General features: G+C 70.5%; 46 protein-coding genes (1 of these 46 running past the window's edge). 12 read left to right on the forward strand and 34 right to left on the reverse strand.

Features of this window, described 5'->3' with window-relative positions; translation table 11 throughout:
- From VFG40_RS04680 to mnmG, 3 genes are all read right to left on the reverse strand, one after another.
- The coding region (locus VFG40_RS04680; protein WP_324895407.1) for a Tex family protein at positions 1-1,912 on the reverse strand (1,912 nt) is incomplete at its 3' end.
- Between the two features lie 151 nt (positions 1,913-2,063).
- Positions 2,064-2,831: an RDD family protein gene (locus VFG40_RS04685; RefSeq protein ID WP_324895409.1), complete on the reverse strand. Its 768-nt coding sequence runs from the start codon at positions 2,829-2,831 to the stop codon at positions 2,064-2,066.
- A 65-nt stretch (positions 2,832-2,896) separates the two neighbouring features.
- The gene (gene mnmG, locus VFG40_RS04690) at positions 2,897-4,771 is read right to left on the reverse strand and encodes a tRNA uridine-5-carboxymethylaminomethyl(34) synthesis enzyme MnmG (protein ID WP_324895411.1); all 1,875 of its coding nucleotides are present in this window, start codon (positions 4,769-4,771) and stop codon (positions 2,897-2,899) included.
- A 588-nt stretch (positions 4,772-5,359) separates the two neighbouring features.
- On the opposite strand from mnmG, the gene VFG40_RS04695 reads away from it, so the two are divergent.
- On the forward strand, positions 5,360-5,545 hold the full coding sequence (locus VFG40_RS04695; RefSeq protein ID WP_324895413.1) for a hypothetical protein: 186 nt from the start codon (positions 5,360-5,362) through the stop codon (positions 5,543-5,545).
- 108 nt (positions 5,546-5,653) lie between these two features.
- Here VFG40_RS04695 and pepN read toward each other — a convergent pair whose 3' ends face one another.
- A complete protein-coding gene (pepN, locus tag VFG40_RS04700; RefSeq protein ID WP_324895415.1) occupies positions 5,654-8,290 on the reverse strand; it encodes an aminopeptidase N in 2,637 nt (878 codons plus the stop codon).
- 68 nt (positions 8,291-8,358) lie between these two features.
- Between pepN and VFG40_RS04705 the strand changes: the two genes are divergently transcribed.
- The 3 genes from VFG40_RS04705 (at position 8,359) to VFG40_RS04715 (ending at position 11,264) form a co-directional block, all read left to right on the forward strand.
- Complete coding sequence (locus VFG40_RS04705; RefSeq protein WP_324895417.1) at positions 8,359-9,360, forward strand: aldose 1-epimerase; 1,002 nt, start codon at positions 8,359-8,361, stop codon at positions 9,358-9,360.
- On the forward strand, positions 9,357-10,328 hold the full coding sequence (locus VFG40_RS04710; RefSeq protein WP_324895419.1) for a pyridoxal-phosphate dependent enzyme: 972 nt from the start codon (positions 9,357-9,359) through the stop codon (positions 10,326-10,328). The genes VFG40_RS04705 and VFG40_RS04710 overlap by 4 nt, the downstream gene beginning before the upstream one ends.
- Before the next feature lie 213 nt (positions 10,329-10,541).
- Positions 10,542-11,264 (forward strand): MHYT domain-containing protein, encoded by a 723-nt coding sequence (locus VFG40_RS04715; protein WP_324895421.1) that lies wholly within the window; start codon positions 10,542-10,544, stop codon positions 11,262-11,264.
- Between the two features lie 60 nt (positions 11,265-11,324).
- On the opposite strand, the gene VFG40_RS04720 is transcribed toward VFG40_RS04715, so the two are convergent.
- Positions 11,325-12,206, reverse strand: a complete 882-nt coding sequence (locus VFG40_RS04720; protein WP_324895423.1) for a DMT family transporter — start codon at positions 12,204-12,206, stop codon at positions 11,325-11,327.
- 125 nt (positions 12,207-12,331) lie between these two features.
- Between VFG40_RS04720 and VFG40_RS04725 the strand changes: the two genes are divergently transcribed.
- Positions 12,332-12,889, forward strand: a complete 558-nt coding sequence (locus tag VFG40_RS04725) for a DNA-3-methyladenine glycosylase I (RefSeq protein WP_324895425.1) — start codon at positions 12,332-12,334, stop codon at positions 12,887-12,889.
- A 45-nt stretch (positions 12,890-12,934) separates the two neighbouring features.
- Here VFG40_RS04725 and treF read toward each other — a convergent pair whose 3' ends face one another.
- The 7 genes from treF to bioB all read right to left on the reverse strand — a co-directional run bounded on the left by treF (position 12,935) and on the right by bioB (position 20,312).
- A complete protein-coding gene (gene treF / locus VFG40_RS04730; protein ID WP_324895427.1) occupies positions 12,935-14,587 on the reverse strand; it encodes an alpha,alpha-trehalase TreF in 1,653 nt (550 codons plus the stop codon).
- A complete protein-coding gene (locus VFG40_RS04735) occupies positions 14,584-15,351 on the reverse strand; it encodes an SDR family NAD(P)-dependent oxidoreductase (protein WP_324895429.1) in 768 nt (255 codons plus the stop codon). Before VFG40_RS04735 ends, treF begins: the two co-directional genes overlap by 4 nt.
- A 70-nt stretch (positions 15,352-15,421) precedes the next feature.
- Positions 15,422-16,303: a malonyl-ACP O-methyltransferase BioC gene (bioC, locus tag VFG40_RS04740; protein WP_324895431.1), complete on the reverse strand. Its 882-nt coding sequence runs from the start codon at positions 16,301-16,303 to the stop codon at positions 15,422-15,424.
- On the reverse strand, positions 16,300-17,070 hold the full coding sequence (bioH, locus tag VFG40_RS04745; protein WP_324895433.1) for a pimeloyl-ACP methyl ester esterase BioH: 771 nt from the start codon (positions 17,068-17,070) through the stop codon (positions 16,300-16,302). The genes bioC and bioH overlap by 4 nt, the downstream gene beginning before the upstream one ends.
- Positions 17,067-17,867 carry a sulfurtransferase gene (locus tag VFG40_RS04750; protein WP_324895435.1) on the reverse strand — a complete coding sequence of 267 codons (801 nt, stop codon included), beginning with the start codon at positions 17,865-17,867 and terminating at the stop codon, positions 17,067-17,069. Before VFG40_RS04750 ends, bioH begins: the two co-directional genes overlap by 4 nt.
- Positions 17,868-17,926: 59 nt before the next feature.
- Positions 17,927-19,183: an 8-amino-7-oxononanoate synthase gene (gene bioF, locus VFG40_RS04755; protein WP_324895437.1), complete on the reverse strand. Its 1,257-nt coding sequence runs from the start codon at positions 19,181-19,183 to the stop codon at positions 17,927-17,929.
- 91 nt (positions 19,184-19,274) lie between these two features.
- A complete protein-coding gene (gene bioB / locus VFG40_RS04760) occupies positions 19,275-20,312 on the reverse strand; it encodes a biotin synthase BioB (protein ID WP_324895440.1) in 1,038 nt (345 codons plus the stop codon).
- A 134-nt stretch (positions 20,313-20,446) separates the two neighbouring features.
- Between bioB and VFG40_RS04765 the strand changes: the two genes are divergently transcribed.
- On the forward strand, positions 20,447-20,653 hold the full coding sequence (locus VFG40_RS04765) for a hypothetical protein (protein WP_324895442.1): 207 nt from the start codon (positions 20,447-20,449) through the stop codon (positions 20,651-20,653).
- A 10-nt stretch (positions 20,654-20,663) separates the two neighbouring features.
- Positions 20,664-21,383: a ComF family protein gene (locus tag VFG40_RS04770; RefSeq protein WP_324895444.1), complete on the forward strand. Its 720-nt coding sequence runs from the start codon at positions 20,664-20,666 to the stop codon at positions 21,381-21,383.
- 3 nt (positions 21,384-21,386) lie between these two features.
- Here VFG40_RS04770 and VFG40_RS04775 read toward each other — a convergent pair whose 3' ends face one another.
- Entirely contained in the window at positions 21,387-21,761 is a 375-nt protein-coding gene (locus tag VFG40_RS04775) for a YkvA family protein (RefSeq protein ID WP_324895446.1), read from the reverse strand.
- Positions 21,758-22,651 carry a 4-hydroxybenzoate octaprenyltransferase gene (gene ubiA / locus VFG40_RS04780; RefSeq protein WP_414649246.1) on the reverse strand — a complete coding sequence of 298 codons (894 nt, stop codon included), beginning with the start codon at positions 22,649-22,651 and terminating at the stop codon, positions 21,758-21,760. Before ubiA ends, VFG40_RS04775 begins: the two co-directional genes overlap by 4 nt.
- A gap of 294 nt (positions 22,652-22,945) precedes the next feature.
- Between ubiA and VFG40_RS04785 the strand changes: the two genes are divergently transcribed.
- Positions 22,946-24,022: a GGDEF domain-containing protein gene (locus VFG40_RS04785; protein WP_324895450.1), complete on the forward strand. Its 1,077-nt coding sequence runs from the start codon at positions 22,946-22,948 to the stop codon at positions 24,020-24,022.
- Between the two features lie 273 nt (positions 24,023-24,295).
- On the opposite strand, the gene VFG40_RS04790 is transcribed toward VFG40_RS04785, so the two are convergent.
- The 19 genes from VFG40_RS04790 to VFG40_RS04880 all read right to left on the reverse strand — a co-directional run bounded on the left by VFG40_RS04790 (position 24,296) and on the right by VFG40_RS04880 (position 51,265).
- Positions 24,296-24,457 (reverse strand): hypothetical protein, encoded by a 162-nt coding sequence (locus VFG40_RS04790; RefSeq protein WP_324895452.1) that lies wholly within the window; start codon positions 24,455-24,457, stop codon positions 24,296-24,298.
- 108 nt (positions 24,458-24,565) lie between these two features.
- Positions 24,566-26,134: a threonine ammonia-lyase, biosynthetic gene (gene ilvA, locus VFG40_RS04795; protein WP_324895535.1), complete on the reverse strand. Its 1,569-nt coding sequence runs from the start codon at positions 26,132-26,134 to the stop codon at positions 24,566-24,568.
- Between the two features lie 5 nt (positions 26,135-26,139).
- Entirely contained in the window at positions 26,140-26,412 is a 273-nt protein-coding gene (gene ilvN / locus VFG40_RS04800; protein ID WP_324895454.1) for an acetolactate synthase small subunit, read from the reverse strand.
- A 264-nt stretch (positions 26,413-26,676) separates the two neighbouring features.
- On the reverse strand, positions 26,677-28,560 hold the full coding sequence (gene ilvB / locus VFG40_RS04805) for a biosynthetic-type acetolactate synthase large subunit (RefSeq protein WP_414649245.1): 1,884 nt from the start codon (positions 28,558-28,560) through the stop codon (positions 26,677-26,679).
- A gap of 71 nt (positions 28,561-28,631) precedes the next feature.
- Positions 28,632-29,657, reverse strand: coding sequence for a ketol-acid reductoisomerase (gene ilvC / locus VFG40_RS04810; protein WP_324895456.1), 1,026 nt, complete (start codon positions 29,655-29,657; stop codon positions 28,632-28,634).
- Positions 29,654-31,369, reverse strand: coding sequence for a dihydroxy-acid dehydratase (gene ilvD, locus VFG40_RS04815; RefSeq protein WP_324895458.1), 1,716 nt, complete (start codon positions 31,367-31,369; stop codon positions 29,654-29,656). The genes ilvC and ilvD overlap by 4 nt, the downstream gene beginning before the upstream one ends.
- 135 nt (positions 31,370-31,504) lie before the next feature.
- Positions 31,505-32,602 (reverse strand): 3-isopropylmalate dehydrogenase, encoded by a 1,098-nt coding sequence (gene leuB / locus VFG40_RS04820; RefSeq protein ID WP_324895460.1) that lies wholly within the window; start codon positions 32,600-32,602, stop codon positions 31,505-31,507.
- Positions 32,599-33,186: a 3-isopropylmalate dehydratase small subunit gene (gene leuD, locus VFG40_RS04825; RefSeq protein ID WP_324895462.1), complete on the reverse strand. Its 588-nt coding sequence runs from the start codon at positions 33,184-33,186 to the stop codon at positions 32,599-32,601. The genes leuB and leuD overlap by 4 nt, the downstream gene beginning before the upstream one ends.
- Entirely contained in the window at positions 33,183-34,601 is a 1,419-nt protein-coding gene (leuC, locus tag VFG40_RS04830; protein WP_324895464.1) for a 3-isopropylmalate dehydratase large subunit, read from the reverse strand. The genes leuD and leuC overlap by 4 nt, the downstream gene beginning before the upstream one ends.
- A complete protein-coding gene (locus VFG40_RS04835) occupies positions 34,598-35,608 on the reverse strand; it encodes a branched-chain amino acid transaminase (RefSeq protein ID WP_324895466.1) in 1,011 nt (336 codons plus the stop codon). Before VFG40_RS04835 ends, leuC begins: the two co-directional genes overlap by 4 nt.
- Before the next feature lie 49 nt (positions 35,609-35,657).
- On the reverse strand, positions 35,658-37,238 hold the full coding sequence (locus VFG40_RS04840) for a 2-isopropylmalate synthase (protein ID WP_324895468.1): 1,581 nt from the start codon (positions 37,236-37,238) through the stop codon (positions 35,658-35,660).
- A gap of 679 nt (positions 37,239-37,917) precedes the next feature.
- The gene (locus tag VFG40_RS04845) at positions 37,918-40,158 is read right to left on the reverse strand and encodes a TonB-dependent receptor (RefSeq protein WP_324895470.1); all 2,241 of its coding nucleotides are present in this window, start codon (positions 40,156-40,158) and stop codon (positions 37,918-37,920) included.
- 103 nt (positions 40,159-40,261) lie between these two features.
- Entirely contained in the window at positions 40,262-41,575 is a 1,314-nt protein-coding gene (thrC, locus tag VFG40_RS04850) for a threonine synthase (protein WP_324895472.1), read from the reverse strand.
- A gap of 373 nt (positions 41,576-41,948) precedes the next feature.
- Positions 41,949-42,929 (reverse strand): homoserine kinase, encoded by a 981-nt coding sequence (locus VFG40_RS04855; protein WP_324895474.1) that lies wholly within the window; start codon positions 42,927-42,929, stop codon positions 41,949-41,951.
- A complete protein-coding gene (locus tag VFG40_RS04860; RefSeq protein ID WP_324895476.1) occupies positions 42,926-44,086 on the reverse strand; it encodes a homoserine dehydrogenase family protein in 1,161 nt (386 codons plus the stop codon). The genes VFG40_RS04855 and VFG40_RS04860 overlap by 4 nt, the downstream gene beginning before the upstream one ends.
- A gap of 526 nt (positions 44,087-44,612) precedes the next feature.
- Positions 44,613-47,489, reverse strand: a complete 2,877-nt coding sequence (locus VFG40_RS04865) for a TonB-dependent receptor domain-containing protein (protein WP_324895478.1) — start codon at positions 47,487-47,489, stop codon at positions 44,613-44,615.
- 5 nt (positions 47,490-47,494) lie between these two features.
- The gene (locus VFG40_RS04870; protein ID WP_324895480.1) at positions 47,495-48,511 is read right to left on the reverse strand and encodes a FecR family protein; all 1,017 of its coding nucleotides are present in this window, start codon (positions 48,509-48,511) and stop codon (positions 47,495-47,497) included.
- On the reverse strand, positions 48,508-49,074 hold the full coding sequence (locus VFG40_RS04875; protein WP_324895482.1) for an RNA polymerase sigma factor: 567 nt from the start codon (positions 49,072-49,074) through the stop codon (positions 48,508-48,510). The genes VFG40_RS04870 and VFG40_RS04875 overlap by 4 nt, the downstream gene beginning before the upstream one ends.
- 196 nt (positions 49,075-49,270) lie before the next feature.
- Positions 49,271-51,265 (reverse strand): bifunctional 2',3'-cyclic-nucleotide 2'-phosphodiesterase/3'-nucleotidase, encoded by a 1,995-nt coding sequence (locus tag VFG40_RS04880; RefSeq protein ID WP_324895484.1) that lies wholly within the window; start codon positions 51,263-51,265, stop codon positions 49,271-49,273.
- A gap of 160 nt (positions 51,266-51,425) precedes the next feature.
- Here VFG40_RS04880 and VFG40_RS04885 point away from each other — a divergent pair, with 160 nt between their 5' ends.
- The 4 genes from VFG40_RS04885 (at position 51,426) to VFG40_RS04900 (ending at position 56,848) form a co-directional block, all read left to right on the forward strand.
- Positions 51,426-51,833, forward strand: a complete 408-nt coding sequence (locus VFG40_RS04885; RefSeq protein ID WP_324895486.1) for a GntR family transcriptional regulator — start codon at positions 51,426-51,428, stop codon at positions 51,831-51,833.
- 22 nt (positions 51,834-51,855) lie between these two features.
- Complete coding sequence (locus tag VFG40_RS04890; protein ID WP_324895488.1) at positions 51,856-52,761, forward strand: ABC transporter ATP-binding protein; 906 nt, start codon at positions 51,856-51,858, stop codon at positions 52,759-52,761.
- An 11-nt stretch (positions 52,762-52,772) separates the two neighbouring features.
- Positions 52,773-54,617, forward strand: coding sequence for a hypothetical protein (locus VFG40_RS04895; RefSeq protein ID WP_324895490.1), 1,845 nt, complete (start codon positions 52,773-52,775; stop codon positions 54,615-54,617).
- Between the two features lie 131 nt (positions 54,618-54,748).
- Positions 54,749-56,848, forward strand: a complete 2,100-nt coding sequence (locus VFG40_RS04900; protein WP_324895492.1) for a S9 family peptidase — start codon at positions 54,749-54,751, stop codon at positions 56,846-56,848.
- Positions 56,849-56,895: 47 nt separating this feature from the next.
- Here the strand turns inward: VFG40_RS04900 and nagA are convergent, their stop codons facing one another.
- On the reverse strand, positions 56,896-57,671 hold the 3' portion of the coding sequence (gene nagA / locus VFG40_RS04905) for an N-acetylglucosamine-6-phosphate deacetylase (protein ID WP_324895494.1). 379 nt of this gene lie beyond the right edge of the window; the window shows 776 of its 1,155 coding nt (coding positions 380-1,155); its start codon lies off the right edge, out of view; it ends in the stop codon at positions 56,896-56,898.

The following is a 57,671-nucleotide window of genomic DNA, read 5'->3' on the forward strand; positions in this document are numbered from 1 at the left end:
ACACCGCAGCCTTGAATGCCGGACGCGGGTCGCGGCCAGGCTTTTCCAATTCGCGCAGGATGTCGGTCACCGTCGGCAAACCGAAGGTGTCGTCGACAAAACTCTGCGGCTTCAGCTGGCGCACCACGTCGGCATTGCCGATCAGGCCCTTGATGTCGCTCTTGGTGGCCTCGAGAATCCGCCGCACCACCGGATAGGCCTCGGGGTGCACGCCCGAGGTGTCGAGCGGATCTTCACCATTGGTGATGCGCAGGAAGCCGGCACACTGCTCGAACGCCTTCGGGCCGAGCCGCGGCACATCCTTCAGCGCCTTGCGCGACTTGAACGGGCCGTTGGCATCGCGATGCTGTACGATGCTCTGCGCCAACCCCTGCCCGATGCCGGAGACGCGCGCGAGCAGCGGGACGGACGCGGTGTTGGCATCGACGCCGACCGCGTTCACGCAGTCTTCCACCACGGCATCGAGCGAGCGCGCCAGCTTGGCCTCGCCGAGATCGTGCTGATACTGGCCGACGCCGATCGCTTTCGGCTCGATCTTCACGAGCTCGGCGAGCGGATCCTGCAGCCGGCGCGCAATCGACACTGCACCGCGCAGGGTCACGTCGAGACCGGGCAGTTCCTCCGACGCAAAGGCCGAAGCTGAGTAGACCGACGCGCCGGCCTCGGAGACAACGATCTTGGTCATCTTGAGGTGGGGCAGCCGCTGCACCAGCTCGGTCGCAAGCTTGTCGGTCTCGCGCGAGGCGGTGCCGTTGCCGATCGCGATCAACTCGACACGATGCTCGATCGCGAGCTTGCCGAGCATAGCGAGCGCCTCGTCCCAGCGCCGCTGCGGCTCGTGCGGGAAGATCGCCGTCGTCGCCAGCACCTTGCCGGTCGCATCGACGACGGCAACCTTGACGCCGGTGCGATAGCCTGGATCGAGCCCCATCGTGGCGCGGGCGCCGGCGGGCGCGGCGAGCAGGAGATCGCGCAGGTTGGAGGCGAACACGCGGACCGCCTCGGTCTCGGCTGCGGTCCAGAGACGCATGCGCAGGTCGATATTCAGATGAATCTGAATCTTGGTGCGCCACGCCCAGCGCACGGTCTCCGTCAGCCACTTGTCGCCCGGGCGGCCCTGGTTGGACACGCCAAAGCGCATCATGATCTTCATCTCGTAGGCACTGGGGACGCCGGCCGCCGGCTCCTGCGCCTCCGGCTTGATCGCGAGGTCGAGGATCTCTTCCTTCTCACCGCGGAACAGCGCCAGGATGCGGTGCGACGGCATCTTGGGCAGCGGCTGACTGTAATCGAAATAGTCCTTGAACTTCTCGCCTTCGGTCTTCTTGCCCTGACGCACGGTGGAGACGATGATGCCGTTGGTCCACATCTCCTCGCGCAGCGCGCCGATCAGATCGGCATCCTCGGCGAAGCGCTCGACCAGGATGGCGCGCGCGCCGTCGAGCGCGGCGGCGACATCGGCGACCTGCTTCTCGGCATCGACGAACGGCTCCGCGGCGACTTTCGGATCGTTCTGCGGCTGCGTCAGCAGCAATTCGGCGAGCGGCTCGAGCCCGGCCTCCTTGGCGATCTCCGCCTTGGTACGGCGCTTCGGCTTGTAGGGCAGATAGATGTCTTCCAGGCGGCCCTTGCTGTCGGCGGCCATGATCTGGGCTTCGAGCGCCGCGTCCAGCTTACCCTGCTCGCGGATCGAATCGAGGATCGCGGTGCGGCGCGCTTCGAGCTCGCGCAAGTAAGTCAGCCGCTCCTCCAGCGTGCGCAGCTGCGCGTCATCGAGTGCGCCGGTCAATTCCTTGCGGTATCGCGCGATGAACGGCACGGTGGCGCCGCCGTCGAGCAGGTCCACGGCGGCGCGCACCTGTTCGGCCTTGGCGGCGATGTCCTGGGCAATGCGTTGTTCGATGCTGAGCATGAGTGACGATGTGTTCCTTGCAACGGCGCCGCGCGCCGGGGTCGGTAAAACGGGGCCGCCGATCATAGCAAGCGCTCCGCGCCGCTCTCCGTCGCACACGAAAAGGGCGCCGCGGCTGACCGCGGCGCCCCGATCTGCGGCCCGCGCGACGTCAGGCGCTGAAGTTGCCCGAGGGTCCCGCGCCGCGTTCGGGTCGGGCGGCCTGTGCGCGGCCGTTGAGCACCAGCGCCTTGGCCAGCATGTCATGCAGGCCCTGCTTGCGCGGGGTGAACGCAACCACGAGGTAGCACAGGAACGGAATCAGGCTGGTCACGATGTTGAGCAGGCGGACCGCGTTGCGCGCTGCGCTGCGACCCATGCTGAGGCGATTTCCGTCGATGTCCGTCACCCGCAGGCTCAGCGCCATCTTGCCGGGCGTCGCCTGCCACGACGATGCCTCGAACAGTACGTAATAGACGAATCCGATGGCCAGCATGATCAGCGTCGCGGGACGGATGGCGGCAGCGTACTCGGCGGCAGCCACGGCTCCGGCCGAGCCGTTCTGTACCTGCTCCATGAGATGACGGAAGGCTTCTGCCGCACCCATCGAGATCGCGATCACCGACGAAGGCACCAGCAGGATCAGATAGTCGATCAACCAGGCGCCGAAGCGCTGCCAGAAGCCGGCGTAATCCTCGAGCGCCACGGCGCTTGCCTGCGGCAGCGGCTGTGCCGAGACCGGCGGCGGCGGTGGATACGACGCGTCCGGCGTGCGCTTCAGCTCTTCCGGGAACAGCGTGGCCAGGGGCTGCCAGTCGGCCAGACCCTCGTACCAGCCGAGGTCGTCGCCGCTGGCCTGGCCGTTGCGCAGCCACTGGCGTACCTCGGTCTCCTTGTACGGGCCGTGGCGTTCGCCGTCGCGGCCGATCCAGATATCCATGCCGGGTGATCCTCGTGCGTCAGGGCAAGGCGGCATGATGCCACGACGCCCGCGGCGCGTCGGGGTCAGGCGGCCCGGCGTTTCAGGTGCACCAGCAGCAGCGAGATGGCGGCCGGGGTGACGCCGCTGATGCGCGCCGCCTGCCCCAGCGTGGCCGGCTGCACGCGCTTGAGCTTGAGCAGCACTTCGGCGGACAGGCCGCGGACCTTGTCGTAGTCGAAGCCGGTCGGAATCGCGGTGTGCTCATGCCGGCGCGTGCGCTCGATCTCCTCGCGCTGGCGCTCCAGATAGCCGGCGTACTTGGTCTGCACTTCGACCTGGGCCGCGACGTCCGCGCGCTCCACCGCGGGACCGAGCCCGGGAACCGTGGCAAGGCGCGCGTAATCCAGCTCCGGCCGGCGCAGCAGGTCCAGGGCGTTGGTCTCGCGGCTCACCGCGATGCCGAGATGCTGTTCGATCGCCGCGCCCAGCGCGTTGGTTGGCGCGGCCCACAGGGTGCCGAGCCGCTGCGTCTCGCGCGCCACCGCGTCGCGCTTGGCGCGCAGGGCGTCGAAACGCTCGGCCGGCACCACCCCCAGCGCGTGGCCGGTCTCGGTGAGGCGAAGGTCGGCATTGTCCTCGCGCAGGTGCAGCCGGTATTCGGCGCGCGAGGTGAACATGCGGTACGGCTCGATGGTGCCGTTACTGGTGAGGTCGTCGATCAGCACGCCGATGTAGGCCTCGTCGCGACGCGGATACCACGGCGCCTTGCCCTGGGTGGCCAGGGCCGCATTGAGCCCGGCGATCAGGCCCTGCGCGCCGGCCTCCTCGTAGCCGGTGGTGCCGTTGATCTGTCCGGCGAAGTACAGCCCGCCGATCGCCTTGGTCTCCAGCCACGGGTGGAGGCCGCGCGGGTCGAAGTAGTCGTACTCGATGGCATAGCCCGGGCGGGTGATGTGCGCCTGCTCGAAGCCCCTGATCGACCGCACCAGTGCCAGCTGCACGTCGAACGGCAGCGAGGTGGAGATGCCGTTGGGGTAGATCTCGAAGGTGTCCAGCCCTTCCGGCTCGATGAACACCTGATGCGAGGCCTTGTCGGCAAAGCGCACCACCTTGTCCTCGATCGACGGGCAGTAGCGCGGGCCGGTGCCCTCGATCTGGCCGCTGTACAGCGGCGAGCGGTCCAGCGCGCCACGGATCAGCTCGTGGGTGTGCCCGGAGGTGTGGGTGATCCAGCAGCTGACCTGGCGCGGGTGCTCCGCGCGCGAACCGAGGTAGGAGAACACCGGTGCAGGATCGTCGCCGGGTTGTTCCTCCAGTGTGCTGAAGTCGATGCTGCGCAGATCGATGCGCGGCGGCGTACCGGTCTTCAGACGGTCGGCCGCCACCGGGAGCTCGCGCAGCCGCTGTGCCAGCGTGCTGGCGGGTGGGTCGCCGGCGCGGCCGCCGGCGTACTGCGCCGGGCCGATGTGGATCTTGCCGGCGAGGAAGGTGCCGGCGGTCAGCACCACAGACCGTGCGTGGAAGCTCAGCCCCATCTGCGTGACCACGCCGGTCACTCGGCCACCTTCAATGATCAGGTCGTCCACGGCCTGCTGGAACAGCTCGAGGTTGGGCTGTGTCTCGACCATCCGGCGGATCGCTGCCTTGTAGAGAGAGCGGTCGGCCTGGCAGCGGGTGGCGCGCACGGCCGGCCCTTTGGAAGCGTTGAGCGTGCGCCACTGGATGCCGGCGCCGTCGGCTGCGCGCGCCATGGCGCCGCCCAGCGCGTCGATCTCCTTCACCAGGTGGCCCTTGCCGATGCCACCGATGGCGGGGTTGCAGCTCATCTGGCCGATCGTCTCGATGTTGTGGCTGAGCAGCAGCGTGCGGGCGCCGCAGCGCGCGGAGGCCAGTGCCGCCTCGGTGCCAGCGTGGCCGCCGCCGATGACGATGACGTCGTAGTGTGTCGGGTGACGCATGGAACTGACCTGCTGGGTCCAAAAGTGGACGTGGTGGGTCGATATGGTACGTGCCTGTCCACTCGCGGCGGACGGCATCGCAAGATGGCACGAATCATGCAGATCCCATCCCGCACTTTTCACGGGCAGACGCTGCGCAGTACGTGCGCGCCGAGGCGGGACGACAGGGGTCCCACCGCGTGCCGGGGAAGGAAGCAATGACGGCGCCTACGGGCGCCGTCGCCCTTTCCGGATTGCACAAATGCAAAGCCCCGCGCCAGACGGCGCGGGGCTTTGCTTTTTTAGATCTGGCGTCCGGCGGTCTCAGGAACAGGGGGAATCCAGGATGACCGTGTTGCCGGACGCCAGAAACCGGAAAATCGGTGGGCTTCTGGAGCCAAACGTCAGCGACGTTGAGCCGAATGATCCTGCCGCTCGCGTGAACCCGGAGTGACTGAAACGGCTATTTGTGTCGACACGCGGCAGCAGCTGACGCGATGCGTCAGTTTTCAGCGCCGACACCCCAGCGAACCGTGATTCGCATCACATTGTTGGCATGGGCGATGCATTCCCCCCTGCAAGTCACACCACTGAGCAAAGGGGAGCTTCATGGAACTCAGCGTCAATCTGGAACCGGTGTATCAGCAGCACGATCTGTGGATGGAGATCGGTCGCGTGGAGATGGCCATGGAGCAGCTGGAGCGCCGCAACGAACGCGAGCGTACGACGCTGCGTCCGCGGCTCGAATCGCGTCGCCATCGCCTGCTCGAACAGCTGCAGCAGCTCAGCGCCTGACTTCAACGGACGCGGGTTCGACGTCGAGCTGCCGCTCCGTCGTACCGCGTCCGGCGATGCCGCTGCCCGCGCCATCGCCCGCCGTGCCACCGCGGCGGCTACTGGTGATCAGTGCTTCATGACGCCGGCAATGATTTCCGACAGGTTCCTCGACAGCCCGTCCCGCGCGGCCAGGCTGGCCAACGCCTGACGGGCGGCCTCGCGCCGCACGGGTTCGAGTCGCTGCCAGCCGTTGAACGCCGTGGCCAGCCGCGCGGCGATCTGCGGGTTGATCGCGTCAAGCGCCACCAGCCGTTCGGCGAGCGCGCGATAGCCTGCGCCGTCGGTCCGATGGAAGCCGCTGGGATTGCCGCTGGCGAACGTGCCCCACAGGGAGCGGGCGCGGTTGGGATTGGAGAGCGTGAAGGCCGGGTCGGTTTCCAGCTGGAGCACCGTCGCCAGCGCGTTGTCGCCGGGCACCTGGGCCTGCACGGCAAACCATTTGTCCAGCGCCAGCGGGTTGTCCGCGTGGCGGCGGCGGAAGTCGCCTGCTGCCGTGGCTGCCTCGGCGGCGTCACTGCGCAGCAGCACGCTCAGAGCTGCCAGCCGGTCGGTCATGCCCGCCGCCGCTTCGTACTGCGCCGCTGCCAGCGCCCGCGCCTGCGGCGCATCCACCAGCGACAACAGCTCGAGCACCCGCCGGTTCAGCCGGCGCCGCGCCTTTGCCTCGGCATCCAGCCGCAGCGGTGCGGCCATGGCAAGCGCCCGATGGCGTTGTGCCAGCGCGGTGGCGCCGATCACCTGCGCCAGATGCCGCTGCAGCGTCTGCCGCAGCGCGTGGATCTGCGCCGGGTCGACCTCGCGCTCGCGTTCGGCGAGCTCCACCTCGCCCGGCGGCGTCAGCAGATCCGCCAGCAGTGCGGCGTCCACGCTGGCGTCGCTGAACAACGCATGGAGCGCATCGCACCAGGCCTGCAGCGCGTCGTGACGTTGGTGGCGGCAATCGTCGAGCGCCCGGATCGCCAGCTGCTGGCCCGCCTCCCAGCGGTTGAAACCGTCCGGGTCGTGCGTGAGCAGCAGCGCGAGGTCGGCCGGCGCGTAGTCGTACTCCAGGATCACCGGAGCGGAAAATCCCCGCAGCAGCGACACCACCGGTGGCTGGGCGATGTCGTGGAACACCAGCTCGCGCTCGAGCGTATCCAGCACCACCACGGTTTCCGTGGCGACCGGGTGGCCGTCCAGCTGCAGCGGCAGCAGGTGCCCGTGGTGGTCGAACAGCGCCAGCTTCACGGGAATCGGCAGCGGGGTCTTCTCCGGCTGCCCGGGCGTGGCCGGGGTGTGCTGGCTCAGCGTGAGGGCGAAGGTGCGACGACCCGCGTCGTGGCGGCCATGCGCGGTGAGCCGCGGGGTACCTGCCTGGGCGTACCACGCCAGGTAAGGCATCAGGTCGGTGCCGTTGGCCTCGCCCAGCGCGCCGAGAAAATCCTCCAGCGTCGCGGCGCGACCGTCATTGCGCTCGAAGTACCGGTCCATGCCGCGACGGAAACCTTCCGGCCCGAGCTTGCCGGCGATCATGCGCACCAGCTCCGCCCCCTTCTCGTAGACGGTGGCGGTATAGAAATTGTTGATCTCGCGATACTCGGCCGGGCGTACCGGGTGCGCCAGCGGGCCGGCGTCTTCCGGGAACTGCGCGCGGCGCAGCAGCGCCACGTCCTCGATGCGCTTGAGCGCAGCGGAGTTCATGTCGGCGGAGAACTGCTGCTCGCGGAACACGGTGAGGCCTTCCTTCAGCGACAGCTGGAACCAGTCGCGGCAGGTGACGCGGTTGCCGCTCCAGTTGTGGAAATATTCGTGCGCCACCACTGCCTCCACCGCCTTGTATTCGTCGTCGGTGGTGGTGTCGGGGTCGGCCAGCAGGTACTTCGCGTTGAAGATGTTGAGGCCCTTGTTCTCCATCGCGCCCATGTTGAAGTCGTGCGTGGCGACCACGTGGAACACGTCCAGATCGTAGTGGCGGCCGTAGACCTGCTCGTCCCAGCGCATGCAGCGCTCCAGCGCATCCATGGCGTAGTGGCAGCTGTCGATGACGTTGGCCTCGGACCAGATCACCAGCTTCACCGCGCGCCCCTCGCCGGTGACGTAGTCGCGCTCGATCTTCTCCAGCCGTCCGGCGACCAGCGCGAACAGGTAGCTCGGCTTCGGGTGCGGATCGACGAAGCGCGCCCAGTGGCGGCCGTCGGGCAGCTCGCCGGCGCCGTCCGGGTTGCCACCGGCCAGCAGCACCGGGAAGCGCGTGCGGTCCGCGCGCAGCGTGACCGTGTAGCGCGCCAGCACGTCCGGGCGGTCGGGGAAATAGGTGATGTGGCGAAAGCCCTCCGCCTCGCACTGCGTGAGCAGGAAGCCGGCCTCGCGGCTGCCGGACAGATACAGCCCCTCCAGCGCGGTGTTGCTGGCTGGATGCACGCGCACGCGGGTGGCCAGCATGCTGCCGTCGCGCACGCCGTCCACTTCCAGCACGCCGTCGGCGACGCGCCATGCGGATCGTTCCAGCGGCTGGCCGTCCAGTGCGATCGTCAGCAACTCCAGCCCCTCGCCATCGAGCCGCAGCGGCGCGCCGGCATTGCCGCGCAGGTGCAGGCGCGCGGCGATCTCGGTGCTGTCGATGCCGAGATCCACCTCCAGCTCGACCGATTCCACCCGCCACGGCGGGGGAGCGTAGTCGTGCAGACGGATCGGAGCGGTGGGGTTGTCGTGGGGTCGTGACATGCGGGAAACGGGTGGCCGCTGGGGCCGGGCAGGCTACCATGGCAGGCCTTTGGGCCAGGTGCACGACGATGCCGTTGTTCGAGGTGCTGCGTGAGGCGTGGGGTGCGCACCCGCTGGTGGTGTTGCACGACACCGTGCGCGGCCGCCGCGTGCGGATCGCCCATCGCGGTGCCACCGTGCTGTCCCTCCAGGTGCGCCATGGCGGCCGCACGGTCGACCTGGCCGACGGCTACCGCGATGCCGCCGAACTGGAATCGCGGCCCAGCTCGCGCTTTGCCGTGATGACGCCGTTCGCCAACCGCATTGCCGACGCGCGCTATCGCTTCGACGGCGTCGATCACGACCTGCAGCCAGGGGTGACCGGACCCGACCGGACGGCGCGCCACGGCTTCGTGCGCGACGCCGACTTCGCGCTGCATGCGCTCGACGCGGACGACGACGGCGCGGAAGCAAGCTTCGGCACGGCAATTGCCGCAGACGCCCACGCCGGCTATCCCTTCGCCATCGCGCTGACCATCCGCTACCGGCTCGACGCGCGCGGGCTCGGTCTGGAGGTGACCATGCGCAACACCGGTGAGCATGTGGCGCCATGTTTCTTCGGCTGGCACCCGTATTTCCGCCTGGGCGACACGCCGATGACGAGCTGGGAGTTGCAGGTGCCGGCGCGCACCGTCGTCGCCACCGACGCGGATTACATTCCGCACGCCGGCGCGGCCGCCTTCGTTCCGATCGACCGCGAGCCGGCGCTCGACTTCCGCACCCCGCGCACGGTGGGCGCGCTGGAGCTCAACCACGCCTTCGCCGGGCTGGTGCCGGACGCGGACGGCCGCCTGCGCAGCCGTCTGCGCGACCCCGCCACCGGCCTGGGCCTGGCACTGTGGCAGGAGCGCGGCGTCATGCTGGCGTTCACTGCCGACACGGTGAGCCGCGACGTGCGCGGTTCGCTTGCGCTCGAGCCGATGGAAAGCGTGGCCAACGCCTTCAACCGGGACGATTGCGCGCAGGCGATCGCGCTCGCCCCCGACACAGAGCGCCGCTTCCGCTGCGGCGTGGAGTTCACTACCGCATGAGCCATCCGCACGCGCTCCCCACCGTCGCCGACATCCGCAACGCCGCGGCGCGCATCGCCCCGCACGCCGTGGTCACCCCGGTCTTGCGCAGCGAGGCGCTCGACGCCCTGGCCGGCGCGCAGCTGCACTTCAAGTGCGAGAACTTCCAGCGCGGCGGGGCGTTCAAGTTCCGCGGCGCGTGCAATGCCGTGTGGTCGCTGGACGACGCCGACGCCCGGCGCGGCGTGGTCACCCATTCGTCCGGCAACCACGGCAGCGCGCTGGCACTGGCTGCCGCCACGCGCGGCATCGCCGCCCATGTGGTGGTGCCCGACGGCGCGGTGCAGGCCAAGCTCGAGCTGATCGCCCGCGCCGGCGCGGTACTGCATCGCTGCGCGCCGACCCAGGCCGCGCGCGAGGCCACCGCCGCGCAGGTGCAGCGCGACACCGGCGCGGTGCTGGTGCATCCGTATACGGACGCGCGGGTGATGGCCGGGCAGGGCACGATCGCGCTGGAGCTGCTGGCGCAGGTGCCTGCGCTTGATGCCCTGATCACCCCGGTGGGCGGCGGCGGTCTCGCCTCCGGCGTCGCCATCGCGGCGCACGCGCTGCGGCCGGGGCTGCCGCTGTTCGCCGCCGAACCGGCCGGTGCCGACGACGCTGCCCGCTCGCTGGCCGCTGGCCGACGGGTCGAGGCGATGCAGCCGGACACCGTCTGCGACGGCCTGCGTGCGCTGGTCGGCGAGCCCAACCTGCAGGCCTTGCGCGAGCATGCGGTGACGGTGATCACCGTCACCGACGCGCAGACCATCGCCGCGATGCGGCTGATCTGGCGCGAGCTGCGGATCATCGTCGAGGTGTCCTGCGCCACCGTGCTGGCCGCGGTGCTGCAACAACGCGAGCGGTTCGCCGGGCGGCGGATCGGGCTGGTGATCACCGGCGGCAACGTCGACCTCGACGCGCTCCCGTGGGTCGTTTCACCGCGCTGACCCCGCCGCACGCGCCATAGCGGCGCCACCGCATTACGCGCGCGCCGGATGCATCCGGCGGCGTCGTCGCCGCGTATCACCCGCTGCCGAACCCGGAGCGTGTGCGCACCGATCTCGTTCGGCCCCGCCCGCTTCGTCCCCACGCGCGAACCCCCGGTTCGCCCGGGGCCGCGGGCGTCCCTGTCCCCCGAACCGACAAGGCGCATCCCGGCCATGCATCACTACAACCTTCTGCTCGTCCTGCTTTCGTACCTGGTGGCCGTGCTCGGCTCGTTCACTGCGCTGCAACTGATCGGCGGCCTGGGCCGGCGCCGCGCGGGCGCCGAGCGCACGCACACCATCGCCGGCGCTGCCGCGGTCATGGGCATGGGTGGCATCTGGGCGATGCACTTCATTGCCATGCTTGCCTGTCGCCTGCCTGGCCCGGTGACCTACGACATCGGTCTCACGGCGCTGTCGGCGCTGGTGGCGGTGGCGGCCTGCCTGGTCGGGCTGACCCTGGCCTCGCGCGAGCATCACTCGGCGATGACCCTGGTCACGTCCGGCAGCTACATGGGCATCGGCGTGGCCGCGATGCATTACCTGGGCATGTACGCGATGCGCCTGCCGGCGGCGGTGGGCTACGACGGCGCCACCGCGGCGCTGTCGGTGGTGGTGGCCATCGTGGCATCGATCGCCGCGTTGTGGATCGCGTTCAAGCAGCGCGGACCGCTGCAGACGCTGGTCGGCGCGCTGGTGATGGGCCTGGCCGTGTGCGGCATGCACTACACCGGCATGACGGCCGCCCATTTCGAGCCGAACGACCTGCCGGTACGCGCGGGCGGACTCGGCGGCGACTACCTCGGCGTGGTCGTGTTCGGCGCGGTGGTGCTGCTGCTGGCGGTGGTGCTGGCGCGGGCAATCGTGCGGCAGCGGCGGTTCGCGCTCGACGGCTGAGCATGGCGCGGGCATGGCCCCGTGCGGCGCGTTGCCGGGACGATGGGCCGGAGCAGGGGCTCAGCGCCGCCGCAGGCGCAGGCCGCTCACCGCCAGCAAGCCGAGCAGTACGAACACGATGCCCACGCCCTCCATCGGTGACGGCTGTTCGTGGGTGATGGCCCAGGCCAGCAGCACGGCCAGCACCGGCACGCCCAGGCTGGACAGGCTCGCCACCGCGGTCGACAGCCGCTGCAGCACGATCAGCCACAGCCACCACGCCAAGCTGGAGGCGAACACCACGCTGTAGACGAGCGCGCCAATCAGCGCGTGGTTCCAGACCATCGGCTTCTGCGGCACCGCCAGCGCCGCCACGCCCAGCGCCAGGCCACCGAACAGCATCTGCCAGGCGGTCAGGTTGAGCGGCGCCATCGCATGGCGCTGGAACAGCCGCTTGCTCAGCACGGTGCCGGCCGCCCAGGCCGCACCGCCCGCCAGCGCCAGCGCGGTGCTGAGCCCGCTGCCCAATCCACGCCACGGCTCAAGAATGAAGACCAGCCCCACCGCGGCGAGCCCGGTGCCCAGCCACTGCCGCCGGCTCGGCCGGTCCGCCAGCAACGGCCACGCCAGCAACACCGCCCAGAACGGCATGGTGTAGGCGAGCAGCGCCACGTGCCCTGCGCCCCCGTCGACCAGTGCCCATTGCTCCAGGCCCTGGAACGCGGCGGTCTGGCACAGGCCGATCAGCGCGGTGGCGGCCAGCGGCGGTGGGGTGATGCGCTGGCGCGTGACGGCCAGCGCCAGGAACAGCACGGCGGCGCCGAGCAGGTAGCGCAGCGCGGCAAAGTCGAACGGGCCGGCGTACGCCAGCGCCTGCTTCATCACCACCCAGCTGTAGGCCCACAACACCAGCGTGACGAGCAGGGCGGCGATGGCGCCGCGCCGGGAGGGTTCGGGGGACATGGCAACTGCAGCGACAGGGAATCGGCAAGTCTAGCGAAGCGCCCCACGCCTCGGTGGCCGCCGCCGGTGTCGCCAGCGGTGCGGCGCCCCGATACATTGCCAAGCCGCCGTTACCGGAGAAACCGATGCAACGTTGCCACTGGGCCGGGCAGGACCCGCTGATGTGCCAGTACCACGACCACGAGTGGGGCACGCCGCTGCACGACGACCGCGCGCTGTTCGAGTTCCTCTGCCTGGAGGGCGCTCAGGCCGGCCTGTCCTGGCGTACCGTGCTGGCCAAGCGCGCGCGCTATCGCGAGGTCTTCCACGATTTCGCCATTGACCGCGTCGCGGCGATGGGCGACGCCGAACTCGCGGCGTTGATGGGCGACCCGGGGATCATCCGCAACCGCCTGAAGATCGGTTCGGTGCGCGACAACGCGCGTGCGGCACAGCGGGTGATCGCCGAGCACGGCAGTCTCGATACGTATCTGTGGTCGTTCGTCGATGGCACGCCGATTCGCAACGGCTGGGCCGACCGCACCCAGGTGCCGGCCACCACCGAGCGCTCCGATCGGATGAGCAAAGCACTGAAGAAGCGCGGTTTCCGTTTCGTCGGCAGCACCATCTGCTACGCCTTCATGCAGGCCACCGGCATGGTCGACGACCACACGGCCGACTGCTTCCGCCACCGCGCGGCCTAACGCATTCACCACCGCTGGCGCGCGCGGCGAGCCGGCCGACGCGCGTCAGCGGCGGCGTGCGCAGGCGCGGTGCGCGGGGTGCGCGGGATCTTCGTGCAGCAGCCGGCGCGTGACGCCGTTGGTCCAACCGAAGCCGTCCTGCAGCGGGTACTCGCCCCCGTGGCCGCCGTGCGCACCGTCACGGTCGGGGGTCAGCACGTACTTCTCCACCAGCTTCGCCTCGCGCTGGTACAGGCTGCCCACGGTATCCAGCCAGCGCCGCACGATCTCGCGCGACAGTGCCTGCTCGCCGGCGCGCTCGAAGCCGCGGATGGCGATCCACTGCAGCGGCGCCCAGCCGTTGGGCCGGTCCCACTGCTCGGCGCTGCCCTGCTCGGTGGTGGCGAAGCCGCCCGGGGCCAGCAGGCGATCACGCGAGGTGGCGGCAACACGCGCGGCCTGCGCCGGGGTGGCGATGCCGACGAACAAGGGCGTCACGGTGGCGGCGGTGAGCCGCTCGCTGCGGCGCCCGTGGCGCCAGTTGTAGTCGAAGAAGGCCCCGGCCTGCTCGTCCCACATCAACGCGAGGATCGCCGCCCGCCGCGCGCTGGCGCGTGCCTCGAACGCCGCGCCGTCGGCGTGTTCGCCGCTGGCGCGGCTGAGCAGGGCGATCTGGCTCTCCAGCACGTGCAGGAAGCAGTTCAAGTCCACCGGCAGCAGATCGGTGGTGCGGATGCTGGCCAGGTTGCCCGGCGTGTCGCACCAGCGCGAACTGAAGTCCCAGCCGGAGGCGGCGGCGGCGCGCAGGTCCCGATAGACGTCGTTGGCAGGGCGCTCGCTGGCCGACGCGGTGCTCTCGTCTTCCAGGAACGCCTCCTCGCGCGGCGTGTCGCGGTCGTCCCAGTAGCGGTTGAGCACGCTGCCGTCGGGCAGCCGCACGCAGTGACGGTGCGCGTCGCCGGGACGCAGCGCATCGGCGCCGCCCATCCACCAGGTGTACTCGCGGCGCAGCTGCGGCAGGTACTTGATGGCCTGGCACACGCCCCGCTCCTCGAACAGTGACACCATCAGCGCGAACACCGGCGGCTGCGAGCGACTGAGGTAGTAGCTGCGGTTGCCGTTGGGCACATGGCCGTAGACGTCGATCAGCCAGGCGAAGTTGTCCGCCATGTCGCGCAGCAGGTCGTGCCGCCCGCTCTCGGCCAGGCCGAGCATGGTGAAGTAGGAGTCCCAGTAATACAGCTCGCGGAATCGCCCGCCCGGCACCACGTAGGGCTTCGGCAGCGGCAGCAGCGAACCGTTCGGCGGCAGCTCCTGCGGCTGGCGCGTGAGCACGCTCCAGAGCCCGTCGATATGGGCGCACAGCGACTGGTCCGGGTCGGAGACATAGTGCGTACGCGGCGCCTGCTCGACCAGAAAGTGCGCGTGGACAAACGCGGAAAGGTCGAAGCCTTCGGCCTCGCGTTCGCGCCGGTAGTTGTCCAGGATCTGCTGCGGCACCAGCCGCGGCACGCAGTCGACAAAGGTCTTGCTGTCGTCGAACACGCGCCCGCGCTGCACTGCCTCGAACAGCTCCTGGTAGCGGTTCGCGGGGGTGAGCGTGTCGGCCTTCGGCAGGGTCGCCACCCGCTCGGCGTGCGCGCGGTCGGGCGCGTGATCCGGGTTGGCAGGCCCGGTCGCGCGGTCGCCGGGGGCACGGGGGTCGGGGCGGAAAGTCATTGCTCGGCGTAGTTCCAGAGCAGGCCGCCGTCCACGTACAGCGTGCTGCCGGTGATGTAGCCGGCCTCGTCGCCGGCCAGGAACGCCACCGCGTTGGCGACGTCCTCCGGGCTGCCCAGGCGCTTGAGCGGAATGTTCGCCAGCAGCGATTTCATCAGCGCCGGGTCGCTCATCAAGGCGGCGTTGATCGGCGTCTTCACCGCGCCGGGCGCCACGTTGTTGACCGTGATGCCCAGCGGTGCCAGCTCCACGGCGAGATCGCGCATCAGCATCTTCAGGCCGCCCTTGCTCGCCGCGTAGCTGGCGAAGTGCGGAAACGGCAGCTCCTCGTGCACCGAGCTGATGTTGATCACGCTGCCGCCGCGCTGGGTCTCGCGCAGGTGGCGCACGAAGGCCTGGGTGGTGAAGAACACGCCGCGCAGGTTCACGTCCATCACCAGGTCGTAGTCGGCCTCGGTGACGTCCCAGAAATCCGCGCGCCGTTCCACGCCGGCGTTGTTGACCAGGATGTCCAGCTGCCCCATCGCGGCCACGGCCTGCTCCACCACGCGGCGGTCGGCGCGCGCGTCGGCGATGTCGCCGGCGATCACGCAGCCGTCGCTGCCGGCCTCGCGCACCAGCGCCAGGGTGGCCCTGGCGCTGGCGTCGTCTTCGCGGTCTTCCACCACCACACGCACGCCTTCGCGCGCCAGCCGTACCGCGATCGCCCGTCCGATGCCCTGGCCGCTGCCGGTGACCATGGCCACCTTGCCCTGCAGTTTCATCGTCGCTCCTTCGCCCGGAACTGAAGCGGATGAGTCTGCCGTGATCGGCGTGAACGCGGCGCAAGACGCCTCAGCGGCGGCGTGAACCGCGCAGGCTGTCGACCGAGAAGCTGGCAATCTCGCCGCCGTCGCGGCTGCGCCGCGACTGCCCCGGCGGCGGGCCCCACGCATGCGCGGTGACCACTTCCCAGGTGGCGGGAATGCGCCCGTCCACGCGCATGCCCTCGTAGGCGGCGAGCATGCGCTGGTAGTGCGCCTTGCCGGTGAGGTGGCGTTCGCGCGCGGTATCGGCGTGGGTGGCGCCCAGGCCCTTCAATTCCTTCAGCAGCAGCTTCGGCTCGCTGTAGGTGAGCGTGTAGCGGTCTACATCCAGCACCGGGTCGCGCAGGCCCGCGGCGATCAGCGCGTCGCCCACGTCGTGCATGTCCAGGAAGCGGCTCACGTGCGATTGCTCATCCGCGCTGGCCCAGGCGGCGCGCAGTTCTTTCAGCGTGTCCGGGCCGAAGGTGGAGAACACCAGCAGGCCGCCGGGCTTGAGCACGCGCGCGCACTCGTTGAACAGCGCGGCGAGGTCGTCGATCCACTGGAAGCACAGGCTGGAATGCAGCACGTCCACGCTGTGGTCGGGGAAGGGCAGGTGGGTGGCCTCGGCGCACACGCGCTGGAACGGCTTCAACCACGCGCTGTGCTTCTTCGCCATCTGCAGCATGGGCAGCGCGAGGTCGACCGCGATCACCTCGGCCTTGGGGTAGCGCTTCTTCAGCAGCGCGGTGCCGCGGCCGGTGCCGGCGCCCACGTCGAGCACGCGGGCGGGCGATTCCAGATAGAAGTCCAGACGCTCCAGCAGCGACTGCTGCACCTCGCGCTGCAGCGCGTCGTGCTGCTCGTAGGTCTGCGCGGCGCGGGCGAAGTTGCGCTGCACGCGTGCGCGGTCGAGGTGGAACTCGCTCATCGGGCTTTCTCCAGCAGCGGCCGCAGCGCGTCGACGACGGCGTCGACGTGGCCCAGGAACGGTGCGTGGCCGGCGTGCGCGATCTCGTGGAAGTCGCCCTGCGCGCGCGCGGCGGACCAGCGCATCGCGTCGGGATGCACCAGCCGGTCGCGGCGGCCGGCGATCCAGGCGTTGGGCAGGCACAGCGTGACCAGCGTGTCGCGCCAGTCGGTGTTCTCCAGCAGCGCGATGCCCTCCTGCAGCACGCGCAGGTCCGGCTCGCCGTAGGCAAACACCAGCTCGCGCAGGTGGCGCAGCTCGGCGCGCGGATCGGCACTGCCCATCGCCTCCAGCGCCAGGAAGCGCTCCAGCGTGGCGTGGTAGTCCGTTTCCAGATCGGTGGCGAGCTGGCGCACCAGCGCGCCGTCGCTGCCGTGCGGCCAGTCTTCGCTGCGCACGAACTTCGGTGTGGCGCAGAGCATCGCCAGTGCGCGGGTGGGAATCGCCGCGTCGCGTGCCGCGGCCAGCGCCACCAGCCCGCCCATCGACCAGCCCAGCCACACCGCCGGTGGCACGCGTTCGGCGACGGCGTGCGCAATGGCGCTCGGCTCCAGCGGCAGGCCGCAGTCGCGCGAGCGGCCGTGGCCGGGCAGGTCTACCACGTACAGCGTGCATGGCTCGGCCAACGCCTCGACCAGCGGCGCGAACACGCCGCCGTGCATCGCCCATCCGTGCAGCAGCACGAGCGCGATGGGGCCGTGGCCGGCTTGCTCAATATGCAGGCTCACGGCCTCTCCTCCTCTCCCCCTCGGGGAGAGGATCGAGGTGAGGGGACGGGGCTGGCGGGGAGGCCGGTCGACGCCGGCGCGAGCGTGGGGTCCACCGCGCCGCGCTCGTCGAACACGAAGCAGTCGCCCTGCCAGTACGCGCCGCCGGTTTCCTCGAAGTATTTGAGGACACCGCCTTCGAGCTGGAACACGTGCTCCATGCCCAGCGCCTGCATGTGCAGCGCGGCCTTTTCGCAGCGGATGCCGCCGGTGCAGTACGACACCACGGTCTTGCCGGCGTAGCGGTCGCGGTCGGCAGCGATCGCGTCGGGGAACTCGGTGAAGCGGGTGAGACGGTAGTCCACCGCCTGCGGAAATTTGCCGGCGTCGGTTTCGTAATCGTTGCGGGTATCGAGCAGCACCACCTCGCGGCCGTCGTCGTCGTGGCCCTGGTCCAGCCAGCGCTTCAGCGTGGCGGCATCCACCGCGGGCGCGCGGCCCGCGGCCGGCTGGATCACCGGCTGGCGCATGGTGATGATTTCCTTCTTCAGTCGCACGCGCATGCGGCCGAACGGCACGTCGGCCGACAGCGACTCCTTCGCCTCCAGCCCGGCAAACCGGGAGTCCTCGCGCAGCCACTGCATGAACGCATCCACTGCTTCGCGCGGGCCGGCCAGAAACAGGTTGATGCCCTCCGGCGCCAGCAGGATCGTGCCCTTCAGGGCCAGCGCCTCGCAGCGCGCCAGCACGCGCTCGCGCAGCGCGGGCAGGTCGTCCAGGCTGACGAAGCGGTAGGCGGAGAGATTGACGATCGACATGGGGAAGGTCGCGGCGCGGAGCCGCCAATTATAGCGGGCGGTCCGGATCAGCCGGCCGATCAGCCGGCGGCGGGTAGCCGCAGCGCGGTCAGTGCGTCGAGCAGGCGATCGACGTGTTCCTCCTCGTGCGCCGCGCTCAGCGTGATGCGCAGCCGCGCCTGGCCGGCGGGCACGGTCGGCGGGCGAATCGCCGTGACCAGCAGGCCCTGCGTTTCCAGCCGCAGGGCGGCGGTCAGCGCCGTATCGGCATCGCCCAGCAGCAGTGGCTGGATCGGCGTGTCCGAGCGCATCAGCGGCAGGCCGAGTTCGCCGGCGCCGCGGCGGAAGCGGGCGATGAGGGCGGCGAGTTTCTCGCGTCGCGCGTCGTCTTCACGGGCGATCTGCACCGCCGCCAGCGCGGCGGCGGCCAGCGCGGGCGGCATCGCCGTGGAGTACACGAACGGCCGGGCGAACTGGGTCAGCCCCTCGATCAGCGCGGCGGAGCCGGCCACGAACGCCCCGGCGCAACCGAGCGCCTTGCCCAGCGTGGCCATCAACACCGGCACCTCGCGCGTCGAGAGACCGGCGGCCGTCACGCTGCCGGCGCCGCGCGCGCCCAGCACGCCCAGGCCGTGCGCATCGTCGACCATCAGCGTGGCGCCTTCGCTCGCAGCGAGCGCTGCCAGATCGCGCAGCGGGGCCAAGTCACCGTCCATGCTGAACACGCCGTCGGTGGCAAGCAGGGCGGGCGCCTGCGGACGGCTGCGCAGCTGGCGCGCGGCGCCGTCCACGTCGGCGTGCGGATAGCGCTTGAGCTCGGCGCCGGCCAGCTGTACGCCGTCGATGAGGCAGGCGTGGTTGAGCTTGTCCTGCACGCAGACCGCGCCCTCGACGCCGCCGAGCAGCGCCTGCAGCGCGCCCAGATTGGCTGCGTAGCCGGTGGAGAACAGCAGCGCGCGCTCGCGGCCGGTCCAGTCGGCCAGCGCCTCCTCCAGCATCGCGTGCTCGCGGCGATGACCGCACACCAGGTGTGCCGACGTGCCGCCCACGCCCTCGTCGTCAGCCACGCGCTTGAACGCGGCGATCAGCTGCGGGTGCTGGGCGAGCCCGAGATAGTCGTTGCTGCAGAAGCCGAGCAGGCGACGGCCGTCGATCTCCAGCCACGGGCCTTCGACGTGGTCGACGGTGCGCACGCGGCGCAGCAGCGAAGCGTGTTCGCGCTCGGCGGCGCGACCCGCGAGATGCGCGAGCAGGTTCGTGCGCCCTGTTCGCTCTCCGACGGCCGGGGCGGGCTCACGGGCCTGGCCGAGCGGATGGGTTGGCTTTGGATCGTTCATGGCGTCGCGGCAAAGAGCGGCGCTCCCGCGTCAGCCGTTCGCCCCGGGCAGCGCGCGGGGGAGCGGATGATCGTGGGATGCGCGCCGGGAATCAGGCGGCGCAGCCGCAGCCCTGGCCGCAGCTGGCCGCTTCGGTTTCCAGAATGTCGGCGTGCACGGTGCCGGATTCTTCCACCACCTCCAGCGCGTGCAGGTCGAGCCGGCGGAACAGCGCGCGGTCGTGCTCCACGTCGGGGTTGCCGGTGGTCAGCAGCTTCTCGCCGTAGAAGATCGAGTTGGCGCCGGCGAAGAAGCACAGCGCCTGCACCGCATCGTCCATCTGCTGGCGGCCGGCCGACAGCCGCACCATCGAGGCCGGCATCAGCAACCGGGCCACGGCGATGGTGCGCACGAACTCGAACGGGTCCAGCGCCTCGGTGCCGTGCAGCGGCGTGCCTTCCACCTGCACCAGCTGGTTGATCGGCACCGACTGCGGGTGTTCGGGCAGGTTGGCCAGCGTCTGCAGCAGGCCGGCGCGCTGGCCGCGCGTCTCGCCCATGCCCACGATGCCGCCGCAGCAGGTCTTCAGGCCTACCTCGCGCACGTGCTCGAGCGTGTCGAGGCGATCCTGGTACTCGCGCGTGTGGATCACTTCGCCGTAGAACTCCGGCGCGGTGTCGAGATTGTGGTTGTAGTAGTCCAGCCCGGCCTGCTTCAGCGTGGCGGCCTGCTCGCCGCTGAGCATGCCCAGCGTGGCGCAGGTCTCAAGGCCCAGACCTTTCACCGCCGAGACGATCTCGGCGACCTTGGCCACGTCGCGGTCCTTCGGGCTGCGCCACGCCGCGCCCATGCAGAAGCGGCTGGCGCCAGCGGCCTTGGCGGCCTGTGCGCGGGCGAGCACGGCGTCCACGCTCATCAGTTTCTCGGCCTGCACGCCGGTCGAATAGCGCGCGGCCTGCGGGCAGTAGGCGCAGTCCTCGGGGCAGCCGCCGGTCTTGATCGAGAGCAGGGTCGACACCTGCACCGCGTTGGGATCGTGGTGCGCGCGGTGCACGCTGTGCGCGCGGTGAAGCAGTTCGTTGAACGGCAGCGCGAACAGCGCGGCGACTTCCTCGCGCGTCCAGTCGTGGCGCAGGGCGGGTGCGGTCATGCGGGAGCTCCTCCAGACAGGGCGCGAGTGTGGGAGCGCCTTCCCCGGGCTGTCAACTTGATCGACGCAGGCCCGGTTGACGATCCGTAGCGGTCGGTTCGCTACCATTGGGCTTCTTTGACGGGAGACGTTCCATGAGCGCAGGACAGGGCAGCAGCGGCAACGTCATCGCTGCGGTGTGCAGCTTTTTCATCCCCGGGCTGGGCCAGCTGGTGCAGGGCCGGCTGCTGATGGCGATCGTCATGTTCGTGCTGGCGGCGGTGCTGTGGTGGTTCCTGCTCGGCTGGATCATCCATCTGTGGTCGATCCTCGACGCGGCGCTGTTCAAGCCGAAGCACTGAGCGAGCAGGCATGCGCACGGACGCGCTCCTCAAACCCCTGCAGGCCTTGCAGCAATGGCTGCTTCCGCCGTGCTGCCTGCTGTGCGGCGCGGCCGGCGACCAGGGGCTGGACCTGTGCCGTGCCTGCGCCGACGAACTGCCGCGCAACCGTTCGTGCTGCGCCCGCTGCGCGCTGCCGCTGGCGCTGCCGGCCGCGCTGTGCGGACGCTGCCAGCGCAAGCCGCCGCCGTGGGACGCAACGTGGGCGCCGTTCCGCTACGGCTGGCCGCTGGACCGGCTGGAGTCCCGCTTCAAGTTCTCTCGCGAGCTGGCCGCCGGCCGCACGCTGCAGGCGCTGTGGCAGCGCGAGCCGCGCCGCCTCGCGCTGCCCGAGCTGATCGTGCCGGTGCCGCTGCATCGGGCGCGGCTGCGCCAGCGCGGCTACAACCAGGCGCTGGAGCTGGCGCGGCCGCTGGCCCGCGCGCTTGGTGTGCCGCTGCGGCACGACCTGCTGCTGCGCGCCCGCGCCACCGCCGCACAGAGCGAGCTGGATGCCGTCTCGCGCCGCCGCAACGTGCGTGGCGCGTTCTCCGTGCGCGCGGGGGTGGCGCTGCCAGCACACGTGGCGGTGCTCGACGACGTGATGACCACCGGCGCCACGCTGGCCGAGTGCTCGCGCGTGCTCAAGCGCTCCGGCGTGAAGCGGGTGGACGTGTGGGCGTTGGCGCGGGCGCCGGCATCCCGTCGGTAGCGCTCAGCCGCTGCGCCGCATCCACCAGAACGCCACCGCGGCCAGCGCCAGCAGCCAGAGCAGCACGATGGCCACCGCCGCGGCGCGGCTGGCCACCGGCCCGCTTCGCACCGCCCGGCGCATGGCGTCGCGCAGCAGGCTACGCGGCGCCAGCCGCAGGATCAGCGCCAGCCCGAGCGGAACGATCAACAGGTCGTCCAGATAGCCCAGCACGGGAATGACATCCGGGATCAGGTCGATCGGGCTGAGCGCATAGGCGGCAATGGCCATCGCCAGCAGCCGCAGCCCGCGCGGCAGGCGCCGGTCGCGCGCCAGGAAGTACACGGTGAGCGCCTGTCGCCGCAGCCGCCGTGCCCACCGCCGCAGCGCCGCGATCACCGCAACGCCAGCGCCAGCACGAGCCCGGCCCACAGGGTGAGGCCGAGCCAGTTGTTGTGGCGGAAGGCGGCCAGGCAGGCATCGCGGTCCCGACTGCGGATGCGCCACAGCTGGTAGCCGAACAGCGCCGCGCTACCGGCCAGCGCCAGCCAGTAAGGCCAGCCGAGCGCGGCGCGCTGACCGACGAACAGCATGGTCAGCTCGAAGGTGGCCATCAGGATCGCCAGGATCGGCAGGTCCGCATCGCCGAACAAAATCGCGGTGGACTTGGCGCCGGCGCGGATGTCTTCGTCGCGGTCGACCATGGCGTACTCGGTGTCGTAGATCACCGACCACAGGATGTTGCCCAGGAACAGCAGCCAGCCCAGCGGTGGCACGTGGTTCGTCACGGCGGCGAACGCCATCGGGATCGCCCAGCCGAACGCCGCGCCCAGCACCACCTGCGGCATGTAGGTGTAGCGCTTGGTGAACGGATACAGCGCCGCCAGCGCGGCGCCAGCGAACGACAGCTTGATCGTCAGCGCGTTGGTGAACAGCACCAGCACGAAGGCGAACGCCAGCAGCGCGCCGAACACCCCCAGCGCCTCGCGCGGCGTCACCCGCCCGCTGGCGATCGGCCGCCCCGCGGTGCGCGCCACCTGCGGGTCGAGCTTGCGGTCGGCGTAGTCGTTGATGGCGCAGCCCGCCGCGCGCATGGCGAACACGCCCAGGGTGAAGATGATCAGCGTCGACCACGGCGGGAAGTCGCCGGCGGCGAGCCATAGCGCCCACCAGGTCGGCCACAGCAGCAGCAAGGCGCCCACCGGCCGGTCCATGCGCGTGAGCACCAGGTAGTCGTGCGCCTTCTCCCGCAGCTGCGGCGGCAGCGGGGCAAGCAGCCGGTCCAGCACGCGGGTGGCGCGGTGCGATGCGTCGGCCGGGCGTGCCGGCTTGCGGGTGCCGGCCGGCCGCGGCCGGCCAGGCGTCGGCGCGGGCGGCGATTTCGCCGGGCGGCGGGGGCGTTTGCGCGGGGTCGGGGCCATGACCGGAAGTCTAGCCTGAGCGTGCAGTCGCATAGGCGACCTGCTGCGCAGCGCGCATGCGCTGCGCTCAAGTCGCCGCCCGGTCGGCCGTTATCCCCGCAAGGCCCGTTGCGCCATGGCCCACCGTTTCCACGGTGCCGGCGCAACCGGGTGGGGAGCGCCATGTCCACCGAAACTGCCCAAGCCGCCGATGATTTGCCGCCGCTGTTCGCGGAGCTGTCGGCGTGGGCCGGCAACGACGGCGCGCCGCAGTTGCGCGTGCTGGACTCGGTGGCGCAGTTCACCCACCACCGCGACATCGACGCGCTCGACCACAGCCTCACGCTGTCGCTGGCGGAGCTGGCCGACGCGCACGTGGTGACGCTCTACAAGCGCAGCGGCGGACGCGGCGACCCGGTGGAGGGCCTGGTGCGCTGCGCGCGCGACGAGCACGACCGGTACAGCGTGGTTTCGCTGCAGCCAGCCAGCGATGACACCGCCCAGATGCTGCTGCGCCAGGGTGACCGCGATGGTGGCTGCGTGCGCTTGCGCGACGGCAACCACGGCATGCTGGTGCCGATCCGCCGCGAGGGGCGCGTGATGGGCGCGCTGATGCTCGAGGGCGAGCATCCGATGGACGGCCTGCGCGCGCTGGTGGAAGGGTTCGCCCGCATCTACGCCAACTACATCGCGCTGCTGGACGAAAGCGAGCGCGACAAGCTCACCGGGCTCTACAACCGGCGCACCTTCGAGCGCCACATGCAGCGCCAGACCAAGCGTCTCGACGACGGCGACGCCGAGCAGCCGAGCACGCCGCGCTGGCTGGCGATGCTGGACATCGACCATTTCAAGCGCATCAACGACACCTGGGGACACCTGTACGGCGACGAGGTGATCCTGGTGATCGCCCAGCAGATGCGCGCCAGCTTCCGCCAGAACGATGCACTGTTCCGCTTCGGTGGCGAAGAGTTCCTGGTGCTGCTGGAGGCCGATGACGAAGCCACGGCAGGGATTGCGCTGGAGCGCTTTCGCAGCCGCGTGCAGGCGCACGTCTTCCCGCAGATCGGCCAGGTCACGGTGAGCGTGGGCTATGCCGCCGTGGGCGAGCACGACTATCCCGCCACGGTGATCGACCGCGCCGACAAGGCGCTGTATTACGCCAAGAACCACGGTCGCAACAAGGTCTTCGGCTACGAGGATCTGCGCACCCGCGGCGCACTGGACGACAGCAAGGCCGCCGGCAGCGTCGACCTGTTCTAGGCCGGCTGCTCCGGTCCACTCGTTCCAGGCGACTGGTCCCTGTCGACTTGCCCCTTCGCTCGTTCTGACGAAGCCGTTTCAGCCGGATATGTTCCGCCCGGCGTGCTCCAGCGGAACCGGCCCCGGCGCACGTGCTTCAGCCGCTCGTTCCCACTCGACCGACAGCCATCGACTTGGGCCGGTGCGGTCCGCGGTGGGCCGAAGGCGCGCCTCAGCGTGCCGTTGGCGCCTGCGACGACGCGATTGCATCCGTGCCATGGGCACCGGTCAACCTCATGGGCGGGCCGGCTGGATCGGATCGTCTCGCTCTTCCAGCGGCTCCGGGTCGGCATCGCGCTCGGGGTGTGCGTGGCCCGGGTTCTGCACCTCCGGCAGCGGCGGCGACTTGCCGGGTTCGGCGAACGGCGGCTGGGGCTGGGCAGGATTGATCGGCATGGGATGCTCCGGTGCAGGGAAGGCTCCCGAGGCTGCACGCGCACACGTAAACGCCCTGCGAGCGCCAGGTGAGCGTCGCGCTGCGGCGGCCAGACGCGCAGGCGTGCCTCAGCCTGTGCGCAGCCCCTGTCGCGCGGGCGCCGTCGGCGCGCAGAGCAGCAGCCGGTAGGCCGGGTTCCCGCTCTCGTCGCAGTACGGATAGCCGAGCGCGGCGAGGAAGCGTGCGAATGTTGCCCGTTCGCCGGGCGGCACCTGCAGGCCGACCAGGATGTGGCCGTGGTCGGCGCCCTGGTTGCGGTAGTGGAACAGGCTCACGTTCCAGTCCGGATGCAGCTGCGCCAGGAAGCGCGTGAGCGCGCCGGGGCGCTCGGGAAAGTCGAAGCGGTACAGCAGCTCGTCGTGCGCCAGCGGCGAGCGGCCGCCGACCATGTGGCGCAGGTGCAGCTTGGCCAGCTCGTCGTCGCTGAGGTCGAGCACGCCGAAGCCCTGCGCCTCGAACGCGCGGGCCAGCGCGCGGCTCTCCGCCCGCCCGCCGGTGCGGATGCCCACGAACAGGTGGGCTTGCCGCACGTCGCCGATGCGGTAGTTGAACTCGGTGAGGCTGTGCCGGCCCAGCGCCTCGCAGAAGCGGCGGAAGCTGCCGCGCTCTTCGGGAATCGTCACGGCGAATAGCGCCTCGCGCTGCTCGCCCACCTCGGCGCGCTCGGCGACGAAACTCAGCCGATCGAAATTCATGTTGGCGCCGGAGCAGATCGCCACCAGCGTCTCGTTCTGCAGGCCGTGCGCGGCGGCGTACTGCTTCAGCCCGGCCAGCGCCAGCGCGCCGGAGGGTTCGGGCACGCTGCGGGTGTCGTTGAACATGTCCTTGATCGCGGCGCAGATCGCGTCGGTATCCACGCGGATCATGCCGTCCACGTGTTGTCGGCAGATCGCGAACGTCTGCTCGCCCACCTGCTTCACCGCGGTGCCGTCGGCGAACAGGCCGACCTCGTCGAGCAGCACGCGCTCGTCCGCCGCCAGCGACTGCGCCATCGCGTCGGCGGCCGCGCTCTGCACGCCGATCACCTTCACCTGTGGCCGCACCGCCTTGACGAACGCCGCCACGCCGGCGAGCAGGCCGCCGCCGCCCACCGGTACGAAGATCGCGTGCAGCGGCCCGGCGTGCTGGCGCAGGATCTCCATGCCCACGGTGCCCTGGCCGGCGATCACGTCCAGGTCGTCGAATGGATGCACCAGGGTGTAGCCGTGCGCGGCCTGCAGTGCGGCCGCGGCGGCCTGGGCGTCGCTGTAGGAATCGCCGGCCAGCACCAAGTCCACCGCGTCGCCGCCGATCGTGCGCACCGCGTCCACCTTCACCTGCGGCGCGGTCTGCGGCATCACGATCACCGCGCGGATGCCCAGCCGTGCCGCGGCCAGCGCCACGCCTTGGGCGTGGTTGCCGGCCGAGGCGGTGATCACGCCGCGTGCGCGGGCGGCGGCATCCAACTGCACCATCTTGTTGTAGGCGCCGCGCAGCTTGAACGAGAACACCGGCTGGTTGTCCTCGCGCTTGAGCAGCACCGTGTTGCCGAGCCGGCGCGACAGCGCGGGCACCGGATCGAGCTCGGTTTCGCGCGCCACCTCGTAGACGCGCGCGGTGAGCACGCGGCGCAGCAGGTCGAGCCCGTCGTCGCTCATCGCGCTCACGCGCCCGCCGCCGGATCCGATGGCACCGCCACGGGCGCGGGCAATTCCACCGCCTCGATCACGTCCACCAGCTTGCGCGCCTGCTTGAGGATCTGCTCGATCGATTCGTCGCCACCGTGGGTGACCACGACCAGGCGCGACACCTCAATGTCGGTGGTCGGCGCCACGTTGAGCGAGTCGATGTTGTAGCCGCGCGAGGAGAACAGCCCCGCCACGCGCACCAGCGCACCGGATTCGTTCTGCAGGAGGATCGAGAGGGTGTGTTTCATGGGATTCCGTGAAGCGTTTGTTGCCCGTGGTCCGAGGTGGGTAGGCGGCAGGTTGGGTCTTGGCAGCGGGTTGCGTCGTGCAGTGAGGAGTCACTGGGATCTCGGCTTTCGCCGCGATGACGGAAATGCGAGCCCGTGATGCGGCTGCGGATCGGTTGCCCGGCCAGCCAGAAACCTCAAGCCGTCATCCCGGCGAAAGCCGGAAGCGCTGTTCAACGGCGAATGCCGGTCATCCAGCGTCTCTGCTTCATACGAGGCAAGCCGCTAGAACATGTCCGCCGGCGCGCCATCGGCCGCCTCCGGCGGCGTGCGCGAAGCGATGTGTTCGCCGGTGATCATCTGTGCGTAGGTCATGCCGGGGCCGACCATCGGGTAGACGCCCGCGTCCGGATCGATGATCACCTCGAGGAAGGCCGGGCCTTCGAAGGCGAGGAAGTCGGCGATCACCCGCTCGATCTCCGGCGGCTGCTCCAGCCGCTGCGCCCAGGCGAAGCCGTCGGCCTGCGCGGCCTTGACGAAGTCCTTGGTGTGCAGGGTCTTGTCCGACGAGGCGAAGCGGCTCTCGAAGAACAGCTTCTGCCACTGCCGCACCATGCCGTCGCCAGCGTTGTTGAACACCACCACCTTCAGCGGCAGGCCGTAGGTGGTGACGGTCTCCAGCTCGCCGAAGTTCATGCGGATGCTGGCGTCGCCGTCGAGGTCGATCACCAGCGCGTCCGGTCGCGCGAACTGCGCGCCGATCGCCGCCGGCAGACCGAAGCCCATCGTGCCCATCGAGCCGGAGGTGAGCCACTGGCGCGGTCCGCGGAAGTCGAAGTACTGCGCCGCCCACATCTGGTGCTGGCCCACGCCGGTGGAAATGATCGCGCGGCCGTCGGTGATGCGGTTGATCGCCTCGATCACCGCATACGGCTGGATCATCGCGCTGGCGCGGTCGTAGTTCATTGCATGCACGCGCTTGAGGTCGGCCACGTGCCGGTGCCATGAGGCGTAGCGGCCGTCGGACTGCGGGCGAAAGCCCTGCGCCTTGCCGTAGCGGCGCAGCCGGTCCAGCGTGCGCACCAGTGGACCGCAGTGGTGCCACTGCACCGCCTTCACCTTGCCGATCTCGGCCGGGTCGATATCGACCTGGGCGATGAAGCGCGCGCGCGGCGCGAACTTGCCCGGCACGCCGGCCACGCGGTCGTCGAAGCGCGCGCCCAGCGCCAGCACAAAGTCGCAATCCTCCACCGCGTAGTTGGCGTAGGCGGTGCCGTGCATGCCCAGCATGTGCAGGGCCAGTGGCGCGGTGGTGTCGACTGCGCCGATGCCCATCAGGGTGGTGGTGACCGGCAGGCCGAACGCATCGACAAACGCGCGCAGCGCCTCGGCCGCTTCCGCCGCGACGACGCCGCCGCCGGCGTAGATCAGTGGCCGCTTCGCCTGGCTTAGCGCGGCGAAGAAGGCGGCGCAGTCGGCGTCGGTGAGATGCGCCTGTTCCACCGCGCGCATCCGCGCCCGGTAGCCGGGAATCGCCAGCTGTCCTTCGCCCTGGAAGGTCAGCGCGGCGTTCTGCACGTCCTTGGGGATGTCCAGCACCACCGGGCCGGGACGCCCGCTGCGGGCCAGTTCGAACGCGGTGCGCAGGGTGGGTTCGAGCTTCGCCGGATCGGTGACCAGGAACACGTGCTTGGCGCAGCCGCTCATGATGCTGCTGATCGGCGCCTCTTGAAACGCGTCGCTGCCGATCGCCGCGGTGGGCACCTGGCCGCAGATCACCACCAGCGGGATCGAGTCGGCCATCGAGTCGCGCACCGGCGTCACCGTGTTGGTGGCGCCCGGGCCGGAGGTGACCACCGCCACGCCGACCTTGCCGGAGGCGCGCGCATAGCCGGCGGCCATGAAGCCCGCCCCCTGCTCGTTGGCCGGCACGATCAGCGGCATCGCGTCGCGACCGTCCTCGCGCGGGTGCTCGGCGTTGTAGCGGAACACCGCGTCGTACACCGGCAGGATGGCGCCGCCGGAGTAGCCGAACAGCACGTCCGCACCCTCGTCGGCGAGTACCTGCACCACGATCTCGGCACCGGTCATCGGGGTGCCGGCGAGCGGGTGCACGCCGGGCGGCGGCAGGATCGGCGCGGGATCGGACTTCACGGTCTGCAGGTTCACGGGACGGTTCCTCAAGCGTTGCGTTCGGTCCGGCCGCGCGCGGATCACGCGCGGCCGGCGGGTCGGCGACTTCAGCCGACCTTCTTCAGCGGTTCACCGGCGGCGGCGGCCGGCTGGGCGGTGCCGGTCTGCAGCCACGGCATGCGGGCGCGCAGCCTGGCGCCAACCTGCTCGATCGGGTGGTCGAGGTCGGCCTGCTTGATGCGCTTGTAGTTGGGCAGGCCGGCCTTGTATTCCTCGGTCCAGTTCTTCGCGAAGGTGCCGTCCTGGATGTCGGTCAGCACGTCCTTCATGCGCGCCTTCACGCCGGCGTCGATCACCCGCGGGCCGCTGACGTAGTCGCCGTACTGCGCGGTCTCGGAGACGAACTGCAGCATCTTGGTGAGGCCGCCTTCGTAGAACAGGTCGACGATCAGCTTCAGCTCGTGCATCACCTCGTAGTAGGCGATCTCCGGCTGGTAGCCGGCTTCCACCAGGGTCTCGAAGCCGGCCTTCACCAGGTCGCTGGCGCCACCGCACAGCACGGCCTGCTCGCCGAACAGATCGGTCTCGGTCTCTTCCTTGAAGTCGGTCTTGATCAACAGCGCGCGGCCGCCGCCGATGCCGTCGGCGTAGGCGTGCGCCTTGGCCTCGGCCTGGCCGCTGACGTCCTGGTACACCGCCCAGATGCTCGGCACGCCACGGCCGCGCTCGTACTCGGTGCGCACCAGCGCGCCCGGGCCCTTCGGCGCCACCAAGATCACGTCGATGTCCTTGCGCGGGGTGATCTGGCCGAAGTGCACGTTGAAGCCGTGCGCGAACAAGAGCGCCGCGCCGGGCTTGATGTTCGGCTCGATCGATTCGGTGTACAGCGTCGGCTGCACCATGTCGGGCGTCAGCACGGCGACCAGGTCGGCGCCCTTCACCGCTTCGGCGGGCTCCACCACGGTGAAGCCCTCGGCCTTGGCCTTGTGCCAGGTCGGGCCGTTCGGACGCAGGCCCACGACCATGTCGAGGCCGGAGTCGCGCAGGTTCAGCGCATGGGCGCGGCCCTGGCTGCCGTAGCCGAGCACGGCGATGCGGCCCTTGGCGAGGAGGTTTTCTTTGTTGGTGCTCATGCGGTGACTCCTTGGGTGTGTTCTGCGGATGCTTTGGCCGTCTGGACGGCCGAAACGTAGGGGGTGTCGGCGCGGGTGGTGGCGCCGTCGGAAGCGGAGCCGACCAGCCGGGCGTACTTGGCCAGGGCGCCGTGGGTGACCTTCGGCGGCGGCGGCGTCCAGCCCGCGCGGCGAGCGTCGAGGTCGGCGGTGGTGCGCAGCTCGCGGCGGTCGCCGTCGATGACGATGCGGTCGCCGTCGCTCAGCAGGGCGATCGGGCCGCCGCGCACGGCTTCCGGCGCGATGTGGCCGACCATGAAGCCGTGGGTGGCGCCGGAGAAGCGGCCGTCGGTGATCAACGCCACGTCGTCGCCCAGGCCGCGACCGACCAGCGCCGCGGTGACGCCGAGCATCTCGCGCATGCCGGGGCCGCCGGCCGGGCCTTCGTTGCGGATCACGATGACGTCGCCCTTGGCGATGCCACCGGACTGCACGGCAGCGAACGCGGCCTCCTCGCTCTCGAACACGCGGGCCGGCCCTTCGAACTGGGTGCCGGTCTTGCCGGCCAGCTTGAGGATGCAGCCCTCGGGCGCAAGGTTGCCGTAGAGGATCGAGTAGCCGCCGCGCGGCTTCAGCGGCGCGCTCACCGGGAGGATCACGTCCTGGTTCTCGGCGCGCGGTGCAGCTGCGGCCTCGGCGAACAGCGTGCTGCCGGTGACGGTCGGCGTGTCGGCGAGCATGCCGGCGGCGATCAGCTCCTGCGCCACGCGGGCGGCGCCGCCGGCGCCGAACATCTCCACTGCGGTGTAGCGGCCGCCGGGCAGCAGGTCGGCGATCACCGGCGTGTGCACCGAGGCCGGTTCGAAATCTTCGATGCTCCATTCGACGCCGGCCTCGCGCGCGATCGCCAGCAAGTGCAGCACCGCGTTGGTGGAGCCGGCGGTGGCAGCGACCATACGCGCAGCGTTCTGGAACGCGCTGCGGCTGAGCAGGTCGCTTGGCCTGCGGTTGGCCTTCAGGCACTCCATCACCAGCTCGCCGCAGCGATAGGCCGCCTGCTTCTTCGCCGGATGGGTGGCCGGGATGTCGTTGAAGCCCACCGGCGACAGGCCCAGCGTGGTCAGCACCATCGCCATGGTGTTGGCGGTGAACTGGCCGCCGCAGGCGCCGGCGCCGGGGCAGGCGTCGCGTTCCACCGAGGTCAGCTCGGCGTCGTCGATCTTACCGGCGCCGTGCGCGCCGACCGCCTCGAACACCTGCTGGATGGTGATCGGGTGGTTGTCGTGATTGCCGTGGGCGATGGTGCCGCCGTACAGCGCCACGCCGGGAATGTTCAGCCGCGCCAGCGCCATCGCCGCGGCGGGGATGGTCTTGTCGCAGCCGCACAGCACCACCATCGCGTCGAGCGAATGGCCGTCCACGGCCAGCTCGATCGAGTCGGTGATCACCTCGCGGCTGACCAGTGAGGCGCGCATGCCGGGCGTGCCCATCGCCATGCCGTCGGTGATCGCGATGGTGTTGAACTCGATCGGCGTGCCGCCGGCGGCGCGCACCCCTTTGATCGCCGCGTCGGCCAGCTCGCGCAGGTTGAGGTTGCACGGGCTGACGTTGGTCCAGGTGTGCACCACCGCCACCAGCGGCCTGGCGATCGCCGCGTCGTCCAGCCCGGTGGCCCGCATCATCGCCCGCGCGGGCGCGCGGTCCGGGCCGGTTTTCATCACGTCACTGCGCATCACATGCTCCATCAGGACCAAGAGAAAGGCTTCCCCGCGCGCCCGGGACATGTCTGCGAGTACCGGGGAGGTGGGCAGCGCAGCGCGACGGGGGTCTGCCGGCGGGCGCGCGGGGCAAGCCAAACGGGGCCGGACTCAACCGCATGCGCGGCCTCCGGCGAAGAAGGCGTGGTGGATCGCCGCGTGCTCTTCCACCGCCATCAGCACGGCGTCGCGCACGGCATCGGTGCCGGCGTGGCCGCCGATGTCGCGGGTGCGCGGACCGTGTTCCAGCACTTGCGACACGGCCGCCTCCACGCACTGCGCCTCTTCCTCCAGGCCCAGCGAGTGGCGCAGCAGCAGCGCGGCGGAGAGGATCGCGCCGGTGGGGTTGGCTACGCCTTGCCCGGCGATGTCCGGCGCCGAACCGTGGATGGGTTCGTACAGGCCGCGCTTGCCTTCGCCCAGTGAGGCCGAGGGCAGCAGGCCCAGCGAGCCGGCCAGCGCGGCGGCTTCGTCGGTGAGGATGTCGCCGAACAGGTTCTCGGTGACCACCACGTCGTAGCGGCCCGGCTGGGTCAGCAGCAGCATCGCCATCGAGTCGACCAGCTGGTGCTCGACCTTCACGTCGCGGTATTCCGGCGCGATGCGCTGCACGACGTTGCGCCACAGGCGCGAGGTCTCCAGCACGTTCGCCTTGTCCACCGAGGTGAGGTGGTGGCGACGCTCGCGGGCCAGCGCGAAGGCGCGGCGCACCACGCGTTCGATCTCGGCCTCGGTGTACCTGCACTCGTCGGTGGCGGCGTCGGCCGTGCGCGTCTTGGCGCCGAAGTAGGCGCCGCCGGTGAGCTCGCGCACGAACAGCACGTCGACGTCCTTGAGCTTCTCGTTCTTCAGCGGCGACAGGCTGGCCAGCGCCGGGTGCACCTGCAGCGGGCGCAGGTTGGCGTACACGCCCAGCGCCGCGCGCAACGCCAGCAGCCCCTGCTCGGGGCGCACCTTGGCGTTCGGGTCGGACCACTTCGGGCCGCCCACCGCGCCCAGCAGCACCGCATCGGCCTTCTGGCATGCCTCCAGCGAGGCGGCCGGCAGCGGCTCGCCGGTGGCGTCGATGGCGCAGCCGCCGATCGCGTGTTCCTCGAAGGTGAATCGGTGGCCGTAGTGCTCGGCCACGGCCTCCAGCACGGCCACGGCCACGGCGGTGACCTCGGGACCGACGCCGTCGCCAGGCAGGGTGACGATATGCGCTTTCATGCGGCGTGTTCCTCGTGCTGGTGTTCGTAACGGGTGATGGCGTCGGCGTGCTGCAGCAGGAAGCCGAGCTGGTCGACGCCTTCGAGCAGGCAGTGGCGGGCGAAGGGTTCGAGCTGGAAGGTGATGCGGCCGCCGTCGGGCAGCGTGACGACCTGCTCGCGCACGTCGATGTGCAGCTCCACGCCGGGATGCTCGAGCAGCCAGCGGTGCTCGGGCTCGCTGACCATGATCGCCAGCAGGCCGTTCTTCAGCGCGTTGCTGCGGAAGATGTCCGCGATCTCGCTGCACAGCACCGCCTGGATGCCGTAATCCAGCAGCGCCCACGGCGCGTGCTCGCGCGAGGAGCCGCAGCCGAAGTTGCGCCCGGCGACCAGGATCGCGCAGCCGGTCGCTTCCGCCCGGTTCAGCGGGAAGGCGGGGTTGTCGCTGCCGTCGGCCTGATAGCGCCAGTCGTGGAAGCACAGCTTGCCCAGCCCTCCGCGGGTGGTGGTGGTGAGAAAGCGGGCCGGGATGATGCGGTCGGTGTCGATGTTCTCGTCCGCCAGCGCGGCGGTGCGCGAATGGATGTGGGTGACGGGCTTCATGCGGCCTGCTCCTGGCGGACGTACTCGCGCGGGTCGGCGATGCGCCCGGCCACCGCCGAGGCGGCCGCCGTGGCGGGGCTGGCCAGCACGGTGCGCGCGCCCTTGCCCTGGCGACCCTCGAAGTTGCGGTTGGAGGTGCTCACGACGAGCTGACCCGGCCGCGCCAGGTCGCCATTCATCGCGATGCACATCGAGCAGCCCGGCACGCGCCACTCGGCGCCGGCCGCGGCGAACACCTCGTGCAGGCCTTCGCGCTCGGCGTCGCGGCGCACCGCTTCGGAGCCGGGTACCACCAGCATGCGCACGCCGTCGGCGATGCGGCGGCCGCTCAGCACGCCGGCCGCTTCGCGCAGGTCGGACAGGCGCGAGTTGGTGCAGCTGCCCACGAACACTACGTCCACCGCCATGCCCTGCATCGCCTGGCCGGCGGTGGCGTGCATGTAATCCAGCGCGCGCTGTTCGACCGCGTTGCGTGCGGCCGGCACCGGCGCGTCCATGGCGATCGCCATGCCCGGATGGGTGCCGTAGGTGACGGTAGGTTTCACCGCCGCCGCGTCGATGCGCACCTCGCGGTCGTAGACGGCGCCGGCGTCGCTGTGCAGCTGCGTCCAGCGCGCCACGGCGGCGTCCCACGCGGCGCCCTGCGGCGCGTGCGGACGGCCTTTCAGCCAGGCGAAGGTGGTGTCATCCGGGGCGATCAGGCCGGCGCGCGCGCCCGCCTCGATCGACATGTTGCACACCGTCATGCGCTCTTCCATCGACAGCGCCGCGATCGCCGGACCGCGGTACTCGATGACGTGGCCGGTGCCGCCATCGACGCCGATCTGGCCGATGATGTGCAGGATCAGGTCCTTCGCGCCCACGCCCTTGGGCAGGGCGCCGTCGACGTGGATCGCCAGCGTCTTCGGCTTGCGCTGCAGCAGACACTGGGTCGCCATCACGTGGCCGACCTCGGTGGTGCCGATGCCGAACGCCAATGCTCCAAATGCACCATGCGTGGAGGTGTGGCTGTCGCCGCAGACGATGGTCATGCCCGGCTGGGTGGCGCCCAGTTCCGGGCCGATCACGTGCACGATGCCGCGGTCGGCGCTGTCCCAGCCGTGCAGGTGGATGCCGAATTCGCGGCAGTTCGCTTCCAGCTGCGCGACCTGCGCCTTGGCCTCGGCATTGGCGTAAGGGCGCTCGCCATCCGCGCCGGCGGGCAGGGTCGGCGTGGAGTGATCCAGCGTGGCCAGCATGCGGTCGGGGCGGCGGGGCTTGAGCCCGCGTTCGCGCAGCTCGGTGAACGCCTGCGGCGAGGTCACCTCGTGCACCAGATGCAGGTCGACGTAGAGCACGGCCGGGGTGTCGGTGCTCTCGGGCGCCACCACGTGGGCGTCCCAAATTTTTTCGAACAGGGTGCGTGGGCCACTCATGCCGAAGCCTCCATGGGGGCGGGCTGTTGATGAGGAGTCCGGCCATGGATGGCCGGTTCTTGATCTTTGCGGTCAGGGAAGACCGCACTAGTGACATCGACCGTCTCCAGCCAGCCCCAGCGATCGGCGGTGCGGCCGTCGAACAGGCCGAAGAAGGCGTCCTGCAGCGTGCGGGTGATCGGGCCGGGCTTGCCGGCACCGACCGCCTTGCGGTCCACCGAGCGCACCGGCGTGATCTCGGCGGCGGTGCCGGTCATGAAGATCTCGTCGGCGCTGTACAGGGCCTCGCGCGGCAGGTCGCGCTCTTCCACCACGAGGCCCAGGTCGCTGGCCAGCGTGATCACGCTGTCGCGGGTGATGCCGGCGAGGATGCCGGCGCTGGTCGGCGGGGTGAGCAGCTTGCCCTTCTTGACCAGGAACAGGTTCTCGCCCGCGCCCTCGCTGAGCAGACCGTTGTGGCCCAGCGCGATGCCTTCGTCGTAACCGCCGCGGCGCGCCTCGGCCGCGATCAGCTGGCTGGACAGGTAGTTGCCGCCGGCCTTGGCCCAGCTCGGCAAGGTGTTCGGCGCCGGGCGATGCCAGGACGACACGCACACGTCGGCGCCCTTCTCGCGGGCGTCGCCCAGATACGCGCCCCAGCTCATCGCCATGATCGCCACGTCCACCGGCGCACCGTCCTTGGGCAGCACGCCCAGCCCGCCGGCACCGCGGAACACGATCGGCCGCACGTAGGCCGAGCGCATCGCGTTGGCACGGATCAGCTCGCGGCAGGCTTCGTTGATGTCCTCCTCGCTGTAGCCGATGGCGATGTCGTACACGCGTGCGGACTCGAACAGCCGCGCGGTGTGATCGGCGAGGCGGAAGTACGCCGGGCCGGCGGGCGTGGCGTACACGCGTTCGCCCTCGAACACCGACGAGCCGTAGTGCAGCGCGTGCGTGGTGACATGGACGGTGGCGTCGGCCCACGGCACCAGGCGACCGTTGTGCCAGAGGAAGGGCGTGCTCATCGGGGGCTCCGGCATCGTTGGTTGCGGGGGGACGAGCGCATGGGGGCGTTCACAGGTGCGCCACGGCCGCGGTCTCGCGGACCGGCGCTTGGCGTTCGATGCGGTTGACGATGGCCAGCGCGGCGAGCGCGGTGGCTTCGACGATGTCGGTGCTGATGCCGTGGCCGCGCCAGTCGCGGCCGGCGTGGCGGGCGGTGAGCTTGGCCTGACCCTGGGCGTCGCCGCCCTCGCTCACCGCGCGCACGCTGAAGTCGGTCAGTTCCACCGCGTGGCCGGTGGCGCGCTCGATGGCGCGCAGCACGGCGTCGACCGGGCCGTCGCCGATCGCCGCTTCGCTGGCCTCGTGGCCGTCGTCGTGGGCCAGCTTCACCGAGGCGGAGGCGCTGCCCTGGTGCGTGCTGCTGTTGAGCTGAACGATGCGCCACGGCCCGGTGGCCTGCGGATCCTGGCCCAGCGCGAGGGCTTCCAGGTCCTCGTCGTGGATCTCGCGCTTCTTGTCGGCCAGCGTCTTGAAGCGGGCCAGGATGTCTTCCATCGCCGCCTCGTCCGGCGCGTGGCCCAGCGCTTCCAGCCGCTGGCGCAGCGCGGCGCGGCCGGAATGCTTGCCCAGCACCAGCTTCGTCTCGGCGATGCCCACGTCCTGCGGGCGCATGATTTCGTAGGTGCCGCGGTGCTTGAGCATGCCGTGCTGGTGGATGCCCGACTCGTGCGCGAAGGCGTTCTCGCCCACGATCGCCTTGTTGCGCGGCACCGCCTGGCCGGTGAGCTGGGTGAGCAGGCGCGAGGTGGGGTACAGCCGGCGCGTGTCGATGCGCGTGTCCACGCCGAAGTGCGGCGCGCGCACCTTCAGTGCCATTACGATCTCTTCCAGCGCCGCGTTGCCGGCGCGTTCGCCGATGCCGTTGATGGTGCACTCCACCTGGCGCGCGCCGGCGCTGATCGCGGCCATCGAGTTGGCCACCGCCATGCCCAGGTCGTCGTGGCAGTGGCTGGAGAAGATCACCTTCTCCGCGCCCTGCACGTGCGCGCGCAGGTAGGTGAACAGCTCGATCATTTCCGCCGGCGTGGTGTAGCCCACGGTGTCCGGCGCATTGAGCGTGGTGGCGCCGGCGGCGACCGCGGCGCTGAACACCTCGGCCAGGAAGTCGGGCTCGGTGCGAAGGGCGTCTTCGGCGGAGAACTCGACTTCGTGGCAGAGCTGCACGGCGCGCTCGACCGCCTTGATGGCGGCATCGACCACCTGCGCCTTGCTCATGCGCAGCTTGTGCTCGCGATGCAGCGGGCTGGTGGAGAGGAATACGTGGATGCGCGAGCGCTGCGCCTTTTCCAGCGCGCGGGCGGTGGTGTCGATGTCGCCGTCCTGGCAGCGCGCCAGGCCGCATACGGTGGTGGTTTTCAACGTGCGGGCGATCTCCGACACGGCGGCGAAATCGTCCGGCGAAGCCTGCGGGAAACCCGCTTCCAGCACGTCCACGCCCAGCGCTTCCAGCGCCTGCGCCATGCGCAGCTTGGCGCGGCGGTCCATCGAGAAACCCGGCGCCTGCTCGCCGTCGCGCAGGGTGGTGTCGAAGATGCGCACGCGGTCGGCGTCGTTCGGCTGGGCTACGGCTACGTCGGTATCGCGGTTCATCGGTATCTCCAGGAGGGGCGGAACGCAGGCCAAAAAAAACCCCGCGCCGTGGTCGGTGCGGGGTCTGGGGGGTCTCAGGTGTGTTTCTTTTGCCTGGACGCAGCCGCTAGCCCGCACCTCCGCTGGTAATGAGGAGTACGAGTACAAGAGCGAGAAGAAGGAGAGTGCCGCCGGCCAGCAGCGGGTCGCCGACCGTCGTGGGACGACGGCTCAGGGCAAGGCTGTGGTGGCTGTTGCGCTGCGACATGAATCCGACCTTAGGCCAGCCGAAAAGGGCGCGTCAACAGTTTCATGTGAATCGAAGCGATATTTCGCGTTCGGACGTCCAGATGTCCATATGAAAAATGGCGATGAGCCAATGGCCGTGCGGCCTCCCGGCGTGCCGATCAGGGAGCGGCGCCGCGTAGGTGCAGGGACAGGATGCGCAGGCGTATGGGTCGGAGGCCTGCCGATGGCTTCGCGACGGGGCTTTTCGACCACGACCCGGGATGAGTTGGCACGGGTGTCGACGTTCGCGTCTTGATGCGTTGACCGCTGCGCGCCCGTGACGGTCTGTGCGTGGAAGGCCCGTGTGCGACGATGCCAGCGCAAACGAGACCGGGCGCCCCAGGGCGCCCGGTGGATGGCGAATCGTGATCTGCGTTGCGCCATCCGCGGGGATGGCGCAACGCAGCAGGGGTTACAGCTCGGCGCGGAATTCCACGCCGATCACCCGCGGGTCATTCACGAAACCGGTGCGGTTGTTGAAGTCGATCGCACCGATCAGCGCGCGCTTGTCGGTGATGTTGCGGCCGTACAGGGCGATCTCGCGGCGGCCGTAATCCCAGTTGTAGCCCGCGCGCAGGCCACCCTCGAGCAGCGGCTTGCCCTTGAACTCGGCCGAGTCGTAGAGGAAGAAGTTCACCTGGCTGCGGTAGTTCCAGTCGGTGTAGACGAAGAACTCGCCGCTGTCGCCGTACGGGATGCCGTAGCGCGCGGTGAGCGTGCCGATCCACTTGGGCGAGTTGGGCAGCGCGTTGCCGTCGATCAGCGCGTTGCCGCTGGCATTGCGCGGATCGAGCACGGTGCACTGGGCGCCGCACACGGCTACCGCCAGGGTCGGGTCCTTCAGCTCGGTGTGGTTGTAGCTGCCGCCGGCGGTGAGCACGAAGTTCGGCGTGAGGTAGGCCTCCAGGTCGAACTCGGCGCCGTAGCCCTCGGTCTTCTTCGCGTTGATCAGGCGGGTGATGTTGATGTCGCCGCCCACCGCAGTGAGCTGCTGGTTGTGCATGGTGTAGCTGTACACGTCCGCGTTGAAGCGCACGTGGTTGTCCATGCCGGTGGACTTCACGCCCAGCTCGTAGGAGGTGATCGTCTCGGGCTTGGCCTGCGAGATGAAGTCCGAGAACAGCACGCGGCCCTGCACGCTGGGGGCGCGGAAGCCATTCGCCACGCGGGCGTAGACGTTGACGTTGGGGCTCACCGTCCAGGTGCCGGTGACGTCGCCGCTCCAGCGCGAGTCGTTCGGGTTGGCGGTGAGCGTGAGCGGCGGCGCACCGAACGGCGAGAGCAGGCGGTCGACGCGGAAGTCGCGCTTGTCGTGCGAGTAGCGCGCACCGGCACGCAGCTCGAAATCGTCGGCCAGCTGGTAGTTGACCGAGCCGAACAGCGCCCACGCCTTGGTGCGCTGGCTCTGGTTGGCGTAGCCGTCCAGCGCGTGGTCGTTGAAGGTGGCGTAGTCGAAGTTGCTGATCGCGATGTCTTCGTCGAAGTAGTAGGTGCCGACCTGCCAGTTCAGGCGATCCTGGCTGTTGCTGGCGAGGCGGAATTCCTGCGTGATCTGGCGATCGTGCGGCATTGCGTCGGCGGTCTCGGACGGGAACGGGATGAAGCCCGGGCCCATCGGCAGGTGGAACACCGCGCCGTAGCCGCCGTCGACGTCGCCCCGGCTGTAGGTCGTGGCGTGCTCCAGCCCGGTGATCGAGGTGAAGCTCATGTCGCCCAGGTTCCAGTCCAGGTGCAGGTTGCTGCCCCAGCTGAACAGGTGCTGCTTGTTGCCGCCGTCCTGCGCCACCTGGTCGCGCTCGAAACCCGGCTCGAATTCGTTGCTGCCCAGGGTGATCGCGTTGGCGCGGTTCACCGTGGCGGTGCCGTCGAGCCAGCGCGCGTGGCCGTTGATCAGGGCGCTGAAACCGCCCTCTTCGTACAACGCCTGCAGGCGCACGGCGCGGTCGTTATAGCCGCCCAGCGCGTCGTTCTTGCCGGTAAAGGTGTTGTCGATCCAGTTGTCGCGGTGCTGCGCCAGCGCCGACACGCGGCCGGACCAGTGCCCGCCCAGCGCGCCACCCAGCGCCGCTTCGGCGTTGGCGGTGCCCAGCGAGCCGTAGGAGACGCGGGCGTAGCCGGAGGTCTCCTGGCTCGGGCGCACCGACTCGAACTTGATCACACCGGCCGGCGAATTGCGGCCGAACAAGGTTCCCTGCGGGCCGCGCAGCACTTCCACCTGGGCCAGGTCGAACAGCGGGAAGCCCTTCAGGATCGGGTTCTCCTGCACGATGTCGTCGTACACCATCGACACCGGCTGCGAGGCGTTGAGGTCGAAGTCGCTGTTGCCCAGGCCGCGGATGTAGAAGCGCGGGAACTCGCGGCCGTAAGACGTTTCGGCGTACACGCTGGGGGCGCGCGAGGCCAGCTGCAGCACGCCGTCGCCGGCCTGGCCGAAGGCTTCGAGCTTCTCCGGCGTGAGCACGGTCAGCGACACCGGCACCTTCTGCAGGTTTTCCACCCGCTTGGAGGCAGTGACCTTCACCGTCTGCAGTTCGGTGGTCTTGACGTGCTCGTTGGCGGGCGCGGCGTCCTGCGCGTGGGCGGCGGTGAGGCCGAGTCCGATCAGGATGGAACAGGCAAGCGCCGCGCGACGCGGCGTGGAAGCAGTCGACATGGTGGAAATCCCCGGGGCGGTGGTTGGAAAAAGCGGCGGCTCTGCGGCCACATCCCGCGCATTTTCCTACGCCACCGCCCGCGGGCGACAGTGCCCCGCCGGATCAGCCGCCCGGCAGGGCTCGCAGTGCCTCGTCCAGCGCGGCCTCGGAAGCCGGCAGCGACGTGGCGTGGGCGGGGCGCGCCAGCATCGCCGCCAGCGCAGCCGGCACCGCGACCGGATGCCCGATCAGCGGCTCCACCACGCTCTCGAACTTGGCCGGATGAGCGGTGGCGACCACCGTCCAGTCGCTGCGGTCGCCGGCCGCGCGCAGCATGTCGAGCACGTGCACGGCGGTGGCGGTGTGCGGGCAGAACACCTCGCCCTGCGCGCGGGCGTGGCGGGCGAGGGTGGCGCGGATCGCCTCGTCGTCCACGCAGGTGGCAGGCAGCTCGCGGCGCAGGGTGGCGTCGTCGAACAGCCAGCGCAGGCGCTCGGCGTTGCTCGGTGCGCCCACGTCCATCGCGTTGGCAATCGTCGCCACGGCCTCGCGCGGTCGGTACTCGGCGCCGGCCAGGAACTCGGGCAGGGTGGCGTTGGCGTTGCAGGCCAGGTGCACGCGGCCGACCGGCAGGCCGAGCGCGCGCACCCACAGCGCGGCCAGCGCGTTGCCAAGGTTGCCGGTCGGCACGATGACGTGGCGCGGCTCGCCGCGCTCGCGCCACCAGGCCACTGCGGTATGCGCGTAGTAGCTCATCTGCGGCAGCAGGCGGCCGAGGCTGATGCTGTTGGCCGAGGACAGCGGCACCGCCGCCTGCAGCGCCGGATCGTTGAGCGCGGCTTTCACCATGCGCTGGCAGTCGTCGAAGCGGCCGGCCACGCGCAGCGCGGTGACGTTGCCACCGAAGCAGCCGAGCTGATGCGCCTGCCGCGGCGACACCTTGCCGTCCGGATACAGGATCACCACGCGCACGCCGGGCCTTCCGTGGAAGGCCGCGCCGACCGCGGCGCCGGTGTCGCCCGAAGTGGCGACCAGGATCGTCAGCGGTCGCGCATCGCGGCGCGGCAGCCGCGCCAGGCAGGCGGCGAGAAAGCGCGCACCGACGTCCTTGAACGCCGCGGTGGGGCCGTGGAACAGCTCCAGCACGTGCGCGCCGTCGGCCGGCAGCGCGCGATGCGGCACCGGGAAATCCAGCGCCTCGGCGCAGATCGCCGGCAGCGCGTCAGCCAGCGGGTCGCCGGCGAAGAACGGGGCGAGCAGGGTGGCGGCGGTGTCGGCGAGGGAACCGTTCGGGTCGAAGTGGTCGACATCGAGCCGCGGCATTGCCTCGGGCACGTAGAGGCCGCCGTCGGGGGCCAGGCCGGCGGCGATGGCGTCGCTCAGGCTTGCGGCCGGACTGCCGCCGCGGGTGCTGACGTAGCGCAGGGTGGCGCTCATGCGTGCCTCGCGCATGGGGTGATGCGATGTGCGTTGCCTGCTGCCGTGCGTCGCCAAGGCAGGTGATTCCCTGCAACGCGATGCTCTTCCGTGCCGTCATTCCTGCGAAAGCGGGAATCCATTTTCAAGGTGTGGCAGAGCACGATGGATGACCGGCATACGCCGTTGAGGAGCGCCTCCCGCTTGACCAGACGTTCGTCTGTTGAGAGCCGCGGGAATGACGGCGATGGGGGTTCGGGACAGGGGCGGAGTCCCACGCTGCGACCAGGCTTACCCGGCGAAGGAGCCGGCCTTCGCGCGGCGCGTCTGGATGCGGTCGTCGCGCCTGCTGCGCGGGAGGTCATCGACCCCGTCGCTAGGGCATCCAGCCCTCTCATTCATCGTCTCCGGCATCGACCACGCTGGCCGCCGGCCCGTCGACGGGCGCGACGAAGGCGTCGCTGTCCAGTCCGGCTTCGCCGAACGCCGCGCGCATCGAAACCGCGGCCTGCTCGGCCTCGGCGCGCTGCTCGTACCAGCCGAACACGCTGGGGCCAGCGCCGGAGATGCTGGCGCCCATGGCGCGGTGGTCCATCGCGGCCTGCTTCACGCGGGCAAAGTTCGGCACCAGCGGCGCACGGCGCGGTTCCACCAGCACGTCCTTGAGGCCTTCGCGCACCAGCGCGGCCTCGCCGCGGTAGCAGCCGGCCAGCACCAGGGCGAGGTTGGCGCTCTGCGTGACGAAGCTGCCCAGCGCGTAGTCGCCGGCCAGCGCCGCGCGCGCCTTGCGCGTCTCCAGCACGAAGTGCGGATGCACCAGCGCGCAGTGCCAAGTGGCCGGCACCGGGATGCGCACCAGCCGGTCGTGGGTGGCCAGCACCAGCCCGCCGAGCAGCATCGGGCCGATGTTGTCGCCATGGCGGCTGCCGCTGGCTACCGCCTCGCCGTCCAGCGCGAAGCCGTAGAGCGACTCGACCGGCAGCGGCTTTTCCAGCAGGGCGTTGGCGGCCACCAGCGCGGCCACGCAGGAGGCGGCCGAGCCGGCCATGCCCGAGCCCAGCGCGATGCCCTTGTGCAGGGTCAGCTCGAAGCCGTGCGCCAGGCCCAGCGCCTTGCGCAGCGACACCAGCGCCATGCCGGCGGTGTTGCGCATCGGGTCCAGCGGCAGCTCGGTGACCACGCCGTGGATCGCGGCGATGCGCACCACGGGTTCGTCGATGCGGCGCACCTCGGCGCGATCGCCGGCGCCGGCCATCGAGTGGCCGAGGATGTCGAAGCCGACGCCCACGTTGCCCACGCAGGCGGGGGCGAAGGCGTAGGCGTGCAGGGCGGAGTGCGGGGCGGTGGTCATGCGGTCTCGCAGTTGGGCGTTCATGCGCGCAGCTCCAGCGACTCGGCGATGCGCAGCAGGTCGGCGAAAATGCCGGCGGCGGTGACTTCGGGACCGGCACCCGGCCCCTGCACCAGCAGCGGATTATCGCAGTAGCGGCGGGTGGTGAACTGCACCACGTTGTCGGTGAGCCGCGAGTGGGCGAAGGCGTGTGCGGCCGGCAGCACGGCCAGCTTGACGCTGGCGCGGCCGCGGGCGTCGAGGTGGGCGACATGGCGCAGCACGCCTCCTTCGGCGCGCGCCGCCGCGAGGCGGGCGGCCAGGGGGGCGTCCAGCTCGTCCAGCCGCTGCATGAACTCCTCGCGCGAGAGCGTCGCGAGCGATGCCGGCACCAGGCTTTCCACCGCCACGTCGTCAAGCGACAGCGCCCAGCCGGCCTCACGGGCCAGGATCACCAGCTTGCGCGCCACGTCCATGCCGGACAGATCGTCGCGCGGGTCCGGCTCGGTGTAGCCCAGCGCATGCGCCTCGCGCACCAGCGCGGAAAACGGCTGCGCCCCGTCATGGCGATTGCACAGCCAGGCCAGCGTGCCGGAGAACATGCCTTCCACCGCGAGCAGTTCGTCGCCGGTATCGAGCAGGTCGCGCAGCGTCTGCACCACCGGCAGGCCGGCGCACACGGTGGCCTCGTAGCGGAAGCGCGCGCCGCTGGCGGCGCTGGCGTGGCGGATCGTATGCCAGCGCGCGAGCGCGCCGCTGCCGGCGAGCTTGTTTGGCGTTACCACGTGCAGCCCGTCGGCGAGCCAGTCGGCGTAACGCGAGGCCACCGTGTCGCTGGCGCTGCAGTCGATCAGCAGCGCGTCGCGCGGCTCGGCGCCACCGCGCACGTGGGCGGCGAAGGCGTCCAGATCGTTCGGACGCCACACCTGGGCGCCGCCGGCGCGGCCGTTGAGCTCGGCGTCATCGCAGTCCAGCCACATGCGCTTGCTGGCGACCACGCCGCACAGACGCAAGCGCACGCGGCCCTCGCGTTCCAGCCGGGGCTGCGCGGCGCGCAGCTGGCCGAGCACGGCGCTGCCCACGCGACCGGGACCGATCACTCCCACGGCGAGCTGGCGGCAACGCAGCGAGGAGGCCGCCGGCACGAACGCCGACGGCAACGGTTTGGGGTGTTCGAGCAGCTGGGGTGCGCAGGTATTCACGTAAGCCTCCGGATGAGGCCCGTGCTCTTCTGGCGGTATCGGTGTGCTGCAAGCCGGCCCGCCTCGTCGAGGGCGGGGCCGTTGCGTGATGGTGAAGCTAGTCGCGCACGGACACCCACCCCGACCGAGTGGTAATGGTCGTGGTGGTGGTCGTGTTCGTGACGCGGAAAAGGGTGTCGACGCAGCGCGCGCCAGCACAGGCCGCCACGCCGGGGAGGCGGACGCGGGGCAGGCTGGCAGGGGCGTTGTCGATCGACATGCCGCCGACGTTAGGGGCGATGTTGCGGCACGGTCAACAGGTGCATTTGCAACCATCGGCGCGATGTGACGCGTGTCGCGCCGCCCCGCGCGGCGCAGGCGACGCAGCAGTCCTCCCTGCGGCTGGAGCGGACCGACCGAGCTGCCGACCTCGACCGATGGTGTCACCTCGTGCGAACGCACGATGCGTCGTGCACTGCGCCTGGCGGGAGTGATCTCCAGCGTGCGGCTCCAGCCGTGCGCGCAGCAGGAAGTCCTGCCCGGACGCTCAGCGCTGGTAGTGGAAGCTGAGCAGGAAGTAGCGTCCCACGACGTCGTCGAATGCCGGGCTGTACGCCAGCGACGAGGGACCGTAATAGCGCGGCGCGTGGTCCAGCGCATTGTGCACGTTCAGGCCGATGCGCCAGTGGTCGAAGCCGCTGTAGTCGAGGTTGAGATCGAGCTGGGTGAACGCCGGCGTGCTGCAGTGGCCGGCCTCGCGCAGGCCGTCCGGGCAGGTCAGCCGGCTGTTGGCGCTGGCCCGGTAGCCGTAGTGCCCGGTGTAGCGCAGGTTGGCGGTGGTGACCCAGTCGCCGCGCGACCACTCCACGGACCCCAGCGCGGTGGCCTTGGGCTGGTCTGCGTAGCCGTCGTAAGGCTCCGGCGGTGCATCCGGCACGATCTGCCGGCGCAGCTTGGACAGCCAGTCCACGCCGAGGTTGAAGCTGAAGCTGCCCAGGCGCCGGGTGTCGAGCCGGTAGCGCACGTCCAGATCGAACGAGCGCACCATCGTCTTGCCCAGGTTCACCAGCTGCTGGTCGAACGCGTACAGCGCGCCTTGGGCGTCGCGGCGGAACAGCTCGGGAAAGGCGTCCGGATGATCCAGCGCATAGGACACCGGCAACGCGCGGATCTCGTGGCGGCGGTCGACCTGGTAGACATCCAGCGCGATGCCCAGCGCCGGCGTGGGCGCCAGCACCACGCCGAAGGTGAGGCTGCGCGAGCGCTCTGGCCGCAGCTCGGGGTTGCTCACGCTGTCCAGCCGCAGCGTGCACAGCGCATAGCCGCCGCCCACCGGCCGGCCGTTCACGCACGGCAGCAGCGCGCTGGGTACTTCCACCCGCACGCCGGTGGGCAGCAGCGCCTGCGGCCGATCGAGCTCGGGCAGGGTGGGCGCGCGATACCCGCGCGCCAGCGTGCCGCGGAAACTCACCTCGTCGCTGACGTCCCATTTCAGCCCGAGGCGCGGCGAGAACGCCCATCCGAAGCCGCCGCTGTGATCGGCGCGGGCGGCAACGTTGGCGGTGAATCCTTTTGCCAGCGGGGCTTCCATCTCCACGTAGGCCGCGGAGATCCAGCGATCGCCCCGGCGCACGTACGGGGGCTGGAACTGGAACACGTCGTTGGCAATCAGCAGCGGATCGGGCTGGTCGTCCAGCTGCTCGCGGTAGCCCTCGATGCCGGCTGCCAGGCCCAGCTCGCCCAGCGGCCACTGCGCCAATGGCCCGTCCGCGCGCAGGCTGAAGCCGCTCTGGCTGGTATGGCCGGTGCGCAGCAGTTGCGGCGACAGCGCGGCGAGCACGGCTGGACTGTTGCGGCCGCCGGGCTGGTAGCTGCCGTCGGAGAGCGCCTGATCCAGCACGCTGGAACGCAACAGGCCGCGCACGCGGTCGGTGCCGGCGTTGTGCTGGTCGTCCAGGCGCAGGTCCCATTGCCAGTCGCCGGGGTGGCCGCGCAGGCCGGCGCTGAGCTGGGTGCTGCGTGACTGGGTGGCGTCGCGGATAGGCCCGATGTCGGCGAAGGCATAGTTCACCACCCGCACGCTGCGCGGCGGACCCGGATCGAACAGCAACAGCTGCTCGGTCGCCGGTCCCGTCTGCTGGTGCTGGCGCACGCTGTTCCAGCGCAGCCCGGCGTAGGCCTCGAGTGAACCGACCGGGTGATCGACGTGCAACAGCAGCGAGCGGCTGTCCAGCTGCGTCTGCAGCGTGGTCGCCGGCCCGGTGGTGTTGGTGCACGGCCCGTCCAGGGTGAGCCGGGTGCAGCCGCCGTCGGTGTTGTCGTAGCCGATCTGGCCGCCGTCGAAATAGTAGGTGCCGTCGCCGCCGTCGCCGCCGTTGCGTGCCCATCGACGGTCGCGGCCGAGCAGCGGCGAACGCTCCAGGTAGTCGGCGCTCAGCAGCAGGTGGCCGCCGTGGCCGAAGGCGCTACCGAAGCTGCCCGTGACGCGCCGCTGCGATGCATCCCCGCGCGAGGAGATGCCGGCGTTGCCATCCAGCGCCACCCCCTGGAACTGCTTGCGCAGGATGATGTTGACCACGCCGGCCATCGCGTCGGAGCCGTAGATCGCGGACGCGCCGTCACGCAGCACTTCGATCCGCTCGACCAGCGCCAGCGGGATGCTCTCCAGGTCGTTGACCAGGCTGAACTCGCCCTGCGACAGCCCGTAACCGGCCATGCGCTGGCCGTCGACCAGAAACAGCGTGGCGGTGGCGCCGAGCCCGTGCAGGTCGACCGCCGCGGCGCCGGTTGCCCCGGACAGCCCGTTGGCCTGGTACAGCGCGCTGTCGCTCAGCGCCACCGGGGCATTGTTCACCCGCACGCCGGGCTGCGCGCGCAGCAACTCGAACAGAGTCTGGTAGCCGCTGTGCTCGATCTGGCGACGGTCGATCACGGTCAGTGGCGAGGCGGTCTCCATGGCCGTGCGGCGCAAGTGGGTGCCGGTCACTTCCACCGCCAGCAGCGGCACCGGCAGCGACTCCAGCGGCGCCGGCGGCAGCGCCCGCCCGGCCGCGCGGGTGGCGGGCGCCGCGGCGGCGGGAGCGATGCGGCGCAGCACGTAGGTGTCGGGCGTGACGACCTCGGCCTGCAAGCCGCTGCCACGCAGCACGATCGCCAACGCATCGGCCGGGGTGAAGTCCCCCTCCAGCGCGACGGCCCGCTGGCCGGCCGTGAGCTGCGGTGCGTAGAGCAGCTGCACGTTGCCCCGTGCAGCGAGCGCACGCAGCGTGTCATCCAGCTGGCCGGCCGGGATCGCGTAGTGGCGAGTCAGTCCGCGTGTGACCGCATGCGCGCACGACAACGTCAGCGCGAACGCCAGCGCGGCGGCAAACGGAATCAGGCGGCGACCGCGGACGGCGGCCGACGCAACGCGGCGGCCCGTCATCGTGGTCAGCGGGCCGCGGCGGCCGGCAGCAGGGTCAGCTCGTCCGGCCCGGTCCGCTGCACGCGCAACCGCCAGCCCTGGGCCAGTGCCTTGGCCAACGCCTGCTGGTCGCCGGCATGGAAGCTGCCACTGACCTTCAGTGCCGCCAGCGAGGGGTCGCCCAGCCGCAGCTGGGTGGTGGAATAGCGGTTCATCGACTCGAGCAGGTGGTCCAGTCGCCGCTCGCTGAAATCGAGCTGGCCACGCGGCCAGGCTTGCGCCTGGACCAGGTCGAGCGCGGTGACCGCGGCCGGGCGGCCGTCGGTGTCGATGTGCAACTGCTGGGCGGGCGCCAGTTCACTGCTCCAGGCCGGTGCACCGGCGCTGCCGGCGTGGCTGACCGCGACGCGGCCCTCGAGCAGCCCCACGGTGGTCCCCTGGGCGCTGCGGTCGACCTGGAACGTGGTGCCGACGTCGCGGATCAGGCTGCCGTCCACGCGCACCAGGAACGGCCGCTCCGGATCCGCCGCCACGGCGAACTGGGCCCGCCCGTTGCGCAGGATCACCTCGCGCTGGCGCGGACCGAAACGGGTCACCAGGCTGGACTGGGCGTCGAGCTGGACCCGGGTGCCATCGGCAAGCGTGATCGCCTGCGGCAGGCCGACCTGGGTGGCGTACGTGCGTTCGACGGGCGCGCCGTCGCGGACCATCCAGCCGACGCCCACCGCCACCAGCAGCGCCGCCGCCAGCCCGGCCGCCAGCCGCCAGCCGCGCTGCGGCCGTGCCTGCGGTCGGCGCGCCAGGTCGCGCCGGGCCGCGCGTGCCGCCGCCCGCAGCAGCGGGTCCGCCGCCAGCAGTCCCGCGTTGCGATGCAGGTATTCCACTTCGGCATAGGCCGCCGCGTGCTCCGGATCGGCCCCGCGCCAGCGCTCGAAGGCATCTTCGTCCACCGAACTGCGGGCCGGCGAATGCAGCCGCGCCAGCCATGCCTCCGCCGTGGTGGGCAGGTCGGCTGCGTGCGATTCCTTCGCCTGGCGTGTCATGTACGAGACTCCGACTGAAAGGCGCCGAGCCGCTCGCGCAGAAGGCGCAGGGCCCGGCTGATGTGTTTTTCCACTGCCTTGACGCTGATGCCGCAGTGGTCGGCGATTTCGATGTAGGTCATGCCTTCGATCCGGTTCAGCAGGTAGACCTGCCGGCAACGCGTGGGCAGCCGGAGCAGCGCGCGCTGCAGGGCCACCAGATCCTGCTCGGACGCCGTGCGCTGCTCGTGCGACGGTTCGGTCGAGTGCAGCTCGACCGCCTCCTCGTCCAGGCTCACGTGGTGCGCATCGAAGCGGGTCAGCGCGCGGCGGCTGCGGTCGTGCAGCGCGTTGACGGCGATCCGGTACAGCAGCGCCATCCAGGTGTCCGGCGCGTGCGCGCGATAGCGCATCAGTCGCGTCAGGCTCTCCTGTGCCAGGTCCTCTGCGTCGTCCGGCGAGCGGGTACGGCGCTGCAGGAAGCGCACCAGGGCCCCGCGCTGTTCCCGCACGAAGCCGTCGAATTCAGTTGGATTGCCTGCACCAGCAAGAAGCTGCTCGTGCTCGGCCGAGCCCAGGGCCATCGAACGGCACCGTGTATTGACCAGCGATAGTGCCGTCACGATATCGCATCAGCCCGGGGATGTGAGCATGTACCCCCTGTGCTTCCGCATCCGTGCGGAAGGCTCGGGCCGCGATCCATGCGCGGGGGGTGCGGTCGCGGCAAACGCCGCGTCCACTGCACTCAACGCGCGCGGCGCCAAACCCCCTACCTCGCGGTCAGGGCGACAGGTCGATGGTGTAGGTGGCGGTGCCGTCGCCGTGGTCGCTCAGCTGCTCGATGCCCTTCAACCCGGCCTCGCGCGCCAGCGCCTGCTTGCCGGCGGCGCCGGTGAACACCACGCGGCCGTGCGTGTGCAACGGCGCGAAGTGCCACGAGGTCGGTGCCAGGTCGCTCTGGTCCAGGCGCTGCTTGCGTTCGATCCAGCGGGCCAGGATCTCGCGCGCACCGTCGGGCGAGGACAGCACGATGTTGCTGCCGTCCAGCCCCGGGAAATGGCCGCCGCCACTGGCCCGGTAGTTGTTGGTGACGACGATGAACGGCTGCCCCGGGGTCACCGGCTTGCCGCGGTAGGCGAGCGACGTGATGCGCTCGCCCGCTGGCCGGGACAGGTCGATGGTGTAAGTCACGCCCTGGATCTGATCGAAGTTGTAGCCGACGTAGTGCGGGTTGATCAGCGCCTGCTCGCCGGGCTTGCTCGGGTCGATCCGGTTGAAGCGCCGCGCCGACTGCTCCAGCCACGCCTTCACGCCGGCGCCATCGGTCTTCACCGCCGCCAGCGTGTTGGGATAGAAGTACAGGTCGGCCGCACTGCGCAGGGTCAGCGGGCCCGGGGCCACGTCGGTGTAGTCATCGGGGCCGCCGAAGCCGGTGCGGAAGGCCGCGGCGGAGGAGAGCACCGGCACGTCGGCCAGCTCGGGGTGGCTCCTGGGCAGCTCGCGGCGCACGTAGTCGGCCTGCGCCGCGTTGATCGGCGCCAGCGCGGTCATGTTGCCCTCGTCGGCGAAGTAGCTGCTCATCCGCACGCTGCTGTGGCCGATCGGCGTGTTGACGTAGGCAATCGCCGCTTCGTGCACCTTGGCCACCAAGGGGGCGATCTGCGGATCGGGCGCCACGCAGCGCGGCTCATGTCCTTTCTCCGCTGCCTCGCAGATCGGCCGCACCTCGCTGTGGGTGTCGCTGGTGTCGACCACCCACTGGCCGTTCTGGCGGATCAGCGCCAGCTTGATCACGCCCAGATCCTTGCCGAAGAAGCCTCCCATCACCGCCGGCACGCCACGTACGAAGCCGCGCTTGGCGTCCACGTCGGGCATGTCGGCGTAGTGCGGGCCGGGGAACTCGGTATGCGAGTGGCCCAGCAGCAGCGCGCTGATGCCCGGCACGCCGGCCAGATGCCAGCCGCCGTTTTCCATGTCGGGGGTATACGGGTGGGCGTCCAGGCCACCGTGCAGCACCGCCACGATCAGGTCCGGATGCTGGGCCTGCAGCTGCGGCACGTATTTGCGTGCCGCTTCCACCACGCCGCTGACGGTGACCTTGCCGGCCAGCTTCTGCTTGTCCCACTGCAGGATCGGCGGCGGCGTGAAACCGATGATGCCGACCTTCAGCGGCACCTCGACCTTGCTGCCGTCGGGCGTGTACGCCTCGATCGTGCGCGTGACGACCGCCCACGGCTTGTAGATCGGCTGGCTGTCGCGCGCGCTGTAGACATTGGACAGTACCAGCGGGAAATGCGGCCCGGCGCAGCGTCGGGCTGCACCGCCGTCGACGTTCATCGGCGTGCCGGTGACCTGCGACAGGAACGGCAGGCCGTAATTGAACTCGTGGTTGCCGGCGGTGCCGCCGTCGTAGCCCACGGCGTCCATGGCGCGGTAGATCGCCAGCTCCTGGTCGCAGCCCACCGGCCTGGCCAGCGCCTGGTAGTCGGCCAGCACGCTGCCCTGGATGGTGTCGCCATCGTCGATCAGGAAGGTGTTGGGAAATTCCTTGCGCGCCTGCCGGATCAGCGTGACCGTGCGCTCGTAACCCAGCGTGGGATCAGCCTTGAGCTTGTAGTAGTCGTAGCCGAGGATGTTCGAGTGCAGGTCGGTGGTTTCGAGGATCGCCACGTCCGCGCGTGCACCGTCGGGTGCGGCAGCGGGCATCGTGGGACTGGTGACACAACCGGCGAGCACAGTGGCGGCGAGCAGGGGCAACAGCGGGCGGAGCGACATCGGGAGCGTCCAGCGGCAAACGGGCAGGGCCGGGAACGTAGCAGATCGACGGCGGCAAGGGCGGTGGCTGCGTTGTCCCGTCCTTTCTGGCGGCGGAAGCGCTTGACGCGAATCGCAACCATCTGTACTACTACGCACAGTACAGGCAGGACACGCGACCATGCCCCGCAGCCACGCCCTGATGCTCCAGATCGCCACCGGCGACCCGCGCCCGATCAGCAAGCAGATCGTCGACGGTGTCCGCATGAAGATCGCCACGGCAGAACTCAGCCCCGGAGACCAGTTGCCCAGCGTGCGCGGCTTGGCCCAGCAATTGACGATCAACCCCAACACCGTGGCCAAGGCCTACGCCGAGCTCACCAGCGAAGGCTGGCTGGAGTCGCGCCAAGGCCTGGGCCTGTTCGTCGCCACGCCACGCCAGCGACTGTCCAACGGCGAACGTGACCGGCGCATGGACGAGGCGATCCAAGCCTTCGTGCGAGAAGTGGCGGCGCTCGATTACCCGCCCGAGCGCGCGCTGGCGCGACTGGACCGCGCGCTCCAGGTGTTGTCCCGAAAAAGCGCCTGACCTGCCCGAGACGCCTTGAGTCATGAACAACCACGTCATCGAAACCCGCGCCCTGACCAAGCGCTACGGCGCCAAGCTCGCGCTCGACGCGCTGGACCTGTCCATCGCTGCCGGCCACATCCACGCCATCGTCGGCGCCAACGGCGCCGGCAAGTCCACGCTGTTCCGCATCCTGCTCGGCTTCCTGCCGCCGAGCAGCGGCAGCGCGCGTATCCTCGGCCGCGACAGCCAGCAGCTCACGCCGGAGGACCGCGGCCGCATCGGGTTCGTCAACGAGGAACACACGCTGCCGAACTGGATGCGCGTCTCGGCGGTGGCGGACATGCAGCGCCACCAGTACCCGCGCTGGAACCAGCGCGCCTATGACGAGGTCATCGGCCACTACCACGTGCTGCCGGAGCAGAAGATCGGCCAGCTCTCGCGTGGCGAGCGCGCCGGCTTCAACCTCGCGCTGACGCTGGCGCAGGGACCGGAGCTGCTGGTGCTGGACGAGCCGACGCTGGGCCTGGACGTGGTGGCCAAGCGCGCGTTCCTTGAATCGCTGATGTATTCGAGCGCGACTGAATCCTGCACGGTCATCTATTGCTCGCACCAGATGGAAGAGATCGAGCGCGTCGCCGAGAACCTGATCATCCTCGAGCGCGGGCGCCTGGCACACATGTCGGCGCCGGAAGAGTTCTGCGCGCGCGTCACCCACTGGGTCGCCGACATCCCGTTCGCCGGTCCGCCGCCGGCCGGCGTGCCGGGGCTGTTGCAGGTGCAGCGCATCGATGGCCTGCATCATTACCTGGTGCTCGACCAGGACGAGGATTTCGCGCAGTTCCTGCGCGGCGCCGGTGCGCGGACCGTGCAGTGCATGCCGGTGAGCCTGGATCGCGCAGTCAACGGCTTCCTGGCGAAGAACCACGCGATGCCGGCGGCGGCATGAGGAGGGGCGACATGCGTGACCTGTTCAAGGCGGAGTTGCTGCGTTTCCGCGGCTGGGCGCTCGGTGCGTTTGCGGTGCACCTGCTGGTGCTGCTGTTCTTCACCCGCCTGGTCGATCTGGCGCAGCAGCCGGTCTTCGTCTATCGCGTCGCCGGTGGCGTCGACGCGCTGGTCGGCGTGCTGCTGGGCCTGTACCAGGTGGGCAGCTACCGACGCCCGAACGTGTGGCTGAACCTGCTGCATCGCCCGCTTGCGCCGGGGCGCATCGCCACCGCGCTGCTCGGTGCCGGCATGGTGTGGTTGGCCGTCGCGGTGGCGCTGCCGGTGCTGCTCGCCGCCGCCTACCAGGCCGGACTCACCGCGCGCGTGGTCGACCTGCGCCACTGGCTGCTGCCGCTGGCCGCGTGGTCGCTGGCCGCCTGCGGTTACCTCGCCGGTGCCGGCTGCATGCTTGGCCGCCCGCGCAGCGCGATCGCCGCATTGGTGCTGCTGCTGGTGCCGGCGGCGAGCCAGGCCAGCGGCGCGTGGGCCTTGTTGATGCAGGCGTCCGCGCTCGCCTGGCTGGCCGCGATGGTGACGGTGTCGTTCAAGCCGGACCTGTCCGCGCCGCCGCGCAGCGTGCCTGCCACCGTGCTGCTGGCGCTGCCTCTGCAGGTGGCCGTCTACGTGGCGATCATCGTGGTGGTGCAGGTCGGCGCGCAGGTGATCTGGATGGTGCAGGGCACCCATCCGAACAATACCGAGACGCCGCCCAAGGGCGGGCAGAACGAAACCGAGCGCATGACTCCTGAGCAGCGCATGCTCACCGGTCTGGCGGTGAGCACCGCGCCCGAGGCGCCGCTGTGGCGCGAGCAGGTGGCCCTGTCGGACGTGGTGGCGATCGCCCCGGACCTGGACGTGGTGCCGGCGCGCGGGGCGCTCACCAACGCCGCGCCGGTCGATTTCGACGACCCGGCACGAGGCGTGCGCTGGACCTTCAGCCATGACCGCATGCGCCTGTCCGGCTACCGCATCGCCGGCGGCCGCACGGTCGGCACGCTCGGGGTGGGCGGCACCAACGCGGCGTTCCCGGCGCCGACGGTGGCCACCCGCGGCCTGCCCGGCCAGCCGAAGGAGGATCGCAGCCTGCTCGCCGGCAACATGCTCTACCACTACGTCAGCGAGACCGGCCAGGTGTTCCCGCGCATCCGGTTGCCGCACGGGGAATGGCTGCTCGGCACCGCGCCGGTCGGCGAGAACCTGGCCGCCCTGAGCAACCATGCGCTGTACTTCTTCGATGGGCGCGACGTGGTGGCGAGCGAAAACCTGCTCCGCCCACGCCAGCGCATGCCGATCCCGGGCGGGCCCGGCGGCCTGCACAACCTGGAGTTGATCGAGCTGGTCGACGGCTACCTGGTCTCCAACGCGTACACCAGCTACGACTACACCATGGCCGGCGCCGCGCCGTACCAGACCGTCACCTGGGTGCACGACGACGGGCGCGTCACGCTCGCTGCGCGCCGGCCGATCACGTTCGACTACCCGGCGTGGTTCCGCTACCAGTCGTGGTGGCCCTCGCCCGTCCTGTATGGATTGCGCCAGGGCGTGAGCAGCCTGTTCGCCGCGCCGGACCCGATGCAGGTCGCCAACCCGAAACCGCGACCGCGCAGCGTTCTGTGGCTGGCCGCCACGTTGATGCTCGCGTCGTTGCTGGCCGCGCTGTGGCTGATACGTCGACGAGCCCTGTCGTTGCCGGGGCAGGTCGCCTGGGTGGTCGCCTGCGGCGCGATCGGCCTGCCGGCGCTGGCCAGCCTCTGGCTGCTCTATTCGGCCTGCGAGCGCGCGCCGCGTACGCGCCTGGAGCCGGCCGCCGCGTAGCCCGCTGTTCTGTCTGGCCCGAAACCGCGCCCTTCCCACGATGCGCATCGAAGAAAGGGGAGAGGCCGGGGCAAGGGTCGCTCTTTGCCCTGCATTTACCCACGAAGCGTCCGACGCCCGAGGAGACGCTCATGCGACCGACCAACCCCCTTTTGCGCCTCCTGTGCGCGCTCGCATTCCTGCTGCCGGCGCTGCCTTGCCGCGCCGCCGACAGCGATGCGCTGCGGGCGGCGGTCGCCCTCGAAAGCGCCCGCCCGGCCGCACCTCACTTCCCGCGCGACGCCTTCCTGGTACGCAGCGCGACGCCTGCGGTGGCGTTGTCGCCCGATGGCCAACAGGTTGCCTACCTGCGCGAACAGGCCGGCCACCGCAGCCTGTGGGTGCTGGCGGCCGACGGCGGCGAACCGCGCCGCCTGCTCGGCGGTACCGACGCCAGGCAGATCGACTGGTCGCATGACAGCCGCTGGCTGCTGCTCGAATCGCCTGGCCAGCTGTTCGCCGTGGCGGCCGCCGGGCAGGGCGGCTCGAAACTGGTCGCCACGCTGGGCGGGCGGGAACAGCGCGAACTGCTGCGTATCGACCCGTCGCAACCGGCTGCCGTGCTACTGCGCGAGCGCGCGCCCGCCACGCTGGACACAGCCGAACGCTGGCGGTTGGTCCGGGTGGATCTGCAGGGGCACCGGACGCCGCTGCGCGAGGACCCCCGGCAACTGGTCGACGTGGCGCTCGAGGGCCGTGGCCGCACCGCGTTCGTCGAACGCGTGGAAGGCGCCGCACTGGTGTTCCACCGTGTCGACGCCACCGGCGACCTGCACGAGGTCCTGCGTTGCACCGGGCTGCATCGCTGCGCGCCGCTTCCGCTGACCGACGCACAGGGACGGCTGCTCCTGCGCAGCGACCGGGGCGACGGCCTGGAGGGTTTGCGCCGGCTGGAGCCTGAGGGCACGCTCACCACGCTGCACGAGGACCCGCGCGGCGAGGCCGACCTCGACACGCTCGCGCTCGATCCGGCTAACGGCAGGCCGCGCATCGCCAGCTACCGCAGCACCGTAGCGGCCAGCCATGCGCTCGACGGGCCGGCGCAGCGAGCCTTGAAAGAACTCCAGGCGCGTTATCCGGGGCGCAACCTGGAGATCGCCATCGGCGCCACGCATTGGCTCATCGAGGAACAGGCCAGCACCCTGCAGGGCGCGCGCTGGCACCTGTACGACGTGCGCAGCGGTGCGCTGCGCGACATCCTCGCCTTCGCGCCGGTGGGCGACCGCCAGGGCCGCCCCGCACAGTGGCTGCCCGAGGCGGCCATGCCGCGCAAGCTGCCGATCGAGTGGACTGCCTCCGATGGCATGCGCCTGCACGGTTTCGTGTGGCTGCCGCCGGGACTGGACCCGAGGCGCCTGCCGCTGGTGACGCTGGTGCACGGCGGACCGTGGAATGCATCTCGCCCGGATGAGTTCGGTGGCGGTTTCGTGCAGGCGCTGGTCGATCGTGGCTATGCCGTGTTCGAACCGAACTTCCGCGGCTCCACCGGGCTGGGGCGGTCATACTCGATGGCCGCGCAGGGCGATTTCGGCAACGGGCGCGTGCAGCAGGACATCGTCGAGGGCACGCGCTGGCTGCTCGCCCACGGCGTCGGGGATGCCGGGCGCGTGGGCATCGTCGGCGCGTCTTTCGGCGGCTACAGCACACTGCTGGGGGTCACCTTCCAGCCGCAGCTGTTCAAGGTCGGCGTGGCGATGGTGCCGCCGCCGGACTTCGCCTGGGTGCTCCAATGGGTCGGGCGCACCACCGAAGCGCTGGAGCTGGCGCGGTACGTTCCCTTCGATGCCTGGCTCGCCGCGCTCTCGCTCGATCCGCGCGACGCCGCCTCGATGGCGCGCCTGCACGCCCAATCGCCGCTGGCCCATGCGCGGCAGATGAATCGCCCGCTGCTGCTGTACGCCGGCGGCGAGGACCGGCGCGTGGCGATCCGTGGGGTGACCGGCTACGCCGCGCGGCTGAAGCAACTGGGCAAGGACGTGAGCCTGCTGGTCGACGCCGATGCCGGCCACTCCAATGCCGACCCGGTGGCGCGCGAAGCGCAGCTGTACCTCATTGTGCTGATGCTGCACAGGCACCTCGGCGGTGACGCCCCCGAGCCGCCTGATCCGGAGATGCGCCGGTACCTCGCACGCAGCCTGCGGATGGCCGGCAGCGATCTGCGCGCGGCAGGGCTCGGGGGTTTGCGACCTTAGAAAGACAAGCCCTTCCGGCCGCGCAATTGCCGGCCGGGAGCCGGGCTTCACGCCGCACGGCGTTCCCCGCCGATCCAGGTGTCGCGCACGCGCAGCGCATCGTCCAGTGCGACCAGGTCGGCCTGCTGCCCGGCATCGATGCGTCCGTGCGTGGCGGTGAGACCGAGCCAGTCGGCGGGATAGGCGCTGGCCATGCGCGAGGCTTCTTCCAGCGGCAGGCTGACCATGTGGACCAGGTTGCGCAGGCCGGTGGCCATGTCCAGCGCGGAGCCGGCCAGCACGCCGTCGTCGCTCTGGCAGATGCCGTCCTTCATTACGATGGTCTGGCCGTTGAGCGTGTAGTCGGGGCGATCCGAGCCCACCGGCGGCATCGCGTCGGTGACCAGCACGCACTTGCCGCGCGCCTTGGCCGCGATCGCCACGCGCAGGCTTACCGGATGCACGTGGTGGCCGTCGACGATAAGCCCGCACCAGCTTGTCGCATCGTCCAGCGCGGCACCGACCACGCCGGGTTCGCGACTGGTCAGCGGGGTCATCGCGTTGTAGAGATGGGTGAAGCCGCAGACGCCGGCATCGAGCGCGGCGCGGGTGGTGGCGTAGTCCGCGCCGGTGTGGCCGGCCACCACCAGCACGCCCGCGTCGGCGAGGCGGCGGATGGTCGCCGGCGGCACGCATTCGGGGGCCAGGGTGAGCATCACCTTGCCGCGGCGTGGCGCCGTGATCAGTGCGAGGTCTTCTTCGTCAAGCGGGCGGAACAGTGAGCTGTCGTGGATGCCCTTGCGCGCGCCGGCGAGGAACGGGCCTTCCAGATGGATGCCGAGGA

It is taken from the genome of Dyella sp. (assembly GCF_035685805.1).
Taxonomy (GTDB): Bacteria; Pseudomonadota; Gammaproteobacteria; order Xanthomonadales; family Rhodanobacteraceae; genus Dyella_A.

Excerpts from the sequence above, each read along its gene's own strand:
- ilvN (WP_324895454.1), bottom strand. The coding sequence starts at position 26,412 with ATGAAACACACCCTCTCGATCCTCCTGCAGAACGAATCCGGTGCGCTG.
- VFG40_RS04895 (WP_324895490.1), top strand. The coding sequence starts at position 52,773 with ATGCGTGACCTGTTCAAGGCGGAGTTGCTGCGTTTCCGCGGCTGGGCG.
- VFG40_RS04705 (WP_324895417.1), top strand. The coding sequence starts at position 8,359 with ATGCCGTTGTTCGAGGTGCTGCGTGAGGCGTGGGGTGCGCACCCGCTG.
- mnmG (WP_324895411.1), bottom strand. The coding sequence starts at position 4,771 with ATGCGTCACCCGACACACTACGACGTCATCGTCATCGGCGGCGGCCAC.
- VFG40_RS04880 (WP_324895484.1), bottom strand. The coding sequence starts at position 51,265 with ATGTCGCTCCGCCCGCTGTTGCCCCTGCTCGCCGCCACTGTGCTCGCC.
- VFG40_RS04725 (WP_324895425.1), top strand. The coding sequence starts at position 12,332 with ATGCAACGTTGCCACTGGGCCGGGCAGGACCCGCTGATGTGCCAGTAC.
- VFG40_RS04695 (WP_324895413.1), top strand. The coding sequence starts at position 5,360 with ATGGAACTCAGCGTCAATCTGGAACCGGTGTATCAGCAGCACGATCTG.
- VFG40_RS04710 (WP_324895419.1), top strand. The coding sequence starts at position 9,357 with ATGAGCCATCCGCACGCGCTCCCCACCGTCGCCGACATCCGCAACGCC.
- bioC (WP_324895431.1), bottom strand. The coding sequence starts at position 16,303 with ATGAGCGAGTTCCACCTCGACCGCGCACGCGTGCAGCGCAACTTCGCC.
- bioF (WP_324895437.1), bottom strand. The coding sequence starts at position 19,183 with ATGAACGATCCAAAGCCAACCCATCCGCTCGGCCAGGCCCGTGAGCCC.
- leuB (WP_324895460.1), bottom strand. The coding sequence starts at position 32,602 with ATGAAAGCGCATATCGTCACCCTGCCTGGCGACGGCGTCGGTCCCGAG.
- VFG40_RS04870 (WP_324895480.1), bottom strand. The coding sequence starts at position 48,511 with ATGACACGCCAGGCGAAGGAATCGCACGCAGCCGACCTGCCCACCACG.
- bioB (WP_324895440.1), bottom strand. The coding sequence starts at position 20,312 with ATGACCGCACCCGCCCTGCGCCACGACTGGACGCGCGAGGAAGTCGCC.
- ilvA (WP_324895535.1), bottom strand. The coding sequence starts at position 26,134 with ATGAGCGACGACGGGCTCGACCTGCTGCGCCGCGTGCTCACCGCGCGC.
- ilvC (WP_324895456.1), bottom strand. The coding sequence starts at position 29,657 with ATGAGCACCAACAAAGAAAACCTCCTCGCCAAGGGCCGCATCGCCGTG.
- VFG40_RS04845 (WP_324895470.1), bottom strand. The coding sequence starts at position 40,158 with ATGTCGACTGCTTCCACGCCGCGTCGCGCGGCGCTTGCCTGTTCCATC.
- pepN (WP_324895415.1), bottom strand. The coding sequence starts at position 8,290 with ATGTCACGACCCCACGACAACCCCACCGCTCCGATCCGTCTGCACGAC.
- VFG40_RS04835 (WP_324895466.1), bottom strand. The coding sequence starts at position 35,608 with ATGAGCACGCCCTTCCTCTGGCACAACGGTCGCCTGGTGCCGTGGGCC.
- VFG40_RS04735 (WP_324895429.1), bottom strand. The coding sequence starts at position 15,351 with ATGAAACTGCAGGGCAAGGTGGCCATGGTCACCGGCAGCGGCCAGGGC.
- VFG40_RS04785 (WP_324895450.1), top strand. The coding sequence starts at position 22,946 with ATGTCCACCGAAACTGCCCAAGCCGCCGATGATTTGCCGCCGCTGTTC.
- treF (WP_324895427.1), bottom strand. The coding sequence starts at position 14,587 with ATGACTTTCCGCCCCGACCCCCGTGCCCCCGGCGACCGCGCGACCGGG.
- VFG40_RS04840 (WP_324895468.1), bottom strand. The coding sequence starts at position 37,238 with ATGAACCGCGATACCGACGTAGCCGTAGCCCAGCCGAACGACGCCGAC.
- VFG40_RS04685 (WP_324895409.1), bottom strand. The coding sequence starts at position 2,831 with ATGGATATCTGGATCGGCCGCGACGGCGAACGCCACGGCCCGTACAAG.
- ilvD (WP_324895458.1), bottom strand. The coding sequence starts at position 31,369 with ATGCGCAGTGACGTGATGAAAACCGGCCCGGACCGCGCGCCCGCGCGG.
- VFG40_RS04715 (WP_324895421.1), top strand. The coding sequence starts at position 10,542 with ATGCATCACTACAACCTTCTGCTCGTCCTGCTTTCGTACCTGGTGGCC.
- VFG40_RS04750 (WP_324895435.1), bottom strand. The coding sequence starts at position 17,867 with ATGTCGATCGTCAATCTCTCCGCCTACCGCTTCGTCAGCCTGGACGAC.
- leuD (WP_324895462.1), bottom strand. The coding sequence starts at position 33,186 with ATGAAGCCCGTCACCCACATCCATTCGCGCACCGCCGCGCTGGCGGAC.
- VFG40_RS04720 (WP_324895423.1), bottom strand. The coding sequence starts at position 12,206 with ATGTCCCCCGAACCCTCCCGGCGCGGCGCCATCGCCGCCCTGCTCGTC.
- thrC (WP_324895472.1), bottom strand. The coding sequence starts at position 41,575 with ATGAGCGCCACCCTGCGCTACGTCAGCACCCGCGGCGGCAGTCCGGCC.
- VFG40_RS04770 (WP_324895444.1), top strand. The coding sequence starts at position 20,664 with ATGCGCACGGACGCGCTCCTCAAACCCCTGCAGGCCTTGCAGCAATGG.
- VFG40_RS04790 (WP_324895452.1), bottom strand. The coding sequence starts at position 24,457 with ATGCCGATCAATCCTGCCCAGCCCCAGCCGCCGTTCGCCGAACCCGGC.
- VFG40_RS04900 (WP_324895492.1), top strand. The coding sequence starts at position 54,749 with ATGCGACCGACCAACCCCCTTTTGCGCCTCCTGTGCGCGCTCGCATTC.
- VFG40_RS04765 (WP_324895442.1), top strand. The coding sequence starts at position 20,447 with ATGAGCGCAGGACAGGGCAGCAGCGGCAACGTCATCGCTGCGGTGTGC.
- VFG40_RS04885 (WP_324895486.1), top strand. The coding sequence starts at position 51,426 with ATGCCCCGCAGCCACGCCCTGATGCTCCAGATCGCCACCGGCGACCCG.
- leuC (WP_324895464.1), bottom strand. The coding sequence starts at position 34,601 with ATGAGTGGCCCACGCACCCTGTTCGAAAAAATTTGGGACGCCCACGTG.
- VFG40_RS04865 (WP_324895478.1), bottom strand. The coding sequence starts at position 47,489 with ATGACGGGCCGCCGCGTTGCGTCGGCCGCCGTCCGCGGTCGCCGCCTG.
- VFG40_RS04875 (WP_324895482.1), bottom strand. The coding sequence starts at position 49,074 with ATGGCCCTGGGCTCGGCCGAGCACGAGCAGCTTCTTGCTGGTGCAGGC.
- VFG40_RS04890 (WP_324895488.1), top strand. The coding sequence starts at position 51,856 with ATGAACAACCACGTCATCGAAACCCGCGCCCTGACCAAGCGCTACGGC.
- VFG40_RS04855 (WP_324895474.1), bottom strand. The coding sequence starts at position 42,929 with ATGAACGCCCAACTGCGAGACCGCATGACCACCGCCCCGCACTCCGCC.